41 protein-coding genes (1 of these 41 running past the window's edge) are annotated in these 43,512 nt (G+C 45.0%); 23 read left to right on the top strand and 18 right to left on the bottom strand.

Features of this window, described 5'->3' with window-relative positions; all coding sequences use genetic code 11:
- Nucleotides 1-113: 113 nt before the first annotated feature.
- The gene (gene ompW / locus F0231_RS03960) at nt 114-755 is read right to left on the bottom strand and encodes an outer membrane protein OmpW (RefSeq protein ID WP_171758407.1); all 642 of its coding nucleotides are present in this window, start codon (nt 753-755) and stop codon (nt 114-116) included.
- A 299-nt stretch (nt 756-1,054) separates the two neighbouring features.
- On the bottom strand, nt 1,055-1,987 hold the full coding sequence (locus tag F0231_RS03955; RefSeq protein WP_171758406.1) for an exopolyphosphatase: 933 nt from the start codon (nt 1,985-1,987) through the stop codon (nt 1,055-1,057).
- Nucleotides 1,988-2,195: 208 nt separating this feature from the next.
- Here F0231_RS03955 and F0231_RS03950 point away from each other — a divergent pair, with 208 nt between their 5' ends.
- Nucleotides 2,196-2,453, top strand: coding sequence for a DUF333 domain-containing protein (locus F0231_RS03950; protein WP_171758405.1), 258 nt, complete (start codon nt 2,196-2,198; stop codon nt 2,451-2,453).
- A 74-nt stretch (nt 2,454-2,527) separates the two neighbouring features.
- Here the strand turns inward: F0231_RS03950 and F0231_RS03945 are convergent, their stop codons facing one another.
- Nucleotides 2,528-3,367, bottom strand: coding sequence for a YdcF family protein (locus tag F0231_RS03945; RefSeq protein ID WP_171758404.1), 840 nt, complete (start codon nt 3,365-3,367; stop codon nt 2,528-2,530).
- Between the two features lie 190 nt (nt 3,368-3,557).
- Between F0231_RS03945 and F0231_RS03940 the strand changes: the two genes are divergently transcribed.
- Nucleotides 3,558-4,928 (top strand): L-serine ammonia-lyase, encoded by a 1,371-nt coding sequence (locus tag F0231_RS03940; protein WP_171758403.1) that lies wholly within the window; start codon nt 3,558-3,560, stop codon nt 4,926-4,928.
- Nucleotides 4,929-5,014: 86 nt separating this feature from the next.
- Here F0231_RS03940 and F0231_RS03935 read toward each other — a convergent pair whose 3' ends face one another.
- Nucleotides 5,015-6,139 carry a carboxypeptidase family protein gene (locus F0231_RS03935; protein WP_171758402.1) on the bottom strand — a complete coding sequence of 375 codons (1,125 nt, stop codon included), beginning with the start codon at nt 6,137-6,139 and terminating at the stop codon, nt 5,015-5,017.
- 280 nt (nt 6,140-6,419) lie between these two features.
- Between F0231_RS03935 and F0231_RS03930 the strand changes: the two genes are divergently transcribed.
- Nucleotides 6,420-7,895, top strand: coding sequence for a peptide MFS transporter (locus F0231_RS03930; RefSeq protein ID WP_171758401.1), 1,476 nt, complete (start codon nt 6,420-6,422; stop codon nt 7,893-7,895).
- Nucleotides 7,896-7,973: 78 nt separating this feature from the next.
- Here F0231_RS03930 and F0231_RS03925 read toward each other — a convergent pair whose 3' ends face one another.
- The 4 genes from F0231_RS03925 to yjjG form a co-directional block, all read right to left on the bottom strand.
- The gene (locus F0231_RS03925; RefSeq protein WP_171758400.1) at nt 7,974-8,330 is read right to left on the bottom strand and encodes a DUF3316 domain-containing protein; all 357 of its coding nucleotides are present in this window, start codon (nt 8,328-8,330) and stop codon (nt 7,974-7,976) included.
- A 342-nt stretch (nt 8,331-8,672) separates the two neighbouring features.
- A complete protein-coding gene (locus tag F0231_RS03920) occupies nt 8,673-9,266 on the bottom strand; it encodes a cold shock and DUF1294 domain-containing protein (protein ID WP_171758399.1) in 594 nt (197 codons plus the stop codon).
- Nucleotides 9,267-9,433: 167 nt separating this feature from the next.
- On the bottom strand, nt 9,434-9,640 hold the full coding sequence (locus F0231_RS03915) for a cold-shock protein (RefSeq protein WP_171758398.1): 207 nt from the start codon (nt 9,638-9,640) through the stop codon (nt 9,434-9,436).
- 68 nt (nt 9,641-9,708) lie between these two features.
- The gene (yjjG, locus tag F0231_RS03910; RefSeq protein ID WP_171758397.1) at nt 9,709-10,383 is read right to left on the bottom strand and encodes a pyrimidine 5'-nucleotidase; all 675 of its coding nucleotides are present in this window, start codon (nt 10,381-10,383) and stop codon (nt 9,709-9,711) included.
- Nucleotides 10,384-10,593: 210 nt separating this feature from the next.
- Between yjjG and F0231_RS21110 the strand changes: the two genes are divergently transcribed.
- The 3 genes from F0231_RS21110 to F0231_RS03900 all read left to right on the top strand — a co-directional run bounded on the left by F0231_RS21110 (nt 10,594) and on the right by F0231_RS03900 (nt 13,040).
- Nucleotides 10,594-10,728: a hypothetical protein gene (locus tag F0231_RS21110; protein WP_301337894.1), complete on the top strand. Its 135-nt coding sequence runs from the start codon at nt 10,594-10,596 to the stop codon at nt 10,726-10,728.
- A 285-nt stretch (nt 10,729-11,013) separates the two neighbouring features.
- Nucleotides 11,014-12,162 (top strand): L-threonine dehydrogenase, encoded by a 1,149-nt coding sequence (gene yiaY / locus F0231_RS03905; protein WP_171758396.1) that lies wholly within the window; start codon nt 11,014-11,016, stop codon nt 12,160-12,162.
- A gap of 146 nt (nt 12,163-12,308) precedes the next feature.
- The gene (locus F0231_RS03900; protein ID WP_171758395.1) at nt 12,309-13,040 is read left to right on the top strand and encodes a dienelactone hydrolase family protein; all 732 of its coding nucleotides are present in this window, start codon (nt 12,309-12,311) and stop codon (nt 13,038-13,040) included.
- 71 nt (nt 13,041-13,111) lie between these two features.
- On the opposite strand, the gene F0231_RS03895 is transcribed toward F0231_RS03900, so the two are convergent.
- Entirely contained in the window at nt 13,112-14,215 is a 1,104-nt protein-coding gene (locus F0231_RS03895) for a 1-acyl-sn-glycerol-3-phosphate acyltransferase (protein ID WP_171758394.1), read from the bottom strand.
- A 188-nt stretch (nt 14,216-14,403) separates the two neighbouring features.
- Between F0231_RS03895 and F0231_RS03890 the strand changes: the two genes are divergently transcribed.
- The 4 genes from F0231_RS03890 (at nt 14,404) to F0231_RS03875 (ending at nt 19,206) form a co-directional block, all read left to right on the top strand.
- Nucleotides 14,404-15,006, top strand: coding sequence for an AraC family transcriptional regulator (locus tag F0231_RS03890; RefSeq protein WP_171758393.1), 603 nt, complete (start codon nt 14,404-14,406; stop codon nt 15,004-15,006).
- A 94-nt stretch (nt 15,007-15,100) separates the two neighbouring features.
- Nucleotides 15,101-16,969 (top strand): methyl-accepting chemotaxis protein, encoded by a 1,869-nt coding sequence (locus tag F0231_RS03885; RefSeq protein WP_171758392.1) that lies wholly within the window; start codon nt 15,101-15,103, stop codon nt 16,967-16,969.
- Nucleotides 16,970-17,343: 374 nt separating this feature from the next.
- Complete coding sequence (locus tag F0231_RS03880) at nt 17,344-17,985, top strand: DsbA family oxidoreductase (protein WP_171758391.1); 642 nt, start codon at nt 17,344-17,346, stop codon at nt 17,983-17,985.
- 300 nt (nt 17,986-18,285) lie between these two features.
- Nucleotides 18,286-19,206, top strand: coding sequence for a M14 family metallocarboxypeptidase (locus F0231_RS03875; RefSeq protein ID WP_171758390.1), 921 nt, complete (start codon nt 18,286-18,288; stop codon nt 19,204-19,206).
- Here F0231_RS03875 and F0231_RS03870 read toward each other — a convergent pair.
- Nucleotides 19,201-19,989 carry a helix-turn-helix domain-containing protein gene (locus tag F0231_RS03870; RefSeq protein WP_216611968.1) on the bottom strand — a complete coding sequence of 263 codons (789 nt, stop codon included), beginning with the start codon at nt 19,987-19,989 and terminating at the stop codon, nt 19,201-19,203. The two genes, F0231_RS03875 and F0231_RS03870, sit on opposite strands and share 6 nt — an antisense overlap.
- Nucleotides 19,990-20,088: 99 nt before the next feature.
- Here F0231_RS03870 and F0231_RS03865 point away from each other — a divergent pair, with 99 nt between their 5' ends.
- Together F0231_RS03865 and F0231_RS03860 are read left to right on the top strand one after the other, a co-directional pair.
- A complete protein-coding gene (locus F0231_RS03865; RefSeq protein WP_171758388.1) occupies nt 20,089-20,988 on the top strand; it encodes a DMT family transporter in 900 nt (299 codons plus the stop codon).
- 127 nt (nt 20,989-21,115) lie between these two features.
- Nucleotides 21,116-22,027 carry a GGDEF domain-containing protein gene (locus F0231_RS03860; protein ID WP_171758387.1) on the top strand — a complete coding sequence of 304 codons (912 nt, stop codon included), beginning with the start codon at nt 21,116-21,118 and terminating at the stop codon, nt 22,025-22,027.
- 83 nt (nt 22,028-22,110) lie between these two features.
- On the opposite strand, the gene F0231_RS03855 is transcribed toward F0231_RS03860, so the two are convergent.
- Nucleotides 22,111-23,928 carry a hybrid-cluster NAD(P)-dependent oxidoreductase gene (locus F0231_RS03855; RefSeq protein ID WP_171758386.1) on the bottom strand — a complete coding sequence of 606 codons (1,818 nt, stop codon included), beginning with the start codon at nt 23,926-23,928 and terminating at the stop codon, nt 22,111-22,113.
- A gap of 256 nt (nt 23,929-24,184) precedes the next feature.
- Here F0231_RS03855 and F0231_RS03850 point away from each other — a divergent pair, with 256 nt between their 5' ends.
- The 3 genes from F0231_RS03850 (at nt 24,185) to F0231_RS03840 (ending at nt 26,817) form a co-directional block, all read left to right on the top strand.
- The gene (locus F0231_RS03850) at nt 24,185-24,343 is read left to right on the top strand and encodes a YqaE/Pmp3 family membrane protein (protein ID WP_171758385.1); all 159 of its coding nucleotides are present in this window, start codon (nt 24,185-24,187) and stop codon (nt 24,341-24,343) included.
- Between the two features lie 169 nt (nt 24,344-24,512).
- Nucleotides 24,513-25,541 (top strand): dihydroorotase, encoded by a 1,029-nt coding sequence (gene pyrC / locus F0231_RS03845; RefSeq protein ID WP_171758384.1) that lies wholly within the window; start codon nt 24,513-24,515, stop codon nt 25,539-25,541.
- A 118-nt stretch (nt 25,542-25,659) separates the two neighbouring features.
- Nucleotides 25,660-26,817 carry a GGDEF domain-containing protein gene (locus F0231_RS03840; protein WP_171758383.1) on the top strand — a complete coding sequence of 386 codons (1,158 nt, stop codon included), beginning with the start codon at nt 25,660-25,662 and terminating at the stop codon, nt 26,815-26,817.
- A 295-nt stretch (nt 26,818-27,112) separates the two neighbouring features.
- Here F0231_RS03840 and F0231_RS03835 read toward each other — a convergent pair whose 3' ends face one another.
- Nucleotides 27,113-27,313 carry a restriction endonuclease subunit S gene (locus tag F0231_RS03835; protein WP_171758382.1) on the bottom strand — a complete coding sequence of 67 codons (201 nt, stop codon included), beginning with the start codon at nt 27,311-27,313 and terminating at the stop codon, nt 27,113-27,115.
- A 76-nt stretch (nt 27,314-27,389) separates the two neighbouring features.
- Nucleotides 27,390-29,303: a methyl-accepting chemotaxis protein gene (locus tag F0231_RS03830; protein WP_171758381.1), complete on the bottom strand. Its 1,914-nt coding sequence runs from the start codon at nt 29,301-29,303 to the stop codon at nt 27,390-27,392.
- 345 nt (nt 29,304-29,648) lie between these two features.
- Between F0231_RS03830 and F0231_RS03825 the strand changes: the two genes are divergently transcribed.
- From F0231_RS03825 to F0231_RS03800, 6 genes are read left to right on the top strand one after another with little or no spacing between them, the layout of a single operon-like run.
- A complete protein-coding gene (locus F0231_RS03825; protein ID WP_171758380.1) occupies nt 29,649-30,605 on the top strand; it encodes a MoxR family ATPase in 957 nt (318 codons plus the stop codon).
- Nucleotides 30,606-30,615: 10 nt separating this feature from the next.
- Nucleotides 30,616-31,533: a DUF58 domain-containing protein gene (locus F0231_RS03820; protein WP_171758379.1), complete on the top strand. Its 918-nt coding sequence runs from the start codon at nt 30,616-30,618 to the stop codon at nt 31,531-31,533.
- Nucleotides 31,534-31,535: 2 nt separating this feature from the next.
- Nucleotides 31,536-32,009, top strand: a complete 474-nt coding sequence (locus F0231_RS03815) for a DUF4381 domain-containing protein (protein ID WP_171758378.1) — start codon at nt 31,536-31,538, stop codon at nt 32,007-32,009.
- Nucleotides 32,002-32,970: a VWA domain-containing protein gene (locus tag F0231_RS03810; protein ID WP_171758377.1), complete on the top strand. Its 969-nt coding sequence runs from the start codon at nt 32,002-32,004 to the stop codon at nt 32,968-32,970. The genes F0231_RS03815 and F0231_RS03810 overlap by 8 nt, the downstream gene beginning before the upstream one ends.
- Nucleotides 32,963-34,774, top strand: a complete 1,812-nt coding sequence (locus F0231_RS03805) for a VWA domain-containing protein (RefSeq protein WP_171758376.1) — start codon at nt 32,963-32,965, stop codon at nt 34,772-34,774. Before F0231_RS03810 ends, F0231_RS03805 begins: the two co-directional genes overlap by 8 nt.
- Complete coding sequence (locus F0231_RS03800; protein WP_171758375.1) at nt 34,774-36,426, top strand: BatD family protein; 1,653 nt, start codon at nt 34,774-34,776, stop codon at nt 36,424-36,426. Before F0231_RS03805 ends, F0231_RS03800 begins: the two co-directional genes overlap by 1 nt.
- 79 nt (nt 36,427-36,505) lie before the next feature.
- On the opposite strand, the gene F0231_RS03795 is transcribed toward F0231_RS03800, so the two are convergent.
- Entirely contained in the window at nt 36,506-37,627 is a 1,122-nt protein-coding gene (locus tag F0231_RS03795) for an AI-2E family transporter (RefSeq protein WP_171758374.1), read from the bottom strand.
- A 441-nt stretch (nt 37,628-38,068) separates the two neighbouring features.
- Between F0231_RS03795 and F0231_RS03790 the strand changes: the two genes are divergently transcribed.
- Nucleotides 38,069-38,671, top strand: coding sequence for a hypothetical protein (locus F0231_RS03790; protein ID WP_171758373.1), 603 nt, complete (start codon nt 38,069-38,071; stop codon nt 38,669-38,671).
- A gap of 134 nt (nt 38,672-38,805) precedes the next feature.
- Here the strand turns inward: F0231_RS03790 and F0231_RS03785 are convergent, their stop codons facing one another.
- Nucleotides 38,806-40,929: a GGDEF domain-containing protein gene (locus F0231_RS03785; protein ID WP_171758372.1), complete on the bottom strand. Its 2,124-nt coding sequence runs from the start codon at nt 40,927-40,929 to the stop codon at nt 38,806-38,808.
- Between the two features lie 260 nt (nt 40,930-41,189).
- On the opposite strand from F0231_RS03785, the gene F0231_RS03780 reads away from it, so the two are divergent.
- Entirely contained in the window at nt 41,190-41,666 is a 477-nt protein-coding gene (locus F0231_RS03780) for a murein L,D-transpeptidase family protein (protein WP_171758371.1), read from the top strand.
- 18 nt (nt 41,667-41,684) lie between these two features.
- Here F0231_RS03780 and yddG read toward each other — a convergent pair whose 3' ends face one another.
- The 3 genes from yddG to F0231_RS03765 form a co-directional block, all read right to left on the bottom strand.
- Nucleotides 41,685-42,572 carry an aromatic amino acid DMT transporter YddG gene (yddG, locus tag F0231_RS03775; RefSeq protein WP_367613458.1) on the bottom strand — a complete coding sequence of 296 codons (888 nt, stop codon included), beginning with the start codon at nt 42,570-42,572 and terminating at the stop codon, nt 41,685-41,687.
- 65 nt (nt 42,573-42,637) lie between these two features.
- Nucleotides 42,638-43,036 carry an OsmC family protein gene (locus F0231_RS03770; RefSeq protein ID WP_171758369.1) on the bottom strand — a complete coding sequence of 133 codons (399 nt, stop codon included), beginning with the start codon at nt 43,034-43,036 and terminating at the stop codon, nt 42,638-42,640.
- Between the two features lie 13 nt (nt 43,037-43,049).
- Nucleotides 43,050-43,512, bottom strand: the end of a protein-coding gene (locus tag F0231_RS03765; protein ID WP_171758368.1) for a Gfo/Idh/MocA family protein. Its footprint extends 533 nt past the window's final position; only the last 463 of its 996 coding nucleotides appear in the window; its start codon lies off the right edge, out of view; its stop codon occupies nt 43,050-43,052.

Below are 43,512 nucleotides of genomic sequence, written 5' to 3'. Positions count from 1 at the left end.
GAAGTTAATGTTCCCGACGCGGACTCCGAATACATTAGCGCAAACCAACTCCGTTATTACTAAATTGTAGTTGCAATAACGGGGCGGACCATACATTTTTATTGACGCAGTAATTAGAACTTGTAACCGCCACCGATCATAAATACCCAAGGGTCGATGGATACATCTGTGTGGAATTGGGTATCGTTCAGTTTGTAAGATGCCGTTGTATCAATATCCGCATACCAAACCGATGCATTCACAAACCAATCTTCGTTGAGCATATAGTCCATACCGATATTAGCCGCTAGACCCCATGAATCATCAAGGCTCAGGCTGTTCAAACCAATGTCTTGAGCACCTTGGTTTAGTGACTCATCAAAGAACACTGTGTAGTTAATACCTGCACCAACATATGGGCGGAAATCACTGCTCGCATCTCCAAAGTAATATTGAACCATAAAGGTTGGTGGTAGGTGTTTAGTTTCTGCAACTTCACCTAAGCCTGTTGCCGAAATTTTGTGGGAGAATGGTGATGCAGCAAGCACTTCAAAGCTGATGTTATCGGTAAACATATAGCCAAAAGTTAAGCCCAGTTGAGTATCAGAGTCCACTGAGAATTTTGTATTTGCATCACCAATAACCGCGCCACTATCATCATTCGGCGATACCGTAGCGATACCTGCACGGAAGATAAAGTCGCCTTCTTTGTGCGCGAAAGCGCTAGCTGAAGTTAATACGGCAAGAATTGTCAGGCTTAAAGTTGTTTTTTTCATTCTAGATTTCCTTTCGTAGGGTTTTGTTTTATTGATTGCAGGAATCTTTGTTATTTGCGCCGCAAAGTAGCACATAAAAACCATACAAAATTGAGGGAAATCAATTTGTGAAATTTATTGAGTATGCAATTATATTTCTATCGTAGCGATCACTAAATTTTGCAACATTATTGACATTCATGTAATGCAACTTTTATGTTCATCACGCAACAAAAAAGCCCCCGAAGGAGCTTAATGTTGGTGAAGTCACTGATCACTGGTTCGCGATAAGCGTCTAACACATATAAAAAGATTTGGTTTTAACCGTCAGCAGTGATCGCTTTAATCAACTCTTGCTGCACAGCTTCCGCTTTGTCATTGTCAATTTGGCACGTACCTGCTGCTTTGTGACCACCGCCACCGTACTTCAGCATTAATTCACCAACATTGGTTTTTGATCTTCTATCAAAAATAGACTTACCAGTAGCAAACACCGTGTTTTGTTTCTGGAAGCCCCACATCTTGTGAATCGAGATATTACAGTTAGGATAGAGAGCATAGATAACAAAACGGTTACCTGCGTAAATAACCTCTTCACCCGTCAAATCAAGAAAGACCAAGTTATCATGAACGGTTGCACAACGTTGAATCTGCTCTTTGAACAGGTTTTCATGCTCTCGATACAACTCAATACGTTCTTTAACATCAGGTAATGCCAAGATCTCTTCGATCGAATGGTTCTTACAGTACTCGATAAGATCCATCATTAGGTTGTAGTTTGAGATACGGAATTCACGGAAACGCCCTAAACCTGTGCGAGCATCCATAAGGAAATTCAGTAGATTCCACCCTGTCGAGTCCAGCACTTCATCACGGTTAAACTGGGCAGAATCGCCTTTGTCTACCGCTTCCATCATACCTAACCATTCGCTTGGGAACGTTTTCTCACCGCCATAGTACTCCCACACCACACGTGCCGCAGAAGGCGCATCTGGGTCAATAATATGATTTTTACGCTCGCCTTGATTGCGAATCGTTTCAGAGAGGTGATGGTCAAAAACTAAATGGGCGTCTTTGACATAAGGGAGATTAGTGACGATGTCATTTGAGGTGATTTCAACCACACCATCTTGCATATCTTTAGGGTGGACGAATTTAATATCTTCAATTAGGTTTAGTTGTTTTAGCAATACTGCACACACTAAACCATCGAAATCGCTACGAGTTACAAGTCGATGTTTTTGCTCCGACATCTGGCACTTCCTATGCATTAGAGACTAGTTAAAGTATTCAATACCTTATTATAACTAGTGCGAATGTTTCAAGCCTTGTTCCAATACTATGCGGTTCAATATCTTATAATTTTAGACTTCGATTACTTTTTGACAAATCCAAGACAGAAATTTTCTCAATTCCTCCTATACTCGATATGCTACCGATTGATTCAATTGAGGAATTTTTATGAACAAAGCATTTACCATCTTAGCGATGATCGGCGTGGTGAGTTTAGTGGGTTGTGCAAGTGAGCCTGATGAGTACGAAGTGAAAGAATATACCTCAATGGCAAACCCAGCTGCTGTCTATTGTGTTCAGCAAGGTGGAGAGCTTGATACCGTCAGCGAAAATGAAAAACGCATCACTTACTGTGTATTATCAGCGGAAGAACGTGTAGAACAGTGGGAATACTACCGCAACAGCCAGAAAAATGAGCAAAGCTAAGCCACTCGTTTAACACGCTGGATTGCAATAAAAAGGGAGCTGAATGAAGGCTCTCTTTTTAAATCCACTCAGCTCTATAGTTCAACGCTATCACGCTCTGGGTCAAACTGACGATTAAGCCAAGTTAATCGCTGATTAAGAACCGCTAACTGATCGCTTATCTGCTTTTCATCTGCATTTGGTGTGGTTTCTTCGACTGCCTGTTCTATCGCTACAATCGCTTGGCTCACCTCACCATCAAAGTTCATTGCTTTAAGCTCATGGAGAGCACGCTTGGCTATCTGATACGGTTTATCGCGTACTTCACACAGTTTCCTCGAAAATGCGTTGGCTTTTACCCCCTCAAGATACACGCGGTAGGTAGTGAGCTCATCGCTCAACAAAAAAGCTTTTCCTCGAACGCAATAATGAGGATACGGTGCGACGCAGTGATCCTTTAGGTTTGTGGAAATAGACAAGTTAAGCCCCGTTTGCGCACACCTCTGTTTAAGGACACGCAACAGACCCTGCTCGTCCATTAAGGTTTGTATTTCAAAGATTCTTTGTAGGTGGTAATCGTTAGAGACAAACGTCACCTTGATCTCTTGGCCTGAATGACAAAAGCCACTCTCAATCAACTTGTCAGCAGCGTTACGAATATTTTCAATGGTGTTGAGGGATTGGTCTTCAAGGAGAACATTGGCTGGTAGATCTAAAGAAGTCGGCTTAGTCTGCTCAAAATATTGCCAAAGCGCTCGTGCTTCAGAACGTGTTTGCCCTAAGGTCACACCGCCGCAAAACACCAGAGCCATCTGTCTACTATCGACATTTTCAAGCAGCTTGATTAATGCGTTGACTCGAGACTTCCCTTCAGCAGTTAATTGATCGTCCACCAAGCGCTTGCCCAGTATAAGTACCACATTCAAAACGTTCATTATTTACTCATGTCTCAATTATTCCTACTAATTTACTCAGGTACTGTACAAGTATTCACTTTGTCGTTAGCTTAGCAAAGGTTAATATTTTGTTATTCCGGCTTAGCCAAGTCACGTTCGCTGACAAGCTGCCATACTAGTAATTAAAAGAGCCTGACACACGGGCCACAAGCAACAGGAAGTAAAGTTTATGCTGTCGATATTTGATATTTTCAAAGTGGGAGTTGGCCCTTCCAGCTCCCATACTAACGGGCCTATGCTCGCAGGTTATCATTTTACCCGCCTTCTGGCGTCATCCATTAGTAAAGTTCACCGTGTACAGGTTGACCTGTACGGTTCACTCTCTTTAACGGGTAAAGGTCACCACACAGACCGCGCTGTTATCCTTGGCTTACTGGGTAATAAACCTGACACCATAAAAATGGGTAGCGCCAAACAAGCCTTAGCCAACACGATAGACGAAGGCTACCTCTGTTTGGCCGGTGCGCATACCATCAATTTTGGCTATGAGAGCGACATCCTATTTCATCGTGATAACCTTCCGTTGCATGAGAATGGTATGACTATCACCGCCTACGACTCTTTAGGCACTCAACTGATACACGAAACATACTACTCTATCGGTGGCGGTTTCATTGCGACAGCCAAAGAGTTAGAGAATGGCGGAAGCGAAAGTAGCGTTAAAGTGCCATTTCCTTTTACCAGCGCCGATGAAATGCTCGAAATGGCCGAAAAGAATGGCCTCAGCTTGGGCGGGATGATTTTGCAAAACGAGCAAAACTTTTTCAACCAAGACGAAATCACTAGCAAGGCTGAACAGATTTGGAAGGTGATGTCACTGTGTATGCAGCGCGGCTTTGAAACAGAAGGGATTTTGGAAGGTGGTCTAGATGTCACCCGCCGCGCCCCTAACCTTCTTAAAAAGCTGGAAGCAAATGCAGCAATCGAAAACGATCCTATGGAAATCATGGATTGGATTAACCTATTCGCTTTTGCAGTCAGTGAAGAAAACGCAGCAGGTGGTCAAGTCGTCACCTCTCCGACAAACGGCGCTGCAGGTGTTATCCCTGCGGTTCTGATGTACTACCACCGCTTTATCAAAGAGCTAGATACTAAGCAGTTAAAAGATTTCTTAGCGGTCGCTGGTGCTATTGGTATTCTCTACAAAACCAATGCGTCTATCTCTGGAGCAGAGGTAGGTTGTCAGGGTGAAGTGGGCGTTTCATCTTCTATGGCTGCCGCTGGATTAACGGCTTTAAGAGGTGGTAGCAACGAGCAAATTTGTATTGCCGCTGAGATTGCAATGGAGCACTCGTTGGGAATGACCTGTGACCCAATTGGTGGTTTGGTTCAAGTGCCATGTATCGAACGTAATGCGATGGGTGCAATGAAAGCGATTAATGCTTCTCGTATGGCGCTTAAACGCACCAGCAAATGCCTTATCTCATTAGATAAAGTGATCGCTACCATGTATCAAACGGGTAAAGATATGAACAAAAAATACCGTGAAACGTCACTTGGTGGCTTGGCGGTGATTCATATGTCCCCACCATGTGAATAAAGCCACGCGAACAATGTAATTCGTCACAATAAAAAGAGCAGCGTTAATCGCTGCTCTTTTCGTTTAAGGGGTTCAAAGAAGCGTTCTTAAACCTTATCCACTACCGCTAACGTTGCAGCCAGCGTATCGTGTCCAAACTTAACGCTGCGCTCCGGTGACCAACCATACAATGGATCTGGGTAGTCGTTATTGTCTTTAAACGGCATCTCGATGGTGTAAGACAGACATTTAAACTGCTCACCAACCCAGTTAGACCCTACCGTTAGATTCGCTTTGCCTGGTTCATCTTTATCGTAACCGAATTCATCTTGAAACTCTGGCGTCACAGTATGAAGCGCCTGTTTAAATAATGTTTCAAGATTCGCTAAACGCTCGTCATAAGATGGAATACCTTCAGAGCCTGCAGCAAAGTTATATGGGATGGCTTCATCACCGTGAATATCCAAGAACATATCTACGCCCGTTTCAAGCATTCGCTCACGAACCAAGTAGACTTCTGGGCTGCGCTCCATTGAAGGGTTTTGCCACTCACGGTTTAAGTTAACACCGATCGCGTTACAACGTAGATGGCCTCGGATCCCACCGTCTGGGTTCATGTTTGGAACGACATAAAGCACGGCATTTTCAAGCAATGCACGCGCTGTCACGTCATCTTCATCCAATAGGCGCTGAATCAAACCTTCCATGAACCACTCAGCCATGGTTTCGCCTGGATGTTGACGAGCGATCAACCATACTTTCTTCTTGCCTTCTTCTGGTTCACCAAAAGTGAGCAAGCTCATGTCATTCCCATCCAGAGTCTGACCAAGCGTCTCTAGGTGGCAATGGTGAGCAGATTGTGCCATGTGCAGAAGATCAAGGTGGCGATCGTAAGTATAGGGAGCAAAGTAAGCAAAATAGATAGAGCTACGCTCAGGAATAACAGTGAATGTTAGTGTATCACCATCAAACTCAGCAGGGATACGGAACCACTCTTCGCGGTCGTATGAGGCAACAACGTCATAGCCTTTCCAACCTTCAGGGTAGGCAGAGTTCTTAAGATCAAGCAGCGAGATTGTGTGCGATTGTTCAGCTTCAGTCTCTAGACGGAAGTGGAACCATTGATAAAATTCAGATTGATTATCGTTAGGGATTTTGAGCTGAATTTGCTCTTTGTTCTCGATGCTAACGACTTCAATGCTACCACTATCGAAATTACTAAAAACCTTCATTGCTTTACATTCCTTATACATTTAGTACAGCTGTGCGGGAGGCTAACACAAACATAGCTCCCAAAGTATCGCTTTGCCGCCTCTTCTCATCAAAGATTTGAAACAAAACTTTCTCACGCAAACGATTTAGATCAATTTCATTATAAAAATTTATGCGAATTTGAGAAAATTTCGTGCATCAAATATGGATTCTGCGATAATTGTTTCAAAATACAACATACCACATCTAATTAATTATTTAGATGTTAATTCTGTGTTATACCAACAATGTGAGACTATTATGTGGAATAAACTCAACAAATCAATGATGTTCTGCCAAGCGATGTTTGGCCTATCATTCTATGGTGTAATGGTAATTTTGACCCGTTTCTTCTTAGAAGATCTTGGGTATAGCGAAGCAGACACTATGATGGTTGTCGGAGCCTTCTCTTCTATCGGGCCACTATTTGCGATTGCGGGCGGCTTTATAGCAGATAAATTCTTAGGTGCCTACCGTTCTTTGACGATTGCTTATGGTACGTTTGCGACGGGTTACACTTTACTGGTTCTTGGCGCATCAGCGACCAATGTTCCAATGGCTTTAGTGGGTATTGCACTAGCAAGTTACGCGCGTGGCCTTATGTCTCCTTCTTACCCAAGCCTCTACAAACGCACTTTTTCTAGCGAAGAAGACTTTGAAAACGGTTACCCTGTGAACTACTCGGTGAACAACGTCGGTGCCCTACTAGGCCAATACCTGTTCCCAATGTTCGTACTTGTGATTGGCTTCCACGGCAGTTTCACCTTGTCAGCAGTAATGGCAGCGTTTGCTTTTGCGGTTCTTGTTGTCTTCAATAAACAACTAGTCGGTGTTGGCGCAGAGATTGATCAACAACCAGTTAGCACTAAAAACTGGGTAATGTTCCTTGGTCTTTCAGCTGCGATGGTAGGTTTGGTCTTCTTCATGTTCTCGAACATGGATATTGGCCAAAACATCGTTTACGCGATTGGCGCTGCAGCGATTTTATACTTCATCTCTCTGATGTTTAAATCAGGAAAATCTGATGCATTGAAGATGGGTACAATTCTTATCATGACGGTATTAACAACGTGTTTCTTTGTTTACTACGGTCAAATGATGACGTCTATGACGATGGTAACCATTAATACTATGCGTGGTGACCTGTTTAACCTGATTCCAATCGCTCCTGAAGCATCAATGGCAATGAACCCATTGTGGTGTATCGTCGCAGGTCCGGTCATTGCCATGACATTCTCTTCTCTAGAGAAAAAAGGCATTAACTTCTCGACGGCAACGAAGATCGGTTTTGCTTTCATCTTCACAGCTATCGCATTCGGTATTCTCACTATGGCAGTAATGAATGTGGGTGAAGACGTCATTATTCGTCCAGAAGTGTTCTTAGCAATCCACTTCTTCCAAGCGTTCGCAGAGGTGATTGTGGGTAGCCTAGTGGTTGCATTCATTCTGTCGGTAACGCCAAAACACATTGAAGGCTTCTCGGTTTCACTCTTCTCTGTAGCGATGGCGCTATCAGGCATCGTTGGTGCGGTTTTCTCTACGTCTATCGCGCTTGAAAAAGGCCAAGAGATCACCCAAGAGGTTGTTCAGACAGTCTACGGTGAATACTTCCAATTATTAACCATTCTTGCGGTCGTGATGGTTGCGATTGCACTTATCTCATCGGTTATTATTCGTAAAATGCTTGAAGCTGCACGCTCTGACGAGCAACCAGAAATGGTTAAAGCAGAAAGCTAATACCATGAATAAAACAAAGCCCAAGCAATCGCTTGGGCTTTTCTGTTTTCGTGCTAGCAAAAACTGAATTCGTATATATTAGTCGCGATCACGAGCTTTATATTCATAGCTCACATTGATCACTGGTTGATAAGCAATACTACCGTCGCTTGTTACTATTTCATTTACTGTTACATGCGAGTCGCGTAACTCAAACGAGTTGACGTCAACTTGATTGTTTGATGAATAATGCACAGAACGGCTTAGTTCATAAGGAGATTTTTCGTTGATCTCCATGATCATTGTTTTACCAGCCGCTAAAGCCGCATCACGCGAACCAACAGCTTCACCGTTCATCGATTCACTACTAATGATGGTTTGTGATGCGCCACCTAAACCTGCGACTGCCACTGAACTAAACAACATTACGCTTGCTAAACTCATTACCTTAATCATAACTGACTCCTTGGTTACCTTAATACTCCACTGTGCGTAGAGTCATTTCAAAACGAGCCCAAACTCCGCTGCTCGAATATCTAAATGTTACGTATTAAAAGACCAGAAAGAATTAAAATTAATTGCACTTGTTATTCAAATAATTCGAATTTAATAGAGGGTAATTTCTTACACAGTTAGTAAGGATAATTCGGTTTATAATATGCATTCATTGCAATAAACAAATTTTTCAATGACTTATTAGTTTGACTTAGAAATAAAGAAAGGTACCAATGGGTACCTTTATAGAGTATTTAATTATATAGGTTGCAATAAATATCATAACAATTGTTGGTTAACCCTTTAACTAACACGCAAGCTGTAGATGAACTGCTGCAAAAATAGCGCTCCTTCCGCAGTCAATAGCCAACAAAACAGCATAATATTGAGAACTAACGTCGACCAAAATAAGAACTTGAAGCCTAAATCATGATACTTGTGATGCATGAATGACTGAGCAAATAGAGCGCCAACCCACCCACCCAAAAGATTCAGAATATGGAAACTGATTTCAGGAATACGCCAACCACCGACAAGCATCGCATGCTTATCTAACGCGTACACAATATAAGTCACCATGCTAATCGCGAGATAGAAAACACAGGCTATTAGCGGAAAATCGAGTAGAAATACACTGCCAAGTAAAGCACTGCAAAACCAGACGGCGATGGCCAAAGAGAAATTGAAAATGATAGGTCGTTCGACGTGGATGGCTCTCATACCACCTTCACTATCAGATCCTAGCCGGAAAACAACAGGTTCACTGACACATGGCACCTGAGAGGAGTTTTGTAAATCACTGATATGAAAGCGAATCTGGGTATCTTGATTAGCAACCGATATGTAGCCATACCCTTTGCTCTGATCCCAGTGTGCAATGGTTCCTTGTATTGACATTATGGATTCCTTACCTAGCCTGTTGGACTATTTTGCCCATTATTTAGTATGTTTCTTAGTATCTATAGCACACATAAGATACTACACACATATACAAAATCCATTTCTGTCTATTTTTTGACCTGGGACACGAATTGGCGAAATTCGAGAGAGTGTTACTTTAGTAACTAAGAGAGGTGGATGTTGAGTGCAAGCTGACACCCATGCGCATCGCTTTCGATATCAAACTTTACTGAATCATCGACATGCGGAAATGACTGTGCGCTGCACATATCTCCGAGATGAAAAAACACGCGCTGATGCCCTATCGCCTCTTCAATAAATCCGTATCCGTGCTTTGCATCAACATCGACTATTTTTCCTTGAACTGACATAATCACTCTCCAGCCTTTATTTAGTAATCGGTTGTACTCAATAAAGACTGGTTCAGATCAATACGAGGTTAAGCGACAAGTATCGCCTTTAACTCATGTAATGAAGCAACCGTATAATCGGGGCTAATACTTGGATCAGCCGAAGCTCCGAAACTATTTAACCAACATGTTGCAATACCCGCATTAATCCCGCCAACAATATCGGAGTGTTGGTTGTCACCCACCATAAGAATCTTACTTTTACACGGCATACCCATCTGTTCGAATGCATGATGGAAAATACCTTGATCGGGTTTTGCAATGCCGACTTGTTCAGAAATGATGACGTGTTCAAAATAGTGAGTCATATCGGTACGCTCTAAACGAATCGCTTGTAATTCCGTAAATCCGTTAGTGATGATGCCCATTTTAGCGCGACCGTGGATAGCTTCCATAAGCTCTCTCGCCCCAGGTAACAATGTACATATGTCCGCCATCGCTTCCAAAAAGGCACTATTTAGTTCTGCCGTTGTGGTTTCAAGCTTATCTGCCCATTCCTGGAAACGGGTATGTTTGAGTTCATCAGCACTAATGGTGCCGTTCTGGTACTCAACCCAAAGAGGCTTATTGACCGTTTGATAGTGATCAAAATCCTGCTCAGTAAATGTGACGCCTTTGCGCGAAAACATGAGTTGCATTCCTTTGAACGCATCAAAATGAAACAAGGTTTCATCTGCGTCGAACAAGATCCAATCGTACTTCATCTGCTTCTCCTGATGTTTAGGCGCACTAGTCTAAAACTTTGGTAATAAAAAGCGAGATCTAACAATCGCCTATAATCTTCAAGGTTGTGATCGCAAACTCAATATACGATATCGGTTCCACTACCTAGCCTAAAAAATGACCTAAGACAACGCTCGTTCACATCACAAGGGTGACACTGACACCGTCGCTCACCTCAATAGGAGTTGTCTATGAAGCGCTTTTTTCCATCCAACGTGATGCTTATCCCCTTTGTTGTCAGAAATTATGCCGATGATGAACAAGAAGAACTTATCGACGAAACGATAGAATCTCCCGAGCTTCCTGATCCCCAAGCCGATGAATAATCAACCAAAGTTACATTGGTGCGCTCTGCTATTTCTCCCTTTATAGCGGCGCATCAATCTCAGAGATACACGCCCTTCAGTTTAAAAATATCCGCAAACGATTGCGATAAGTCATTAAAATTTAACAACTTTCCATGTTGTAAATATGCAACATGAGCCACTTCACAATTCATTATGGAATATACCACTTTCGGGTGGGTTAATTGTCCAAGATCAACATTGAGATAGGAATAGTTATGCGAATCTAAATGCAGTTTCTAAATCCTATAAGAATGGAGCAATCCAATGACAAGTGCATTTTTCATCCCTACAGTGAACTTCATGGGTGCAGGCTGTTTAAAAGACGCAGCAGATAGCATTCAATCACAAGGCTTCAAGAAAGGTCTTATTGTTACTGACAAAATTTTGAACCAAATCGGCGTTGTACAACAAGTTCAAGATTTGCTGTCAGAACGAGACGTTGAGACTGTGGTTTTTGACGGCACACAACCAAACCCAACGATCAGTAACGTAAATGCAGGCTTAGAGCTACTTACCGATAACGACTGTGACTTTGTTGTTTCGCTTGGTGGTGGGTCACCTCACGACTGTGCGAAGGGTATTGCACTTGTTGCGTCAAACGGCGGAAAAATTGCTGATTACGAAGGCGTTGATCAATCGGCTAAGCCAATGCTGCCACTGATTGCGATTAATACAACAGCGGGTACCGCTTCTGAAATGACGCGTTTCTGTATTATCACTGACGAAGATCGTCATATTAAGATGGCGATTGTTGATAAGCATACAACACCACTTATTTCTGTTAACGATCCCGAGCTTATGTTGGCAAAACCTGCTTCTCTGACAGCAGCGACGGGTATGGACGCGCTAACGCACGCTGTAGAGGCTTACGTTTCTATCGCAGCGACACCAATTACTGATGCTGTCGCAATCAAAGCAATCGAACTTATTCAAGCACATCTGCGCACTGCAGTAGAGAACGGTGACGATATCGAAGCTCGTGAGCAAATGGCTTACGCTCAGTTCATGGCAGGTATGGCATTCAACAACGCGTCTCTAGGTTATGTACACGCTATGGCGCACCAACTAGGTGGCTTCTACGACCTACCACACGGTGTGTGTAACGCGATTCTTCTGCCACACGTACAGCGTTACAACGCACAAGTATGTCCAGAGCGTCTACGTGACGTCGCGAAAGCAATGGGCGTAAACGTAGAAGGCATGTCTGGTGAAGAAGGCGCGGCAGCAGCAATCGACGCTATCGTCGTCCTAGCGAAAGATGTTGGTATCCCTGCTGGTATCAAAGAGCTGGGTGCGAAACTAGAAGACATCCCAACACTTGCAGATAACGCACTGAAAGACGCTTGTGGCTTCACGAACCCTAAACAAGCGACTCACGAAGAAATCTCTAAGATCTTCGAAGAAGCAATGTAATCAACAGAGTTCTTTTCCTTGTAAGTTGAGCCTCCTTCGGGAGGCTTTTTTGTTGCTTCTATTCCAATAACGCAACCCACTTCATAAAGTGATCGCTTGCCATTCTCATTTACGTACTACACTTCTACGACAAATGGAGGTGTTCTATGAAAACGTGTTTAGCTGGGATGTTAGCAATATTTAGCTCTGTAACCTTTGCGGGAGTAGATAAAGTTTACAATGTAAATGGTAGTGAATACGAGGGCTACTGGGCAAAAGTAGATGACAATGCTCCCCTTGTTCTACTGATACATGACTGGGATGGTTTAACCGACTACGAGATGAAAAGAGCGAAGATGCTCAACGATTTAGGCTATAACGTTTTCGCTGCGGATCTATTTGGGAAAGGCGTAAGACCAACCGAAGTAAAAGATAAGAAGCAGCATACTGGCGAGCTGTACAAAGACAGAGAGAAGTTACGAGCGCTAATGCAAGGCAGCCTAGAGTTTGCTGCGTCGTTAGGTGGCAATACCGATAACACCGTAGTGATGGGTTACTGTTTCGGTGGAGCAGCTGTTTTGGAATCTGCACGTGCAGGACTACCAGCCAAAGGCTTTGTCACTTTCCATGGCGGGCTCTCTACTCCGGAAGGACAGTCTTATGCTGAAACGACCGCGCCAATACTCGTGCTTCATGGAACAGCAGACAGCGCGATTCCTATGTCGCAGTTCGCAGGGTTAGCCACAGAACTTGAACAGGCGAACGTCAAACACGAAATGATCACTTACAGCGGGGCACCGCACGCCTTTACCGTATTTGGCAGCCCACGTTACCGTGAAGACGCTGATAAGAAGTCTTGGGCTAGCTTTACTCAATTCTTAGCGACTGCTACAAACTAAAACCACCCCGCACCAATCAAAAAAGCCTTACAAAATCTGTAAGGCTTTTCATTTAATTAAACGTGATTCGTTTACTGAGGCTGATTTTTAACTGGGTTAGCATAACTTGCTACCAAATAAGGTTGAGCACCCTCTGGTAGCTGTTTCAGCTTATCCGTTAACGCTGCTTTCACTGATGACTCAACGTCTTCGTTACCTGCAGCAAGCTCGTTAATTGGGAACAATTTGTAATTAGCATGAACTTGACGATCAATCTCCTCAGCCAATGCATCTGGCGTTTCAAAATCTTGCTCGATTACATCACCAAATGCCACGTGAACACGGCCTTTATCGCCAATGATTCCTTGAATAATGCTTTCAATATCTTCGAATTCGCCTTTTTCGTAGCTACCTTCAGAGGCTTTAGCATGCAACTCGACAGCTTTTGCAATATCACAAGGATCGTTTTCATACGAGATTGCGACTGGCACGATTTTCAGTGATTTCACATACTCAGGGAAGGCAACTTTCTGCTTACGTCCTTCAACATGGAACATCTTCAAGATAGCAGGATCGGTGAAATCATTACCATCTTTAGCGCGACCCTCTTTCTGCGCAATCCAAATTGAATGCCCAGTATCTAAAGAGTGTTTGATATAACCAGAAAGCGTACCGAGAGCTTTCATCATCTCACGCGGGCCTTTTGCGGAGCGTTTTACGATAAAGCTCTTATTTAGCTTCATCAATTCAGTCGCACAAGGCTTTTTCAGTAAGTTATCACCGATGGCAATGCGCACTGTCTTATGACCATTCTGGAACAAGCCATAGTTAACCAATGCAGGATCCATCGCGATGTCACGGTGATTTGAGACAAATAAGTACGCCTGTTGAGGATCCAGTTTTTCAAGGCCACTGTAGCTCACGCCTTTCGTGGTCGATTTCAAAGTTTGGTCTAAGTACTTTTTCACTTCTGTCTGAATAGTCTCAACTGAATTCAGCTTGGACCATTTCATTTTGAGGTAGATTTTCACCACAGGTGACATTAAAGCTTTAAACCAACCAGCATGGTTTGAAAAACGGTGTTGAAGAATCGCGCTGATGAACTCTTCATCGTTTACTAAGCGATCAATCGCCGCTGGGATCTCATCGTCATTATATGGACGAATCTCAATAAATGGGTCTGTATTTGTCGTCATTATTTTAATCGTTAAATAGAAAGCGCGCCTATTCTACGCATAGAAACGTCTCTTGGCAGCTATAGTTCTCGCAGAAATAGTAAGGTCAGACCAGAATATTTATTAGAAATTGAGCAGTTGATTGCACAAAGTTGGCTTTTGTATCAAGAAGCGTTAACCTTAGCGCCCCAAAACTAATGAGCGACACCATGCACTACGCGATTTCTTATCAGACCGAACTTAATGAATTTCTTGTTTGTACCTCACGCAAAAAATCATTAAAGCATCAATTGATTTGCGTCCGTGAAGGACTCGTGTTGGTAAAGCTGGGGAAACAAGAGCATGCCATTGAACCCGGTCAGCACTTTTGGCTGCCTTTTGATACGCTAACTTCACTGACGATGACACCAAACAGTCGAGTAAGCCGTGTCGAACTCTCATCTCGCGTCGCTCATGCACTTCCACAGCAAGCGGGCTTTGTAAGCCTTAACGAGTTGACTCACGCATTACTCAATCGCCTTGAAAGCTACCACGCAGACAGAGAAAAGCATATAGACCTACTTGCTGTCCTCCGTCAAGAGCTAACAGAACTCACTCCAAAGTTAACCAGCAGCAAACTTGCCCAGCGTATTTCCCAGTGGCGCCCAGACACAGAATCGGACTTGCCTGCCGAGCTTCAACTGGCGCTGAGAGTCAGAGAAGCTAACAAACTCATGCAGTCAGGGAAGAAACGTCCTTTTGTTGTTGAAACACTATTTGAAGGAAACGACACCCTATTTGCAAGTTTGGAAAAAGCGGTCTTAGGGCGCTAAATCGTAGAAAAGTACTAATAATTTCTGGCTGAACACTCATTTCATAACTATAGATCTATAGATAATCCATTTATCTATAAGAAAGGATTCAGAAATGAAATTCAGCCATAAGATTGTTGCCGCCTCCTCGATCCTTCTGCTGGTAACCGTCACTCTGCTTACTCTTCAACAATACTATACCGTCAAAAGTGAGATCGAAGCGCAAGTCACTTCAAGCGTTACCGAAATCGTTGATGGCGTTCGAGACACTACCGCAGCCGAAATTAATGGACGCAAAGCCATTGCCGCCTATGCCACCAGCATGCTTGAAGTTGACCTTTCACCAGGCGCGGTAACCGCCGTCATTACTCGCCCTATCGTTAAAGAAACGTTTTTGTTGGCTGGATTGGGCTTCGAAAAAGATGGCTCAAACATCAACAATGACCCTTCATGGAACCCTGGACCCACCTGGGACCCTAGAGTCAGACCTTGGTATATTGATGCTAAGAACTCCGGCAAACTTGTGATTACCGCACCATACGCCGATTCCGCGACGGGAGAGATACTGGTCTCTATCGCGACCCCTGTTCGAAACAAAGGCCAATTCATTGGTGCCATCTTTTATGATGTGAGTTTAGCGGCACTGGCGGAAGTCGTTAACAAGGTGCACCTATTCAACGCGGGATACGTATTTATTGTCGCCGGTGACGGCACAACCATCGCCCACCCAGAAAAAGAGTTCAACGGTAAGCCAATGGCGGAGTTCCTTGGTAACGCGCCTATTCAAGATGAACCGCAGCACGCAACCATTGACGGCCAAGAATATACGCTAGATTTTTCGAAAGTACCGGGGGAAGATTGGTACATCGGCGTGGTACTCGATGAGACCATCGCTTACCAATCGTTGTCAGACTTACGCAACAGCTCGATCATCTACACCATTATTGCTCTTGTGATCAGTATTGTGGTGCTTCTAGTTCTGATCCGCACTCTAATGAAACCACTTGATACACTTAGCGATGCCATTCAAGACGTAGCGACGGGGCAAGGTGATCTCACCCAACGCCTTAATACCAATACCGACAAAGAGTTCTCTATCTTGGCGTCTGGTTTTAACCAATTTACCGAATCACTCCAGCAACAAATTACCCAATCCAAAGCGATCGGTTCAGAAATTCTGCGCGGATCTGAAATGACGTCCATGGGGCTTCAGGAATCAGCATCCGCAATGCAAGAGCAGCTCCATGAACTTGAACAGCTCGCTACCGCAATGCATGAGATGGCGACGACTTCGGGTGATGTGGCAAACAACGCACAAGGGGCAGCCGCAGCAGCTCAAGAAGCGGACGATGCCACCAGCCTTGGAACAAGCGTAGTAAGCGAAACCACTGGAGCTATTGATAACCTCTCACAAAAAATCGATGAGGCGGTCGAAGAAGTTAAGGTCTTGGAATCAGCGACTGACAATATCGAAACCATTTTGAAAGTGATTAACGATATTGCCGATCAAACCAACCTATTGGCGCTAAATGCAGCGATAGAAGCAGCGCGCGCGGGTGAGTCAGGTCGCGGATTTGCGGTGGTAGCCGATGAAGTCAGAACCCTCGCGCAGCGTACTCAAGAATCAACCACTGAAATCCGCAATATGATTGAGCAACTTCAAGCTGGCGCGAGTTCTGTGTCCAATGCCATGAACATGAGTAAAAGCACCGCAAGCAATGCTGTTGAACGTGCGCAAGAAGCCAATGTTGCACTGGAAAGTATTCGTGATGCGATTCAACGAATCAGCGACATGAACATACAAATCGCCTCCGCAGCAGAAGAGCAGAGCCTCGTTGCTGAAGAAATCAACAACAACACTGTGAAGATTAAAGATCTGTCGACTCAAGTGGCTGATGCAGCGGAGAACGCCAATATTGCGATGCAGGCTCAGACGGAAAATATTCGTGAACAGGACGCGATACTCAACAAATTCACCGTCTAAGCCTTTATTGAGACACTTGTGTACCAAGATCGCAAAAAGCTGTCCCTTGGGTAAAAACGCAGCAGAGAGAAAGCTATACTCAGGGTCTGTTGACCTTTTGAGCTGATTTTTGCAGCAATTTGTAGGTTCTTTATGCAAGGCAGAGGCTTTGAGGTGTAGTTGCCCTACCTGATAAGCCGATAACGCAGTAGAAAGGGCCTACAAATGCTGCCCTGAGGGTTCGGCTAAAAGCGTTTTTCTCTTTGTTGAGCGGTATTTGCTTAGAATAACTAGGCTACAAACCTCTCGCCGCGATAAAAACGCTTTTATCTCGAACAAAATTCAACCACAAAAGGTCAACAGACCCTAGCCCATCGCTCATTATGGATCGCAGCATGAATAAAATTCGAATAGATATTGTCTCTGATGTCGTTTGCCCTTGGTGCATCATCGGCTACAAACGACTAGAACAAGCACTCATGGTCGTTGCTGACGATGTGGACGCTGAGATTCACTGGCACCCATTTGAATTAAACCCAGCGATGGGCTCAGAAGGACAAAATCTCAGAGAGCATTTACACGAAAAGTACGGCACGACGACAGAGGCCAGTATTTCAGCAAGAGAAACGCTAACCACGCTTGGCCAAGAGGTGGGGTTCGACTTTTCATTCTCAGATGAGATGCGTATTTATAATACTCGTAAAGCTCACCAACTGCTGATGTGGGCCCAAAGTGAAGGGAAGCAGTTCGATCTTGAACTTGCTCTGTTTCATACCTACTTCTCAGAAAACAAAGATGTGAGCAACGACGACGTTCTTGTTGAGTGTGCGGTCAGCGTTGGTCTGAATGAATCCATCGCGAAAAACGTTATCACTGACCCTTCTTGGGCAGAAGCCGTCGCATCGACAGAACAGCAGTGGCTCGAAGCGGGCATTAATGCTGTACCTGCCATCATAATCAACCGTAAGCACCTCATTTCAGGGGCACAGACATCGGATCTATTGGTTTCCGCAATCAATCAAATCATCCAATCGTAGCGCGGTTATACCTCTCCTTCTAATGTGTCAGAACTCGGTTAATCTTCCGACTTCTGACACATAGTATTTGCGCCAGTGCTGCGGGCACACTATCCTGTTTCTCGATCTAATACCAATCGGGATAAATATGTGATCAGATGATTGCGCAGGAAAAATCGTTTAGAGCAAGGCATAGATTGCAGCTAGCTAGTTGACCTACGTACAAAATCTATAACGATGCTATCAGCGATTTTAACCAGCAAGAATGACCAGATATTTGTTCTGGTTGGTATACAACTCAATAATAATGAAGGCAAGGTAATGCGCAGTACTTACACTTATCCAATCGGCACTCCTGGTGAAAAATGGGGCGACGCTGAGCGAGTTGCTTGGCGTGAGCAAACCACCATCAAACGTGAATACCAACAAGAAGTCGTTCCTAAAATTAAAGCGTTAGCTGAGCAGTTCTCTGTCGAACAATACGGTGCACTCTCTTACGATGAAACGCGCTTCCCACTATTTTGCATCAAGACCAATAACTGGGATGACACAAAGCCAATCGTACTGATCACCGGTGGTGTTCACGGCTATGAAACCAGCGGTGTTCATGGTGCGCTAAAATTTGCTGCCAACGAGATGGCTCGATACTCAGAACAGTTTAATATTGTTGTTGCGCCTTGTGTTAGCCCTTGGGGATACGAAACCATCAACCGCTGGAACCCGCTAGCACTGGATCCAAATCGCTCTTTCTACCAAGACTCTCCAGCCGAAGAATCAGCCAACCTAATGAAATTGGTTAAGTCACTTGGCAAAGAAGTGTTAGTGCATATCGACTTGCATGAAACCACGGATACCGATGAAACTGAGTTCCGCCCTGCTCTAGCCGCTCGTGACGGCATTGAATACATCGAAGGCATGATCCCTGATGGTTTCTACACCGTTGGCGACACAGAAAATCCGCAACCTGATTTTCAAGCGGCGGTCATCGAATCCGTCTCTAAAGTAACGCACATTGCGCCTGCTGATGACAAAGGCGAAATTATTGGTTCTGCCGTTGTTCAGCACGGGGTGATTAACTACCCAATGATCAAGCTTGGCCTGTGTGGCGGTGTAACAACTTGCACGTACGGCACCACGACAGAAGTTTACCCAGATAGCCCGAAAGTGACCGACGAAGAGTGTAACGATGCTCAGGTAGCCGCAATCACTGGCGGACTCGACTACGTGATCAGCACATTATAGTAGCCGACTTTTATACTGCTCCGGGGTTTGCCCGGAGTACTTCTTAAACATGGCAATAAACGGGCTAGCTTGGTTATAGCCTAAGGTCAATGCCACTTCTTTCACAGAGTGCCCTTTTCGAAGCAGATCCATTGAGAAAAGATAACGCACTCGTAGTCGCCACTCGGTAAAGCTCATTCCCAATTCGGCTTGGCAATGACGTGCTAAGGTTCTTTCTGTGGTGTGTACTCGCTCAGCCCATTGAGAAAGACTGGTATTGTCTATTGGGTTCTCTTCTACAGCAGCCAATATCTTAGCCAGATATTTATTGTCGGTTGATGGCAGAAAGTGATGCTGAGTGTCTCGGGTTGCTAATTGGTCGAGCAGTACCTGAACTAAGCGCTTATCTTGCTCACTTTGTGCAACATTGATTGAGCGTTGGCGAAAATCATCCACGATAGCAGACACAATCGGTGTCACTTTAATTAGGCTTGTACAATCGGGAAAGTGTTCAGTAAGAGATTGAGCAACGTTAAGAGAACAATAGGAAATCGGCTTGCGGTTAAAACTGGTATGCATCACCCCAGCAGGTACCCAAATTGCCAAATGAGGTGGGGCTAAAAATCGCGTGTCTTCCGCTTCCATTTCTAAAATACCGCCACTAATAAGCTGAACCTGCCCCCATGGATGGCTATGCATGCGGGTTTCAGTATTTGATAGAAATGCCTCAAAATTCATAAATACATCTGATGGTGCTTTATCAATTGATAACGACGGGTGAAGGTGCTTTACCGACTTTCTCAAACTTGTCTTCCTATGACTCAAAATGTCTTTACAACGATACATGCAATTATATAGACCTGCCAGACTATGTACTATCAAAATTATTGCGATGGTGTTCACATGGTCTATCTACTTCCACTACTGACGGTCTTTATCTGGGGCGGTAACGCTATCGTTAATAAAATGGCCGCGGAAAGTATTGAACCTAGCGCAATGAGCTTCTACCGCTGGTTTCTAGCCATCGTCATTTTGACGCCTTTTTGTTTACCTAAAGTAATTAAACGCTGGCAGACCATACGCCCATACCTTGCGAAACTCACTTTCTTGGCAATGCTAGGCATGGTGCTCAATCAGTCTCTCTCATACTACGCAGGTCTAACGACCACAGCGTCTAATATGGCCATGATCACCTCTTTGGTCCCTCTGATTGCTATTTTCATGAGCGTGCCAATTCTGGCTAAACGTATCTCTCCACTGAGTATTGTTGGTGCTGTTATCGCATTATCAGGCCTTGCTTTTATGCTCGGTAAGGGCGATGTCGCTTTCTTCCTGCACCAAGACATTACTCCAGGCGATGGTATTATGGTGATCGCTTCTATTTGCTACGCCGCGTACTGCGTTCTGCTTAAGCGTTGGAAAATGCCACTCTCCAATTGGACTATGGTGTATATGCAAGGGTTGCTGGCATTAATCATGCTCACACCTTTATGCTTGACAAGCGACCAGCTCATACCAAGTAAAGCATCACTGCCACTTATAGCTTATGCCGGTATTGCGGCGTCAATCGCAGCACCGTGGATGTGGGTAAAAGCGATCGACCTGATTGGTGCAGATTCAAGCGCAATGTTCATGAACTTAATGCCGGTTGTAGCGATTACTCTTGCTGCGAGCTTACTTGGTGAAGAAATTCATAGTTACCATCTTATGGGCGGGCTTCTCGTGATTAGCGGCGTTATCCTTTCTCAGCTCAAATTTAAGCGTAAGAGCACAATTCCACTTGAAAACGTCGAGCAGGCTTAACACATCCAATAAATTAGGTATATGTTTATATAAGAAAGGCGTTGCACTAAAGCTGATCAAAACACTCTAATATAAATACTCAAAGGCAACGTCGGTTGGCTAGATCTCACTTTCGTCAGGAGATCTTATGATTGAATTGGAGCGCATCGAAGACATATACAATCAGGACCATTTCACGCTTCATGAAGCGGTACTCAATGAGCTAGGCTCTTTCGTATTTGTTAAAAATCGCAAAGGAGAATACCTGTACGCCAATCAACTGACGTTAGAATTATTTAATACCACGTTGGAAGATTTGATTGGCAAAACCGATTATGACTTTTTCGAAGCTGAGCTAATACACGACATTCTTGAAAGCGATAATACCGTTTACTCAACGGGAGGTTCTGTCGTCAATGAAGAGCGTACCAAAGCCATTCCCGATGGAAAAGTGCGCATTTATCGAGCAATCAAGAAACCCATCATTAGCAGCCTAACCAACCAAGTCATTGGCTTAATTGGTGTATCTACCGACATCACTGACATGGTGAGTATGAGGGATAAACTCGCAGTACAAGCTAGTACAGACGAACTGACGAAACTGTGCAACCGCCGCAAGCTTTGGGAGTATTTCCTAGACGCTTATCGACACTCGCAAAAAATGCATCAACCCCTTGCTTGTATTCTCATTGATATCGATAACTTTAAAAGCATCAATGATAATTACGGTCACGATTTTGGCGATCGCGTCATTGTAGAACTTGCCGATATCATTCGTGCGAACATGAGGCCAACCGACTGCTGTGGCCGGGTCGGTGGAGAGGAATTTCTCGTCGTTCTCAACAACACGACGACTCGTGCTGCTTTCGATATTGCTGAACGTTTTAGAATTGCGTTTCAATCGCTCTCATTTAAAGAGGTTGCCCCTTCCTTTTCCATCTCATGTGGCGTCACCGAACGGTTAGAAAAAGACTGTGATTTCATGGATATGTATCGACGTGTTGACCAAGCGCTGTATGACGCCAAAGGTCAAGGTCGCAATCAAAGCGCGATTCAATAACCTTGTCGCGAGATACAAAAAAGCGCACTAAAAATTCAGTGCGCTTCTTGTTAACTAACAGCCTAGATTACATAAAAACGTGTTTAGGAAACCACTTCTACATCGGTTTCAGGTACACAACAACAAGCCAGTACAACACCCATATTGCGTTCATGTTCTTGCAATGCAGGTACGTCTGGTTGATGTACCTTGCCGGACTCTACCGTCACCTTACATGCACCGCACAGCCCTGCTCGGCAACTGTTCGCAATTGGCGCGCCTGCATCTTCCGCTTGCTCTAGCAGTGTTTTTTGATTATCACCACTAAAGACATGTCCATTGACGCTTACCGTTACTGTTTTAAGCGCTTTTTGGGCAACTTGGCTAACACCGAACGCTTCTTGATGATAGGCCTCTTCAGCCAATCCTACTTTAAGTAGCAAGTTCTTTGCTTTCTGCATAAAGCCATCAGGGCCACAAACGAACGCTTGTCGTTGGTTTAAGTCTTTGATTTGTTTTAGGTGAGCTAACGTTAAACGCCCTTTTAAGCCGAACCAATCTGACGGTGCCTGAGACAAGGAAATTAATACCGTCAAGCCTGAGTACTGTTTACGTAACGTATCCAACTCTTCTTGGCATGGAATGTCCTCAACCGAGCTACATTGATGGTAGAACACCACATCTTTAACCTGATCATGGTCTGCTAGATAACGCAGCATAGAGAGCATCGGAGTCACACCACTACCAGCGGATAGGAGCAGTAAGGGTTGATCATGCTTATCGCCTAAATGGAAGCTGCCATCAGGTTGCTCACACACTAAGCTATCACCGATATTAAGATTGTCCGCCAGCCAATTCGACACTCGGCCACCATCAATACGTTTTACCGAAATCGCCAAACGCCCAGGTCGTGATGGGCTCGAAGAGAGCGTGTAACGTCGCGCGATGGTCTCACCATCAGCCTCAATCGTGATTGGTAGATGTTGCCCCGGCAGATAAGCAGGCGTATCACCGTGTTGAGGCTCTAGCCAAAACGTTACGAAGTCGCGCGCGATTTCTTCACGTTCAACACAGGTCATCGTCAACATTGGCGAGCCATTGTCTGGGTAAAACTCTTTCTCTTTGTACTCTAGAACTTCAATTGGGTCGTATTGATTCACCACACCCTCGTTCACAGCGACAAGGTTTTGCCCAAAGAAGACCCCGCCTCGTTCGTTTGCTCGGAACTTAGACAGCGTATTGAGTGGTTCTTTGCTGGCTCTAAACTTGCCTTTGTTCACATCAACTGTGGTCAATACACATCGCTCACACGGTTTCACGGCGACAAACTCGACTTCTCCGATACGAATGCGCTTCCAGCTGTCTTCCTCAAAAGGTTCAGTGCCGGACACCACAAAGTTAGTTCTGAACTGATCCATAGAGTGATTTTCAGGGCTTCGGCGGTTTAGCTCTTCTAGAGACGCTTCGCTGATCACCAACATTGGGTAACCGTCCGCAAAGCTTACGTTGTGACCCAGCTTTTCACGAACTCGGTTAGATTGTTCGCCACTAAACAGCAGCTCAACTCTCTGTCCTAATACTTGGCTAAACCAATCGTCCGCTTCATCTGTGGTGGTGTAGGCGGTGAAATTGTCTTTCCAAACCTGCGCTGGTGCTTCTTGCATTTTGAAGTCTTGGTAGCGAATACGTAGAGATGGGAAGCCTTTGGCAGAGAAAATCACTCCGTCAGGAGATAAGCTAGATTTGACCAATACCATCTGAGGGTATTTACGTGCGGTCACCATCGCGCCATCGGAAAGTGCAAGCATGAAGCGTCGGTCGAACATCAACCCTTGTTTTTCAACCCATGCGGAAGAAAGGGAGATACCACCGACCGATTTTACAGGAAATACATTGATTTGAGAGAGAGTTGAGGCTGACATTGCTAATCCTAAGCTGCGTGTAATTATAGTGCTTCACATTATACCTAACATCACAATAGTGTCGTCCCTACATTTCCCTAATCTGCTATGTAATCCCTGCAGTATCTTCTCAAAAAGCTGATTTTATTAGCGAAACTGTCGGAATTAGCTGAACATCGTCCCCTAACATCAATCTGTCATGGACTTTCTGCTCAACCCCTCGATAATGGATGTGTTAAAAATCATTCATCAGGAAACTGTCATACAAGGAGTTAATATGAATAAGTTAATCATGATCTTGCTGTGTATCTTCATCCCGCCACTTGCTGTTTTCATCGATAAAGGCATGGGCAAAGATTTTCTCATTAATCTAGTGTTAACGATTTTCTTCTTCCTACCAGGATCTATCCACGCATTGTGGTTAACACTCAAGTAATGCTTGTTTTGCCTAGTAAATAGGCAACCAAAGACTCTCACTAAAAAATAGGATGAAATACTGGGCGTATTGCTCTATCATCCTGTCGCCTAAACGTAAGCGTTTGCTTACCCAGTTTTCGCTGCGTTTAGGCTCCAATCAGACAACCTAAAATATGGTGGGAGCAAAAATGACAACACTTACGATCACACGTCCTGACGACTGGCACGTTCACCTACGCGATGGCGAAGTGCTAAAGGATACCGTTCGAGACATTAGCCGCTACAATGGTCGCGCGCTAATCATGCCAAACACAATCCCACCTGTTACCAATACTGAAATGGCACTGGCGTACCGTGAGCGCATCATGGCAGAAAAGCCAAGTGAGCAGTTCGAGCCTCTGATGGCGCTATACCTAACAGACAACACAACGCCTGAAGAAATTCGTAAAGCGAAAGAGTCTGGTGCAGTCGTAGCAGCAAAACTTTACCCAGCGGGTGCAACAACAAACTCAGACTCTGGTGTAACGTCCGCTAAAAACATCTACCACGTGCTTGAAGCGATGGAAGAAGTGGGCATGTTGCTGCTAGTACACGGTGAAGTAACAACGCACGACGTTGATATTTTCGACCGTGAGAAAGAGTTCCTAGAGACGGTTCTTGCTCCAATCGTCAACGATTTCCCGAACCTTAAGATTGTTCTTGAGCACATCACAACAGCAGATGCAGCTAGCTTCGTAAAGAACGCTAACGAGAACGTTGCAGCGACGATTACTGCTCACCACCTACTTTACAACCGCAACCACATGCTTGTGGGCGGTATTAAGCCTCACTTCTACTGCCTTCCAATTCTAAAGCGTGGTACTCACCAGCAAGCATTGATTGAAGCAGCAACAAGCGGCAGCAAGAAGTTCTTCTTGGGTACGGACTCAGCACCGCACGCCAAAGGCATGAAAGAAGCCGCTTGTGGCTGTGCAGGTTCATACACAGCTCACGCAGCACTAGAGCTATACACTGAAGTATTCGAGCAAGAAGGCAAACTGGAAAACCTAGAGTCATTTGCAAGCCACAATGGCCCAGATTTCTACGGTATTCCACGCAACACAGACACTGTGACACTCACAAAAGAAGAGTGGCCTGTCGCTGAAACCATGCCATTTGGCGGTGATGTGGTCGTACCAATTCGTGCCGGTGAAAACATCACTTGGACAGTTAAGTAATCACTGACCATTCAAACTTAAATGCAAAGAGCCACCTAAATTAGGTGGCTTTTTTTCGCTTCATCCATAAGTAAAAATTTGAGCTAAACTAACGCTATAGTCGTTGGTGAGGGTACTTATGCGAATAGAATTAGATATTTCGACCCTTTCAGTAGTGTGCGTACTACTCTCCTTTACCTATTGCATCGGATTAGCCTTAATCCAAAAGCTGCAACCCAATATTAAGGGAATTAACCTGATATCCCTTTCGCTGTTCATGCTTGGTTTAGGATTTCTTCTTCTCAGCTACGGAAACAGTACGACCCTGTGGCTATCTAAAATTCTGGCGAACTCCCTGATAGCGTTTAGCTTTACTCTAATTTTACACGGTGTTTGCCAACTTAGAGGCTACCCAGCAACGTTAGCGAATTATGGCTATTACACGTTACCTCTTGTGATTATCGGCTTAACCTATTTCACTTACTTTTCTGTATCCACTCACGCTCGAATCACCATCATCGGGCTTTATACATCCTGCCTGGGCCTGCTTACGTTTTACGCCAATATCAAAGGCCGCGAAGAAGACATTGCTCCATCTAAAATACTGCTTTCAAGCGGCATATTAGTTTATGCAATTTACGCCTTATTTCGCGTCGTACAACTCCCTTTCGAGCATACGATTCAAGACTTTATGATCGCCAGTTGGGTTCACCAATTGGCCTTTGTTAGCCTTATGATCATGATTATTTTTATCGGATTGGCAGTCACTTGGATGTTAGCTGGAAGGTTAGTCGCCACCATATATGACACTTCTTTAAAAGATGAACTCACCAAGTTGTATAACCGTCGCGCACTCGAAGAGTTTGTCCCAAAAGAGGTGACACGGGCTTTTCGTTTTAACCATCCGCTTTCTGTTTTGCTCGTAGATATTGATTACTTCAAGCAGATTAATGACCGTTATGGACACCAGGTTGGCGATCAGGTTCTACGAGAGATTGGTAGGATCTTGAAAGTCGAAACATTCAACAATGATTTTTCATTCCGCTATGGTGGCGAAGAATTCTTAGTCGTGCTTCCAGAAACCGACGCTTCACAAGCAACCGTCATCGCAGAGAAAATTAAAGATGTGATAGAAAGAAGCTCACTCCTACCCACCCACAAAGAGCGTTGTACCGCTAGCTTTGGAGTAAGTGCGTTAAAACAGAGTGAGCATTGGGAGTCACTGATCGAGCGGGCCGATAAAGCCCTGTATTGTGCAAAAAACACAGGCCGGAATCGAGTTGTGCTGGGTGATTAACTTTGAGGATGAAACTTACAAACCTAGCGCTGCGATAAAACGAGCGGGCCATGTCAGTTCGCCAAACGCAATAAAATCATAAATTGAGAAAAATACCGCACAAATAATCGCGAGTTTGAGTAGTCGATAAACAATAAACATAACTGTCAGTTAAATCTTGGTGGAATAGTTTGGCTCCAGAATGGCGCATTGAACTTTAAGAATCAAGTCATTAGGGTCTGTTGACCTTTTGAGCTGATTTTTGCAGATATTAAAAAAGCCGCAATCAGCGGCTTTTGGTCATTATTGGTCGAGCTTAGTGAATTGGCGCATCGGTTTTCGCGTAGAATTTGCCAAAGTACTGCTCTAACACTTCTGGTGTTAGTTTGCCTTCTGCTTCTAGCTTTTTCAGCTCTGCAGCGATCGCTTGCTGCTCTTCTAGAGAGGGTAGTGCCACTTCAGGCTCATCGCCCATCTCTTGTGACATCTGCTCTAGTTCTTTTTCGAAATCACTCATGATCTCACTTACCTTTTAAATAATAACTGGGACTAAGTTTACCGATTTAAGCCCAGTTATTCCAGTCTCTGCCTTGTTAGAGCTTGAAGCTGCCCACCATGCGATCAAGACGGACAGAAAGCTCTTTTAGCTCTGCACTTGCCGCAGCAAGCTCTTCAGCTGTTCCTGTCGTCACTTCATTCACCGCATTGATCTCTTCAATGTTTTGGTTGATGGTATGCACAACCGTAGACTGCTCTTCCGTTGCCGTTGCCACTTGTGTGTTACGGTCAGAAATATCCACAATACGATTTGAAATATTGATCAATACTTCAACCGCTTCATCAGAAGCAGACACCCCTTCACCTGTCACTGATTTACCTGCCGCCATTGCGGTTACTGCATCTTTAGCATCACTTTGCAGCTGGTTGATCATCTTTTGGATCTCTTCAGTTGAGTCAGCGGTGCGGCTTGCAAGATTACGTACCTCATCAGCAACCACAGCAAAACCACGACCTTGCTCACCCGCACGCGCCGCTTCAATCGCTGCGTTTAGTGCCAGTAGGTTGGTCTGCTCAGAGATGTCACGAATAACGCCAAGAATCGAACCAATGTCTTGTGTTGTAGAAGCCAGTTGCTCAACCACTTGACCCGTATTTTCAATATCCATTGCTAAGCGGCTGATCGCATCTTTCGCTTTGTTCACAACCTCTTGACCAACCTGAGTATTGTCCGTTGCTTCAGAAGCGGTTTGCGCCGCCGTTGCAGCGTTAGTCGCGATCTCACTGATCGTCGCACCCATTTGGTTGATCGCCGTAACCACTTGAATGGTCTGGTCGCGCTGAATCTGGCTATTGTCATGAGTCGTATGCGCTTTGTTCGACACGCCGTCAGCGGCAACTTGCAGTGCACTACTGGTTGAAGCAACCTCTTTCATCGACTCGTGGATCTTCTCAATAAACCCATTAAAGCCTTCAGACAGCTGACCAATTTCATCGTTGCCCTTCACTTCAATACGTTGAGATAAATCCCCATCCCCTTTACCCAGAGCGGTAAAGCGAGTCGCAATGGCACGAATTGGGCTAGCAATGCTGTTAGCTAGGAAAATACCCATGACAATGAACAGCGCCGCAACAACGATTGTCGTGATCATCATTTGCTTTGCGACTGCGTTTAAGTCAGCAAACACTTCATCAACAGGCACAACACCGACAACAAACCAGTCCATCGTTTTAACGTATGTGCTGGCAACAAAAACACGCTGACCTTCATAGTCTGCCTCAATCAAGTTGAAACTCCCTTTGTTCAACAGGCTAGAAGCTTCTGAGCCATACAAGCGAGACAGTGTTGAGTTAGCTTTGTTTGATTCACGGTGGATCTGAATATCACCTTTGGCGTCAGCAAGAAAAACGAAACCCGTCTCTTGAATGCTGAAGCCATTCAACATTGAGACCATATCATCCATCGACTTAGACAAACCTGACATCGTATGACCGTTTGTCATCTGATAGTTGGTAAACATTTTTACATCGCCGTTCGCCTCTTGGAAAATACTGACAGATGTCGCTTTTCCTGATTGCGTGAAGCCAAAGAACCAGCCATCTTGTTGTTGGTTTAATTGACGCAAGAAACCATTTTGATTCCAGTAGTAAGCAGTGTTGCGGTTTGCAACTGACGCATCGTTCAAACCATACTGGCTACGGATATTGTTTAACTCCTTGACCAGTTGTCGTTCTGCTTGAGGATCAATATCCGTGGTATTAATCGCTTGCTTAATAAACTCATTGTTAGCAAGTTGATGAGCAGCAGATTGAAGCTGGCTAACATCTCGGTCAATTTGGTTGTTGATCTGCTCGAGCATCAAAGGCAGTTCAATATCAACAAGTCTATGTTCTAGTACATCTCGCGCTTGTCGTTGAGCCATAACTCCAACAATAATTGTTGACGCAAGCACCGCAAAGGTAATACCAGCGACAACTTTTTGTTTTATGCTGATTGAATTCAGTTTCATTTTTCTGCCTTTTCAAGCAATGTGTGATAGAAAATGTAATGGTCGGTAACACAGTGCATATCACTGCGGTTCATCCGTATTGAATACCTATCCAGTCCATGAATTATATCGGTAAACACGTTAAATACTTTACTCAATTAACGCTCCAAAATGATTTTTTTTGAGAACTTACTTTTCGTCGACTCAGTATTGTGTTCACGTTTTTCGTCCCCATTTCTTAACCAATTGAAAGGCAAGTGCTTATTGCCTTTGGCTAGCTTTTCATCACTTAGTACAATCAAGTTACCAGATACGGAACTTTTTACGCCGACAGGGAACTAAGTGAAAAATAGGAGAAATACGCTCATGAATTCACACGCTCTTCAACACCTACGCGATTACCTAAATAGCCAAGTTATTGGCCAGAGCGAATTGGTGAATCAGTTACTTATTGCCTTGCTCGCAGATGGTCATATCTTGGTTGAAGGTCCTCCAGGGCTTGCTAAGACTCGTGCTGTTAAATCCCTGGCAGATTGCATTGAAGGCGATTTTCATCGCATTCAGTTCACCCCTGATTTGCTTCCAGCCGATTTAACAGGCACTGATATCTTCCGCCCAGAAACCGGTGAATTTACCTTTCAATCTGGACCAATCTTTAACTCATTGGTTTTAGCCGATGAGATCAACCGAGCGCCTGCAAAAGTACAAGCCGCAATGCTTGAAGCCATGGCCGAAAAGCAGATAACCGCCGGCCGTAAAACCTACGCTCTACCCGACCTTTTCTTAGTCATGGCAACGCAAAACCCAATTGAGCAAGAGGGTACCTACCCACTTCCTGAAGCTCAACTTGACCGCTTTTTGATTCATCTTGATGTCGATTACCCAAGTGCAGAAAGTGAACTAGAGATTCTACGTCTCAACCGTGGCGAAGCTAAAGGCGAAAACAAAGTCACTCCTCCAACGCTCAGTCAAACGGACATTTTTGCGGCGAGACAAGAGGTGCTAGACGTTCATATGGCTGAAAGTATCGAGCAATATATTATTCGTTTAGTGATGGCGACTCGCCAGCCAAAGCAATATGACGAGAGTTTAGCCCAGTGGTTAGAAATGGGAGTGAGCCCACGTGCCACTATCGCTCTAGACCGATGCGCTCGTGCTCATGCATGGCTAAACGAACGAGATTATGTTTCGCCAGAAGATGTGCAAGCAATGGCCTTCCCGGTACTTCGTCACCGTCTACTCCTTAGCTATCATGCTCAAGCCGAAGGCGTGCACCCAAATCAAGTGATCAATAAACTGCTTTCTCTTGTTGGCAGCGCGTAAGGTCACCAAGATGGATAACGTTTTACCGCCCTTTGCTGATGGTGTGGACCTAAACTTGGAAGAGTTGGTTTACTACAAACAACAATGCGTTAAGTGGCTGCCACCAGCGAAAAGTCTGTGGTCTCAAATGTTGGGGCAACATCAAAGCAGGCAGCTTGGTCGAGGTATGGATTTCAGCGAAGTTCGTCAGTACCAAGCGGGTGATGATATTCGGGCCATTGATTGGCGAGTCACCGCACGTACAGGAAAACCTCATACTAAGCTGTTTTCCGAGGAGCGTGAGCGCCCTGTTATTCTTTATGTGGACTTGTCATCGAGTATGTTTTTCGGCTCTCAGCTACTGTTGAAGTCGGTTCAAGCCGCGCATATGGCAAGTTTGATTGCGTGGTTGAGCGTCACCCAACAAGACCGTATTGGCGCCGTGATTGATACCGGAGATCAGCTCGTTGAACTCAAACCCACTTCACGCAACAAGGGAGCATTAGCGTTGATGCAAAGCATGGTGAGCTGCCATAAAGAACAACTGTCCGCACCGAAGCAAACGGTCAACGAACTCAGTTTGAGCTTACAAGCCCTGCATCGCCTATGCCCAAAAGGGAGCGAGATCATCTTATTGAGTGACTTCACTCGCCTTAACGCCTCAGATGAGATTAAACTCAGCCGCCTTAGCCAACACAATCGTGTCCGAATGGTTCAAGTTATCGACCCCTTAGAGCAGGGGCAGACTTCATATCGGGGAACGGAACAAGTGTCCAATAAACACGATACCCGTTGGTTGGACTTTTCTTCGGCAAAGACACGACAAGGGATTGAAAACGCTTTTGACCAACACCAGAGCAACCTTAAGCAGTTTGCGCTCAAAAATGGCATTAGCTTTTCATCACTTTCCAGTGGCATCGCTCTCTCTCAACAGTTACACGGATTCTAATAATGAGCAACGAGACTCAGGCTTCAACTCTTCCACTTAACCCATTAAATCTTCCTGAAGCGCCTTCTTGGCTACCATTGTCGTGGGGATGGTGGGCAATCATTGCTTCTGTTTTATTGTGCGCCCTACTAGCCTTATTCTTCATGCGCTGGAAAAAGCGCCGCTTGGCACCCAAAAAGACCGCACTGCGTATGTTGGCGAATGATAATAGACCGTCAGAGGCGATTGAACTCGTTCGACAAGCGGCACTTTGCTATTTTCCGCGAGAAGAAATCGCACAACTGACTGGAAAAGAGTGGTACCAGTTTTTAGATGCGCAAACCGAAAACCGCCACTTCAGTGAAAACTTCGATGTATGGCAGCAAGCACTTTACAGCAAGCAACCGGTAGCGGAAAGCGAGCAGTTAATCGACCACTGCCGAGACTGGATTGAAAACGCACTGCCACCAAAAAGAAGGAAAGCCATTCGTGGATAACATCAGTTTTGTCTGGTGGTGGATGTGGCTGTTATCACCGCTGCCGCTCTTGATCTATTTTCTAGCACCTGCAGCAAAACAAGCAGCCCTTATCCACCTGCCTTACTTACCTAAATCTACGTCGCGTGTCGCCCCAAGAAATGGTTTAAGTAAGCTACTGGCTGGCTTAATCTGGATCGCTCTTCTATGTGCAGCCGCGCGCCCAGTTTGGTACGGGGATCCTGTTACCACTCAGCCTAAACACCGTGATTTAATGTTGGTTCTTGACCTCTCTTATTCGATGAGTCAGGAAGACATGAAGCACAATGATGAGTATATCGACCGACTGACCGCTGTTAAGGATGTGGTCAGCGAATTCGCACTGCAACGTAAGGGTGATCGTCTTGGGGTTGTCCTGTTTGCCGATCATGCCTATCTGCAAACCCCGTTAACACTCGATAGAGAAACCATCGCAGATCAAGTCAATGCACTCGTCCTGCGTCTGATTGGTGATAAAACCGCAATCGGTGAAGGCATCGGCCTTGCGACCAAAACCTTTATCGACAGTGAAGCGCCACAAAGGGTGATGGTGTTACTCAGTGATGGCAGCAACACCTCTGGCGTGCTCGACCCCATCGAGGCCGCGCAAATCGCTAAGAAATACAATGCAACTATTTACACCATCGGCGTTGGTGCGGGTGAAATGATGGTTAAAGAGTTTTTTATGACTCGCAAAGTAAACACTGCCCAAGATCTGGATGAGAAAACACTGATGAAGATTGCAGATCTCACCGGAGGCCAATACTTTCGAGCGCGAAATGCTGATGAGCTTGCGACCATCTATGACACCATCAATAGCCTTGAACCCATCAGCCAAGCAACACAGACCTGGCGACCACAGACGGAATGGTTTGGTCTGCCACTCTCCGTTGCGTTTTTCTCTCTCATCGCGCTGATCATCCTACGGAGGAACCATGTCTAGTTTTCTTTTCCTCTACCCGTACTGGTTAATCGGGCTACTCCCTTGGGGCGCGCTTGTCTATTGGCTAAGTCAACGCAACAAAAGCCAAAGCCTTATCGCGCCTCATCTCGCTAAAATCATGGGAACACACACCGCGCACCATCGACCGAGCATAATGCGTTTGATCGCGATCTGCGGCGTTATTACTATATTCGCACTTTCGGGCCCAAGTTTCAGTGAACAGGAACGTCCAAGCTACGCCAATAACAGTGCTCGTGTACTCGTTATGGATATGTCGATGTCACTCTATGCAAATGACATTAAGCCAAATCGACTTACACAAGCGCGCTATAAAGCCATGGATATCGTTTCAGGTTGGAATGAGGGTTCAGCTGGGTTAGTCGCATACGCCGGTGATGCTTATCAAATTAGCCCTATGACGTCAGATAGCCAGACGATCAACAACCTCATCCCTAACCTTTCTCCTGAACTCATGCCCTACCCTGGTGCAGATGCGAGTAAAGGCATCGAGTTAGCAATTGAAATGATGACCAATTCAGGGCTGGCGAAGGGAGATATTGTGCTCATCGCTGATGATATCGACAATGCAGAGCGCAGTGATGTTGAGTCACTACTGAAAGGCACACAATGGCGCTTAACGGTTCTTGGGGTGGGCTCTCGTTCTGGTGCGCCTATTCAACTCAACGATGGAAAATTGCTTACCCACGACAACGGACAACCAGTTGTCGCTAAATCCAACTTCGACAATATGCGTGCTCTAAGCTCTAACGTCGGCGGACAGTTCATTCCTATTCAAATTACAAACAGCGATGTTGAACGAATTATCGAGCTGACAAACCAAGTAGACGACACAAACCCAACCTCGAAAGAAAAGATCTCTGAGCGAGTGAACCAAGGTTTTTGGCTAATACCGCTTTTGATTGTTCCGGCACTGTTCATGTTTAGGAGAGGCGTACTACTGGGCATCATTGTGTTGACGTTACCATTGGCACTCCCACAAGACGCTTATGCAAGCCCATGGAAAACCAACGACCAACAAGCTCACGCTCTGTATCAAACCCAAAAGTACAACGAAGCCGCTGAACTGTTCGACGATCCACTTTGGAAAGGAGCGGCTCAGTATCAGGCTAAGGATTATAAGGGAGCGATTGAATCACTTCAGGGTAGTAAAGATATCAACGCGCAATACAACCTTGCAAATGCTTACGCACAAAGTGGCGAATTCGACAAAGCTATTGAGACTTATAAGCAAGTCCTGCAAAAAGACCCTAATCATCAAGATGCGAAATACAATCTTGACGTTGTAGAACAAGCAAAACAGCAACAGCAACAGCAACAGCAACAGCAACAGCAAGGTGACTCTCAGTCCGACCAACAACAAGGTCAACAGAACGCATCGTCAGAACAGAATCAGCAAGGCGAGCAATCTCGCTCCGCTTCGGAAGACGAATCCAGCCAACAGGCATCACCTTCTCCAGAATCGCAATCCAAGGATTCTGAACAACAAGGGACGCCAAAAGAGCAAGAACAACAATCGAGTTCAGAACAACCGCAAGATCGCCAAGATGACCAAAACCAAGGTGAGCAATCACAAACTCAGGCCACAGAAGAAGACTCAGGTGAGACCGAAAATGAATCAGATAGCTCGCTGGCTCAACAAAGCAATCAACAACCTATCGACCCTGAGCTTCGTAAGTTGCAACAGGTGGAGAGCGCCCGAGATCCGAGTCGTCTGATCCGAGCGCAAATGATCCTCCAAGCACAACAGAAACAACCACCACAAGACACAGGTAAAAAATGGTAATGAAGAAATCACTCTCGCTCTATATTGCCAGCTTCTTCGCACTGCTTATTGCATTGCACAGTTCCGCTGCCTTTGCGACCAATATTCAAGTCACCGTCAATAAGAATAAAGTGGTTAAAAATGAGGTATTTCAGCTTCGCATTGTCGTCGATAAAAAAGTCGATTCAAGTTCACTCGATTTCACCCCGTTAGAACAAGACTTCTACATGGGCAGACCCAGCTTTGGTAGCTCTATCAACATCATCAACGGTGACCGTTCCAACCGAAGTGAGTGGAATATATCGTTAGCAGCACAGAGGCTAGGTGTTGCGACAATACCGGCTTTCACAATTGATGGAGTCAGCTCAAAGCCAATAAAAATCACTGTCTCGCAAGATAACAACGAACCTTTGGTCAATGATCTTGTAGAAGTGCAAAGTACAATGAGTCGTACCGAGTTATACCCAAATGAAAGTGCGACACTAGCCACTCGATTGATTGTGAAAGCCGACCCAAGACGCCTGCAAAATGCCAACATCACTCCCCCAACGCTCACACAAGGCGAGCAAGGTGCGATAACACTAGAAGCGCTTGGTGAACCCAATCAGTATCAAAGCGTGCTGGATGGCGTTGAGGTCACCGTGGTCGATCAAAGCTACCGAATCACAGCAAAACAAGCGGGGGAATTCACACTAACAGGAATTGGATTCGCAGGTAGCGTCGTGTACGGCGACAACCGAACAGGTACGACTAAGTTAGTATCCGCCAATACGCCTGCTAACATCTTCTCAGTCACCGTATTGCCAATTCCAGCGAACTATCAAGGCCATTGGCTACCCGCTGAAAACCTGACTCTTGAGCAACGTTGGTCAGACTCAGATGGAAACACCATTGATTCTAGCAAAACCTTTTCTGCGAAAGTGGGCGATTCAATCTCACGTGAAATCACGGTCGATATTAGTGGGCTAGCCGCGGAACACATTCCCGATCTGAACATACAGTATCCAGAAAGCGTGAGGGTTTATCAGGAAAAGCCTCATTTCCAAACGCTAGCCAACGGGACAACTCGTATGACGTTGAAACAGGTCATCATCGCCCAGCAGCAAGGTCTAGTTGACCTCAATGATATTGAGTTTCAATGGTGGAATAGCCGTAACAAGGTCGCGCAAACAAGCACGTTAGCGGGTCTAACTCTCGACGTTGCTGCAGGTAACTCAATCACAACGGAAGCAATGACGGCAACGATTGCAGCGACGCCAACGGCTCAAACCATTACGGTCTACGATCGTGGTATTTGGCCATACCTAACCGCCCTATTCGCCCTATTGTGGTTAGCAACTTTGGTGATGCTGATCCTAAGCAGACGAGCAAAGCCACCAGCTATACAGCAGGCAGTAGAAGCATCTAGTGAGTTTGAGGCGATTAAGCAAGCGTTAAAGTCAGAGGACAAAGTGCTCGCCAACCTATTGATTAGCCGCTGGTTAAATAGACACGAGCAAATAGAGCCAGAAGTACGAGTCTCTATCTTAGAGGAACAATCTAGGATGAATGAGAGCCAATACGCCGCTAATCCGATCACATGGACACCAGAGAAGCTGATTAAACTTATAAAACAAGGCGAAAAGTCAGTACGCTCGAAAAAATCCAATAAAGAAGATTTACCAAAGCTTTAACTACTTGCTCTCCAGCTCAAGCAAAAAGCCCACTTTCAATGAAGTGGGCTTTCGTTTTTCTAACGAAGAGTCAAAAACACTAAGACTCTTTTTCTTGCTCAATGTGCTGCTTAACGGCTTTTTCAGTCAGGCTTTCCGCGTCAACCCAAGCCATGAATACTTGATAGCCCGCCGCTAGGAATGCCGCACCAATGAACATACCAAGGATACCGCCTGACATCATACCGCCAATCGCACCAATCAATACGACAGGCATAGGAACATCAAGTCCTCGCCCTAGGACTAGTGGTTTTAGGAAGTTATCTGTCAAACTTGCGGCAATCAGCAGGATCGTAAAGATCGTATTATGCACTGTTGATGTGTCTTCCCCAGACCACAACAATACGGATGCTAAGATGGCGATAAGCGTAACCGGAATCTGACATATCGCAAATATCAGCGCAATGACCGTTAGCAAAGGCGCAGCAGGGACACCCGCTAAACTCACCACGATGCCAAAAACCATGGCCGTTAAAAAGGCGATACCTATGATGCCGATAGCGACTTGTCTAATCGTTGCGGTAGTCAAAGTATGTAGCTCGGGGCCACGTTCAACGTCTGAAAAACGGATAAAGATCTGTCGCATTGATTTCGCAGCAGGCTGAGCCCATGCCAACATAATTCCCGCAACAATAATGGCGCCGATCAGCAAGAAGACACTTTTCGCTGCGCCGCTTGCTGCATCGACAAACCAAGTGAGTAATCCCTTGATCTCAGGTTGCTTATCTTCAATAAACCCAGAAAAGTCTTGGTAAGCATCTCGCCATGATTCATATAAGTTACTGCCAATAAGAGGCCACTCCTGAACCCCTTCAACTGGCTTTGGAATGCTGAATGAACCCGACTGATAAACATCATAAGCATCGAGGACGCTCGACGTGAACGAGTTGGCAATCATCGCTGTGGGTACACCAAGCAAAAGAACGCCAGTAACTGCAATTAGGGTTGAGCTGCGAGTCGAGCTCCATCCTGTTTTATTTTCAATGAACAAACGCACTGGATATAAAGCGATAGCGAGCACCATAGCCCACAGCAATAAAGGTACGAATGGTAAGAACGTCCAGCCACATACAAAAACGATGAACGCAATGGTGGAAAAACGGATCAAAGACGTAGTGAACGCTTTGGAGATAATTTTTTCTAGATTGTCGTTACTATTCAACTGACTGTTCCTTACATAATCACGGTATCCCTACAGGGTTCTTCATTCCCAAACGTTAGATATTCGGTAACGAGAAACCTCAACTACAAAGTAGTAGACATCCATACTATATTCAAACAGTTACGACTTATGAACTAAGGGAGACTAGGGATTGCGAGAGAGTATAAGGATTTCCCAAAAGTTCATTTACCATTTTGCGCCAACCCGTTAAGGCGATTGAGATTAACAAGCGGGCAGTTATAGTCAAACCGTGTCATTAGAGCCCTCATGCATTACTAAACTATTTAACTATGACCTTGCTCGTATCTTAGATACAACATTCTTTTCTAATACGTCTTTTTGCACTACCTATTTTATAAATAACTGAGTTATATTTACATTTTTGTAACTCGCACATAATGTGTAATGATACTCAAGAATACTCACCGATAGGAGACGGTAATGTTTGAAGTAGTGCCTCGTAATGATCAACGAAGTCCACTAAAGCTCATGGAAGATCACATACTTTCAAGCCCTGATGATCCATGGACAACCTGCCCTTGGGTAAAAGTAGGGGATCTTTATCTTTCTGTTACTCAAACGGGTAACTCTTCTTGGCCAACACTCGTAAAACACCTGAATCACGGTGGTGGTTACGTGGTGTTCTCTGGCCGACACGGTACACAAGCAGGTCAAGCGGTCGACGCAAGTACTGGTCAGTTCAACCAAAAGTATGTGATGGAAAGACAGTTCTATCTCGATGACGTCAAAGCCGCCAAACAGTTTGGTTCAAAAGTAGAAGTGCTCGATGTCGCTAATTTCAACACGACAGAAAAGCTCAAAACCGCAACCATAGGTAAAACTGGGCAAGGCAAAGTGGTTATCTATGCGTGGTGTCATTCTATGTTCTCAATGATGGACCACAACGAAGATATGTATGGCGATACATACAACGTAAACAAAGGCGGCACACAGAGAAACTTCGTGGTGGAATCTCGCGCTTTAACACTGGTTAATCAGTCAGTGAAAACGCTCTCTTCTGAGTGGTATAGCTGGTCAACCTAATCCTAAAGTTTCAGGCTCGTTCGCGAGCCTGAAATTTTGTCACTTTCGCTTTTCAAACGCCATATCAATCCAATACTTAACGGCCATTTGACTAATGTCGACGTGTGTTCGCTCTATTCGCTAGCCCTGACGGACTACTCTACCTCTTCTAGTAAGCTAAACGTTCCGATGACTTGGTTACGTCCCTTATCTTTAGCTTGATAGAGCGCTTTGTCCGCGTGGCTATAGAGTTTGTCGAAGCTGAATTCACTTTGCTTTAACTCCATCATCGAATAGCCGACTGACACTGTGAGGTACGGCTTAACAGAGCTCTGATCGTGAGCGATACTTTCATCTTCAATACTTTTACGAATACTCTCTGACAGCGTTGAGATCTTCTCTGGTTTTTTGCTCGATACCAGTAACGCGAACTCCTCACCACCTATACGGCAAAACACTTCGTCGTTCCCTTGCGTATGACGCGCCAGAACGCTGCCTAATCGCATTAACGCTATGTCACCCTGCATGTGACCATAGTGATTGTTATACAAACCAAAGTGATCAATATCGACGAGAATCAAGCCGTAGTAATGCGTTTCGTCTTTTGCGTCGAAGCAGATGTCTTCAAGCAATGCTTCTAGCATGCGTCGATTACCAAGACGGGTTAGCGGATCCATCTTTGACATGGTTTCGAGCTGTTCATTGGCTTTCTGTAGCTCACGAGTTCTAACCTTAACCTCTTTCTCTAGGTTGTTATTGAGCTCGTGAACAGCCTCCTGTGCGCGTGTTCTCAATAACACTTCGGTTAAGTTGGAAGCAAACATACGAATCACTTCACGTAACTGGTGAGTCAAAGGAGAACGTTTGATGAGGTTATCAGCGGCAATAAACGCGATGGGTTCGCCACTGTTGTTAACTAGCATCGTCATCGCCGTCCAGCCAAAACCAACTATGTGGAAATCATGATAAATAGGTACCGATTCTTCAAACACGACTTGATTAGGGTTAACCCTTGCAGCATTGACGATCGAACGGTTAACCGTCTCCGATCGATAGTAGGATTCGTCGACTACATTGCCTTGGATATCGGTTCCCCACGTTCCTTGCATATGGGTACATTCAGTATCGGTGAGAAACACAGCAAAACGGTCTATTCCAAGTCGATTAATGGCAAAGGTCACCGCCGATTTACACACCTCACTGACTGTCATACAACGTGACAGTTCAACCATACTGGTATGCAGCATTCGTACATTCTGTTCTTGACGCTTACGGATGTAGATTTGAGAGAGAAGTGAACCAAATGACTCAAGCATCTGACGTTGATAAGTCGTAATGGGGACACGATTGATGTAGTTGTCCATTGCAATCCAACCAATGATCTCGTCACCATCACGAAGGATTAACATGCCATTCCAACCTTGGCCGACAACATCACCGGCAGTATATAACGGCGCATCCTCTACAATAATGAGATTCTCTTTACCTTCAAACAAAGCATCAATATAAGCTTCTTCTAACTGATGAAGGTCATACTGGGTGTGATGCTCACTGACGGTCTTCCCCTCTTCGTTGGTGCCATATGTGCCACTAAAGCAGCGTTTTTTTATATCAAGCAGCATAAATATCGCGCGGTCAAAGCACAGCTTGTCACGAATCACCTCTACCGCCATTCGATAAAGCTCATCAAGGTTGCTCGGGTTAGAAATATCCACCGCCGCTTCTTGTACTAGCTTCATGTTGTCGATAAAGAGCTCTCGCTGCTTAATCACATCCAGATACTTCGCTTCTTTGATGTCTCTTTGCTTAAACTCTTTTGCCGCCTCTGTTTCTGCTCTGACGCATTGCCAACGTGATGCAATAATCTGTAGACCGTCTAGATGATTTTTCTCGTTAAGCTCATTGAGCTGTGCAGCTTGTATGTTCTCGATGATCAGGTAAGTACGCGCTTCAGGATGATTATCCAGCATAAAGATGTAGCTATCTTGGGCCATCGCGTCGGTGTATTGCCATTGGCACGTATTCAATGCCAATGGAATCAAACTGTCTGAGGTATCAAACTGGGATGCCCAAGTCCAAAACGTTTCAGGATACTGACTCAATGAGGCCGGCTCACCATGTCTAAAAAGAAAATCATTAGGCACCGTCGATTTAGGCTGAATAAAAATACCGACGTGCTCAGGCTCTATCAGATCATCCAGATACTGAAATAGCGCATTAGCAAGAAAACGTTGGTTCCTTGCTGAGAGAATATCTTTGAGTAAGAGTCGTGAGAACATGTCCCTAGCCTGAGTCGGTTTATAGTATAAAGCGATTAAAAAACTACCAGTTAACCGTATGCAATCAAATGTATTTACAATCGCTTGTTAAGTGACTCGCAAATCACCATCGTCAATGTGTCCATATATGATACCTGCTACATTTTGTATGATGTTGTTTCCATATTTTGCAACACGCTAAGTAACGCTATAATGACCAACTTGGTTGAAAGTCACTCTATTGGTGACTTACATTCGTTTAGACTTGGAAGGATTTATCTTTGACTCGATGGCTACTATTCATCACGACAATACTGTGCAGTCCGGCTTGGGCAAATGTCGACTTAGTTAAAGTGGATAAATCCAAACGTCGTATGTATCTGATTGATAATAATGAGATAGTCAAAGAGTTTCGAATTGCGCTAGGAGCACAGCCAAAGGGACATAAAATGCAAGAGGGAGATCAAAGAACCCCTGAAGGACGTTACTATCTAGATTTTGTACTGGATGATTCGGAGTTCTATCGTTCAATTCACATCAGTTACCCCAATAAAAGCGATCTTGCTTACGCGGATAAACGCAACCTCAACCCTGGCGGCAACATTAAGATCCACGGTTTAAAAAATGGGGAAAGGCGTCCAGCCAAATACATTCAAAGCTTTGACTGGACAGATGGATGCATTGCGATCAGCAATCAAGAGATGGATGAACTTTTACAGCTCGTTAAAGTCGGAACGCCTATCGAAATACGCTGGTAAGACTAGGGTCTGTTGACCTTAAGCTTTATCGCGTGTCACCCACCAGCACATCAAGGATCCAACCGTCACCATTACCACGCCTTGAACAAAGCTCTGCGTTAGGACTAAGCCTAATATCATCGAAGAGATTATCGTCGACAAAACGGGCGTAAAATAGGACAGCGTCGCCAATAGCAACATGTTGCCACCAATAATGGCGTAGTTCCAAAGCGCATAACCACTGCCCATGGCGATCCCAGAGATCAACAACAAACCGCCCGACTCTAGGTTGAGTGTCATGCCTGTCTCATCGCTGATGGCGTATTTAATCCAAAGTGTCACCGCCGTCATGATGAAAAACAGGGTGATAGCGTTCTGGCCATTCGAGATACGCTTGGTTAGGTTACAGTAAATTGCCCATAGAAATGCACCGACAAAAGCCATTGCGTACGTGACTGGGTTGGTCGCAATATTTGCCGCAATCTGAGCAACAGACAAACCTTGTTCACCAGTAATGCTCCACGCAACACCAAAGAACGCCAATGCAATACTTGGGTAAACTAGCAAGCTGGTCTTTTTCCCACTCGTCAGCACCGCCAGCAAGACCGTCAAGGCAGGCCAAAGGTAGTTAATGACCAACATTTCAACCGCTTGTTGTCTTGTGTTTGCCATAGCTAACGCTAAAGCTAAGCAGATCTCATACGCAACAAATAAACCGCCACCAATCAGTACGTACCTTAACGAGTAGTTACGCCATTTAGGCACGCCCATCACTAAGATCAGAAACAGAGAAGCAACGGTATAGATGGAGGCAGCCCCACCAATCGGACCAAGCATTTCTGTTACCGCGCGAGCAAACCCCATGACGCTACTCCAAAGTAGAATCGCCGTGACGCCTGCTAAGGTAAATTTGTGGCTACTGTTTATCATTCTGTTTTACTCATATAAAAAAGCCGAGCAGCGTGCTCGGCTCTTAACGCTGTTTATTTAGCTCACACAATTTCCCAACTGTGCGTCATCTCAATGCCTTCACCAAGCATTAAGCATACTGAGCAGTACTTTTCTAAAGAGTCTGCCGCGACTTTTGCTACGATCTCAGGATCGAGGTTATCGCCAGACACTTCAAAATGAATATTGATTTGAGTGAAAATACGCGGCGCTTTCTCGCGGCGTTCTGTCGTCAGTTTTGCCGTACATTCTGCAACGGCTTGACCCGCCTCTTTTAGGCCATCAACAACGTCGACAGAGCTACACCCGCCGGCTGCCATCAACACCATTTCCATCGGACTCGGCGCGGTCGCTCCACCATTGCCATCCATTACAATTGAATGACCCGACTGAGAATGACCTAAAAATTTAAAGTTATCGATCCACTTTACTTCCGCTTGCATCTGCTTCTCTCTGTTATTTTGTTGAGAAATCACTGTCTGTTGGGAACTTTACCCCGGTTTGACGTCGAATTTCTTCAAGTAGTTTTGCCACAATCAGCGAGCGCTGAGTGCAGTCTGGGTTCATTGTCTGGCTCTTGAACTGCTGAGCAAATTCAAGCGCTTCATAGTACATTGGATTGGCTTCTTGCTTCACACTGATATCAACGCCTAAGTCACTGCCACGAGTAAACTTGGTCAGCTTCTTAGCCGTCGAGATCATATCCATAAGTAACGCCCCTTCCTCGCCTTGAATTTCACTTGGCAAATAAGAGTTGCTGGTTTTAGAGTGCTGCAATACCACTTCAAAGCCATCGTAGTTTAACGTTACGCTACCACTGCCATCAACGCCAGAATCTAACAATTGTGCTTCTGCATGAACAGATTTCGGTTCCCCAAACAGCTCTACCGCAGAGCTTAAACAATAGAACCCAATATCC

This window comes from Vibrio sp. RE86, from assembly GCF_013114545.1.
Taxonomy (GTDB): Bacteria; Pseudomonadota; Gammaproteobacteria; order Enterobacterales; family Vibrionaceae; genus Vibrio.
The sequence above is the reverse complement of the archived record's forward strand: the minus strand, read 5'-3'. Positions and strand labels throughout refer to the sequence as shown.

Excerpts from the sequence above, each read along its gene's own strand:
- F0231_RS03915 (WP_171758398.1), bottom strand. The coding sequence starts at position 9,640 with ATGTCAGTTCAAGGAAAAATAGTCGATGTTGATGCAAAGCACGGATAC.
- F0231_RS03860 (WP_171758387.1), top strand. The coding sequence starts at position 21,116 with ATGATTGAATTGGAGCGCATCGAAGACATATACAATCAGGACCATTTC.
- F0231_RS03835 (WP_171758382.1), bottom strand. The coding sequence starts at position 27,313 with ATGAGTGATTTCGAAAAAGAACTAGAGCAGATGTCACAAGAGATGGGC.
- F0231_RS03830 (WP_171758381.1), bottom strand. The coding sequence starts at position 29,303 with ATGAAACTGAATTCAATCAGCATAAAACAAAAAGTTGTCGCTGGTATT.
- F0231_RS03880 (WP_171758391.1), top strand. The coding sequence starts at position 17,344 with ATGAATAAAATTCGAATAGATATTGTCTCTGATGTCGTTTGCCCTTGG.
- F0231_RS03895 (WP_171758394.1), bottom strand. The coding sequence starts at position 14,215 with ATGACGACAAATACAGACCCATTTATTGAGATTCGTCCATATAATGAC.
- F0231_RS03815 (WP_171758378.1), top strand. The coding sequence starts at position 31,536 with ATGAGCAACGAGACTCAGGCTTCAACTCTTCCACTTAACCCATTAAAT.
- F0231_RS03950 (WP_171758405.1), top strand. The coding sequence starts at position 2,196 with ATGAACAAAGCATTTACCATCTTAGCGATGATCGGCGTGGTGAGTTTA.
- yjjG (WP_171758397.1), bottom strand. The coding sequence starts at position 10,383 with ATGAAGTACGATTGGATCTTGTTCGACGCAGATGAAACCTTGTTTCAT.
- F0231_RS03875 (WP_171758390.1), top strand. The coding sequence starts at position 18,286 with ATGCGCAGTACTTACACTTATCCAATCGGCACTCCTGGTGAAAAATGG.
- F0231_RS03855 (WP_171758386.1), bottom strand. The coding sequence starts at position 23,928 with ATGTCAGCCTCAACTCTCTCTCAAATCAATGTATTTCCTGTAAAATCG.
- F0231_RS03925 (WP_171758400.1), bottom strand. The coding sequence starts at position 8,330 with ATGATTAAGGTAATGAGTTTAGCAAGCGTAATGTTGTTTAGTTCAGTG.
- F0231_RS03785 (WP_171758372.1), bottom strand. The coding sequence starts at position 40,929 with ATGTTCTCACGACTCTTACTCAAAGATATTCTCTCAGCAAGGAACCAA.
- F0231_RS03890 (WP_171758393.1), top strand. The coding sequence starts at position 14,404 with ATGCACTACGCGATTTCTTATCAGACCGAACTTAATGAATTTCTTGTT.
- pyrC (WP_171758384.1), top strand. The coding sequence starts at position 24,513 with ATGACAACACTTACGATCACACGTCCTGACGACTGGCACGTTCACCTA.
- F0231_RS03930 (WP_171758401.1), top strand. The coding sequence starts at position 6,420 with ATGTGGAATAAACTCAACAAATCAATGATGTTCTGCCAAGCGATGTTT.
- F0231_RS03940 (WP_171758403.1), top strand. The coding sequence starts at position 3,558 with ATGCTGTCGATATTTGATATTTTCAAAGTGGGAGTTGGCCCTTCCAGC.
- F0231_RS03770 (WP_171758369.1), bottom strand. The coding sequence starts at position 43,036 with ATGCAAGCGGAAGTAAAGTGGATCGATAACTTTAAATTTTTAGGTCAT.
- F0231_RS03935 (WP_171758402.1), bottom strand. The coding sequence starts at position 6,139 with ATGAAGGTTTTTAGTAATTTCGATAGTGGTAGCATTGAAGTCGTTAGC.
- F0231_RS21110 (WP_301337894.1), top strand. The coding sequence starts at position 10,594 with ATGAAGCGCTTTTTTCCATCCAACGTGATGCTTATCCCCTTTGTTGTC.
- F0231_RS03865 (WP_171758388.1), top strand. The coding sequence starts at position 20,089 with ATGGTCTATCTACTTCCACTACTGACGGTCTTTATCTGGGGCGGTAAC.
- ompW (WP_171758407.1), bottom strand. The coding sequence starts at position 755 with ATGAAAAAAACAACTTTAAGCCTGACAATTCTTGCCGTATTAACTTCA.
- F0231_RS03790 (WP_171758373.1), top strand. The coding sequence starts at position 38,069 with ATGTTTGAAGTAGTGCCTCGTAATGATCAACGAAGTCCACTAAAGCTC.
- F0231_RS03900 (WP_171758395.1), top strand. The coding sequence starts at position 12,309 with ATGAAAACGTGTTTAGCTGGGATGTTAGCAATATTTAGCTCTGTAACC.
- F0231_RS03820 (WP_171758379.1), top strand. The coding sequence starts at position 30,616 with ATGGATAACGTTTTACCGCCCTTTGCTGATGGTGTGGACCTAAACTTG.
- F0231_RS03805 (WP_171758376.1), top strand. The coding sequence starts at position 32,963 with ATGTCTAGTTTTCTTTTCCTCTACCCGTACTGGTTAATCGGGCTACTC.
- F0231_RS03850 (WP_171758385.1), top strand. The coding sequence starts at position 24,185 with ATGAATAAGTTAATCATGATCTTGCTGTGTATCTTCATCCCGCCACTT.
- yiaY (WP_171758396.1), top strand. The coding sequence starts at position 11,014 with ATGACAAGTGCATTTTTCATCCCTACAGTGAACTTCATGGGTGCAGGC.
- F0231_RS03800 (WP_171758375.1), top strand. The coding sequence starts at position 34,774 with ATGAAGAAATCACTCTCGCTCTATATTGCCAGCTTCTTCGCACTGCTT.
- F0231_RS03920 (WP_171758399.1), bottom strand. The coding sequence starts at position 9,266 with ATGTCAATACAAGGAACCATTGCACACTGGGATCAGAGCAAAGGGTAT.
- F0231_RS03885 (WP_171758392.1), top strand. The coding sequence starts at position 15,101 with ATGAAATTCAGCCATAAGATTGTTGCCGCCTCCTCGATCCTTCTGCTG.
- F0231_RS03955 (WP_171758406.1), bottom strand. The coding sequence starts at position 1,987 with ATGTCGGAGCAAAAACATCGACTTGTAACTCGTAGCGATTTCGATGGT.
- F0231_RS03840 (WP_171758383.1), top strand. The coding sequence starts at position 25,660 with ATGCGAATAGAATTAGATATTTCGACCCTTTCAGTAGTGTGCGTACTA.
- F0231_RS03945 (WP_171758404.1), bottom strand. The coding sequence starts at position 3,367 with ATGAACGTTTTGAATGTGGTACTTATACTGGGCAAGCGCTTGGTGGAC.
- F0231_RS03825 (WP_171758380.1), top strand. The coding sequence starts at position 29,649 with ATGAATTCACACGCTCTTCAACACCTACGCGATTACCTAAATAGCCAA.